50 protein-coding genes and 2 pseudogenes (1 of these 52 running past the window's edge) are annotated in these 57,401 nt (G+C 63.1%); 16 read left to right on the top strand and 36 right to left on the bottom strand.

The window, feature by feature from the left end; translation table 11 throughout:
- The 17 genes from NKG95_RS12300 to NKG95_RS12220 all read right to left on the bottom strand — a co-directional run.
- Positions 1–1,300, bottom strand: the 5' portion of a protein-coding gene (locus NKG95_RS12300) for an LLM class flavin-dependent oxidoreductase (protein ID WP_353040782.1). Its footprint begins 122 nt before the window's first position; only the first 1,300 of its 1,422 coding nucleotides appear in the window; the start codon lies at positions 1,298–1,300; the stop codon falls past the left edge of the window.
- A 285-nt stretch (positions 1,301–1,585) separates the two neighbouring features.
- Positions 1,586–2,092, bottom strand: a complete 507-nt coding sequence (locus NKG95_RS12295; RefSeq protein ID WP_502913942.1) for a flavin reductase family protein — start codon at positions 2,090–2,092, stop codon at positions 1,586–1,588.
- A 27-nt stretch (positions 2,093–2,119) separates the two neighbouring features.
- Positions 2,120–3,550, bottom strand: coding sequence for an FAD/NAD(P)-binding protein (locus tag NKG95_RS12290; protein WP_353040780.1), 1,431 nt, complete (start codon positions 3,548–3,550; stop codon positions 2,120–2,122).
- On the bottom strand, positions 3,547–4,722 hold the full coding sequence (ssuD, locus tag NKG95_RS12285; protein ID WP_353040778.1) for an FMNH2-dependent alkanesulfonate monooxygenase: 1,176 nt from the start codon (positions 4,720–4,722) through the stop codon (positions 3,547–3,549). The genes NKG95_RS12290 and ssuD overlap by 4 nt, the downstream gene beginning before the upstream one ends.
- A 156-nt stretch (positions 4,723–4,878) precedes the next feature.
- Positions 4,879–6,126, bottom strand: a complete 1,248-nt coding sequence (locus NKG95_RS12280; protein ID WP_353040776.1) for an SfnB family sulfur acquisition oxidoreductase — start codon at positions 6,124–6,126, stop codon at positions 4,879–4,881.
- Positions 6,123–6,914, bottom strand: a complete 792-nt coding sequence (locus NKG95_RS12275; RefSeq protein ID WP_353040774.1) for an ABC transporter ATP-binding protein — start codon at positions 6,912–6,914, stop codon at positions 6,123–6,125. Before NKG95_RS12275 ends, NKG95_RS12280 begins: the two co-directional genes overlap by 4 nt.
- A 65-nt stretch (positions 6,915–6,979) precedes the next feature.
- A complete protein-coding gene (locus NKG95_RS12270; protein WP_353040772.1) occupies positions 6,980–8,311 on the bottom strand; it encodes an ABC transporter substrate-binding protein in 1,332 nt (443 codons plus the stop codon).
- Between the two features lie 62 nt (positions 8,312–8,373).
- Positions 8,374–9,411 carry a branched-chain amino acid ABC transporter permease gene (locus NKG95_RS12265; protein ID WP_353040770.1) on the bottom strand — a complete coding sequence of 346 codons (1,038 nt, stop codon included), beginning with the start codon at positions 9,409–9,411 and terminating at the stop codon, positions 8,374–8,376.
- Between the two features lie 3 nt (positions 9,412–9,414).
- On the bottom strand, positions 9,415–10,311 hold the full coding sequence (locus NKG95_RS12260) for a branched-chain amino acid ABC transporter permease (RefSeq protein WP_353040769.1): 897 nt from the start codon (positions 10,309–10,311) through the stop codon (positions 9,415–9,417).
- Positions 10,311–11,213 carry an ABC transporter ATP-binding protein gene (locus NKG95_RS12255; protein WP_353040767.1) on the bottom strand — a complete coding sequence of 301 codons (903 nt, stop codon included), beginning with the start codon at positions 11,211–11,213 and terminating at the stop codon, positions 10,311–10,313. The genes NKG95_RS12260 and NKG95_RS12255 overlap by 1 nt, the downstream gene beginning before the upstream one ends.
- 51 nt (positions 11,214–11,264) lie before the next feature.
- Positions 11,265–12,365, bottom strand: a complete 1,101-nt coding sequence (gene sfnG / locus NKG95_RS12250; RefSeq protein WP_353040765.1) for a dimethylsulfone monooxygenase SfnG — start codon at positions 12,363–12,365, stop codon at positions 11,265–11,267.
- 23 nt (positions 12,366–12,388) lie between these two features.
- Positions 12,389–12,958 (bottom strand): FMN reductase, encoded by a 570-nt coding sequence (msuE, locus tag NKG95_RS12245; RefSeq protein WP_353040763.1) that lies wholly within the window; start codon positions 12,956–12,958, stop codon positions 12,389–12,391.
- 192 nt (positions 12,959–13,150) lie between these two features.
- Positions 13,151–14,038 (bottom strand): ABC transporter permease, encoded by an 888-nt coding sequence (locus NKG95_RS12240; protein ID WP_353040761.1) that lies wholly within the window; start codon positions 14,036–14,038, stop codon positions 13,151–13,153.
- On the bottom strand, positions 14,035–14,994 hold the full coding sequence (locus NKG95_RS12235; RefSeq protein ID WP_353040759.1) for an ABC transporter permease: 960 nt from the start codon (positions 14,992–14,994) through the stop codon (positions 14,035–14,037). The genes NKG95_RS12240 and NKG95_RS12235 overlap by 4 nt, the downstream gene beginning before the upstream one ends.
- Positions 14,995–15,070: 76 nt before the next feature.
- Positions 15,071–16,708, bottom strand: a complete 1,638-nt coding sequence (locus tag NKG95_RS12230) for an ABC transporter substrate-binding protein (RefSeq protein ID WP_353040757.1) — start codon at positions 16,706–16,708, stop codon at positions 15,071–15,073.
- A gap of 35 nt (positions 16,709–16,743) precedes the next feature.
- Complete coding sequence (locus NKG95_RS12225; protein ID WP_353040755.1) at positions 16,744–17,520, bottom strand: DUF427 domain-containing protein; 777 nt, start codon at positions 17,518–17,520, stop codon at positions 16,744–16,746.
- 15 nt (positions 17,521–17,535) lie between these two features.
- Positions 17,536–18,894, bottom strand: coding sequence for an LLM class flavin-dependent oxidoreductase (locus NKG95_RS12220; protein WP_353040753.1), 1,359 nt, complete (start codon positions 18,892–18,894; stop codon positions 17,536–17,538).
- Between the two features lie 192 nt (positions 18,895–19,086).
- Between NKG95_RS12220 and NKG95_RS12215 the strand changes: the two genes are divergently transcribed.
- From NKG95_RS12215 to NKG95_RS12205, 3 genes and pseudogenes are all read left to right on the top strand, one after another.
- Positions 19,087–20,901: a dipeptide ABC transporter ATP-binding protein gene (locus tag NKG95_RS12215; RefSeq protein ID WP_353040751.1), complete on the top strand. Its 1,815-nt coding sequence runs from the start codon at positions 19,087–19,089 to the stop codon at positions 20,899–20,901.
- 185 nt (positions 20,902–21,086) lie between these two features.
- A pseudogene (locus NKG95_RS12210) lies at positions 21,087–21,442 on the top strand (DUF3088 family protein).
- Between the two features lie 180 nt (positions 21,443–21,622).
- Entirely contained in the window at positions 21,623–21,988 is a 366-nt protein-coding gene (locus NKG95_RS12205) for a hypothetical protein (RefSeq protein ID WP_353040749.1), read from the top strand.
- Positions 21,989–22,966: 978 nt separating this feature from the next.
- Here the strand turns inward: NKG95_RS12205 and NKG95_RS12200 are convergent.
- Positions 22,967–23,638 carry a GntR family transcriptional regulator gene (locus NKG95_RS12200; protein WP_353040747.1) on the bottom strand — a complete coding sequence of 224 codons (672 nt, stop codon included), beginning with the start codon at positions 23,636–23,638 and terminating at the stop codon, positions 22,967–22,969.
- A gap of 147 nt (positions 23,639–23,785) precedes the next feature.
- Here NKG95_RS12200 and NKG95_RS12195 point away from each other — a divergent pair, with 147 nt between their 5' ends.
- From NKG95_RS12195 to NKG95_RS12160, 8 genes are all read left to right on the top strand, one after another.
- Positions 23,786–24,373, top strand: a complete 588-nt coding sequence (locus NKG95_RS12195) for an amino acid synthesis family protein (protein ID WP_353040745.1) — start codon at positions 23,786–23,788, stop codon at positions 24,371–24,373.
- Entirely contained in the window at positions 24,366–26,162 is a 1,797-nt protein-coding gene (locus tag NKG95_RS12190) for an alpha/beta fold hydrolase (RefSeq protein WP_353040743.1), read from the top strand. Before NKG95_RS12195 ends, NKG95_RS12190 begins: the two co-directional genes overlap by 8 nt.
- A 5-nt stretch (positions 26,163–26,167) precedes the next feature.
- A complete protein-coding gene (locus tag NKG95_RS12185; RefSeq protein ID WP_353040741.1) occupies positions 26,168–27,217 on the top strand; it encodes an LLM class flavin-dependent oxidoreductase in 1,050 nt (349 codons plus the stop codon).
- Positions 27,217–28,692, top strand: a complete 1,476-nt coding sequence (locus tag NKG95_RS12180) for an aldehyde dehydrogenase (protein WP_353041024.1) — start codon at positions 27,217–27,219, stop codon at positions 28,690–28,692. Before NKG95_RS12185 ends, NKG95_RS12180 begins: the two co-directional genes overlap by 1 nt.
- 83 nt (positions 28,693–28,775) lie before the next feature.
- A complete protein-coding gene (locus NKG95_RS12175; protein WP_353040739.1) occupies positions 28,776–29,780 on the top strand; it encodes an ABC transporter substrate-binding protein in 1,005 nt (334 codons plus the stop codon).
- A gap of 62 nt (positions 29,781–29,842) precedes the next feature.
- Positions 29,843–30,703, top strand: a complete 861-nt coding sequence (locus NKG95_RS12170) for an ABC transporter permease (protein ID WP_353040737.1) — start codon at positions 29,843–29,845, stop codon at positions 30,701–30,703.
- A 1-nt stretch (position 30,704) separates the two neighbouring features.
- Positions 30,705–31,505: an ABC transporter permease gene (locus NKG95_RS12165; protein WP_353040735.1), complete on the top strand. Its 801-nt coding sequence runs from the start codon at positions 30,705–30,707 to the stop codon at positions 31,503–31,505.
- Positions 31,502–32,578 (top strand): ABC transporter ATP-binding protein, encoded by a 1,077-nt coding sequence (locus tag NKG95_RS12160; protein ID WP_353040734.1) that lies wholly within the window; start codon positions 31,502–31,504, stop codon positions 32,576–32,578. Before NKG95_RS12165 ends, NKG95_RS12160 begins: the two co-directional genes overlap by 4 nt.
- A 424-nt stretch (positions 32,579–33,002) precedes the next feature.
- On the opposite strand, the gene NKG95_RS12155 is transcribed toward NKG95_RS12160, so the two are convergent.
- Together NKG95_RS12155 and NKG95_RS12150 are read right to left on the bottom strand one after the other, a co-directional pair.
- On the bottom strand, positions 33,003–35,228 hold the full coding sequence (locus NKG95_RS12155) for a relaxase/mobilization nuclease domain-containing protein (protein WP_353040732.1): 2,226 nt from the start codon (positions 35,226–35,228) through the stop codon (positions 33,003–33,005).
- Positions 35,225–35,632 (bottom strand): hypothetical protein, encoded by a 408-nt coding sequence (locus NKG95_RS12150; protein WP_352689103.1) that lies wholly within the window; start codon positions 35,630–35,632, stop codon positions 35,225–35,227. Before NKG95_RS12150 ends, NKG95_RS12155 begins: the two co-directional genes overlap by 4 nt.
- Positions 35,633–36,078: 446 nt before the next feature.
- On the opposite strand from NKG95_RS12150, the gene NKG95_RS12145 reads away from it, so the two are divergent.
- Both NKG95_RS12145 and NKG95_RS12140 read left to right on the top strand, forming a co-directional pair.
- Positions 36,079–36,759 carry a nucleotide-binding protein gene (locus tag NKG95_RS12145; RefSeq protein ID WP_353040730.1) on the top strand — a complete coding sequence of 227 codons (681 nt, stop codon included), beginning with the start codon at positions 36,079–36,081 and terminating at the stop codon, positions 36,757–36,759.
- Positions 36,756–37,163: a hypothetical protein gene (locus NKG95_RS12140; protein WP_352689097.1), complete on the top strand. Its 408-nt coding sequence runs from the start codon at positions 36,756–36,758 to the stop codon at positions 37,161–37,163. Before NKG95_RS12145 ends, NKG95_RS12140 begins: the two co-directional genes overlap by 4 nt.
- 117 nt (positions 37,164–37,280) lie before the next feature.
- Here the strand turns inward: NKG95_RS12140 and NKG95_RS12135 are convergent, their stop codons facing one another.
- From NKG95_RS12135 to NKG95_RS12090, 10 genes are all read right to left on the bottom strand, one after another.
- Positions 37,281–37,622 (bottom strand): hypothetical protein, encoded by a 342-nt coding sequence (locus NKG95_RS12135; protein ID WP_352999769.1) that lies wholly within the window; start codon positions 37,620–37,622, stop codon positions 37,281–37,283.
- A 55-nt stretch (positions 37,623–37,677) separates the two neighbouring features.
- Positions 37,678–38,001 carry a DUF736 domain-containing protein gene (locus NKG95_RS12130; RefSeq protein ID WP_353040728.1) on the bottom strand — a complete coding sequence of 108 codons (324 nt, stop codon included), beginning with the start codon at positions 37,999–38,001 and terminating at the stop codon, positions 37,678–37,680.
- A gap of 707 nt (positions 38,002–38,708) precedes the next feature.
- Positions 38,709–39,242 carry a hypothetical protein gene (locus NKG95_RS12125; protein WP_353040726.1) on the bottom strand — a complete coding sequence of 178 codons (534 nt, stop codon included), beginning with the start codon at positions 39,240–39,242 and terminating at the stop codon, positions 38,709–38,711.
- A gap of 291 nt (positions 39,243–39,533) precedes the next feature.
- The gene (locus NKG95_RS12120) at positions 39,534–39,914 is read right to left on the bottom strand and encodes a GNAT family N-acetyltransferase (protein WP_353040724.1); all 381 of its coding nucleotides are present in this window, start codon (positions 39,912–39,914) and stop codon (positions 39,534–39,536) included.
- Positions 39,915–39,942: 28 nt separating this feature from the next.
- Complete coding sequence (locus tag NKG95_RS12115; RefSeq protein ID WP_023723160.1) at positions 39,943–40,221, bottom strand: type II toxin-antitoxin system TacA family antitoxin; 279 nt, start codon at positions 40,219–40,221, stop codon at positions 39,943–39,945.
- Positions 40,222–40,378: 157 nt separating this feature from the next.
- Positions 40,379–40,798: a hypothetical protein gene (locus tag NKG95_RS12110; RefSeq protein WP_353040722.1), complete on the bottom strand. Its 420-nt coding sequence runs from the start codon at positions 40,796–40,798 to the stop codon at positions 40,379–40,381.
- Positions 40,788–41,048, bottom strand: a complete 261-nt coding sequence (locus tag NKG95_RS12105; RefSeq protein ID WP_057143280.1) for a type II toxin-antitoxin system prevent-host-death family antitoxin — start codon at positions 41,046–41,048, stop codon at positions 40,788–40,790. Before NKG95_RS12105 ends, NKG95_RS12110 begins: the two co-directional genes overlap by 11 nt.
- Positions 41,049–41,111: 63 nt before the next feature.
- Positions 41,112–42,053 (bottom strand): DUF2493 domain-containing protein, encoded by a 942-nt coding sequence (locus NKG95_RS12100; protein WP_352483439.1) that lies wholly within the window; start codon positions 42,051–42,053, stop codon positions 41,112–41,114.
- Between the two features lie 247 nt (positions 42,054–42,300).
- Entirely contained in the window at positions 42,301–43,350 is a 1,050-nt protein-coding gene (locus tag NKG95_RS12095; protein WP_353040720.1) for a DUF7146 domain-containing protein, read from the bottom strand.
- 12 nt (positions 43,351–43,362) lie between these two features.
- A complete protein-coding gene (locus NKG95_RS12090) occupies positions 43,363–47,898 on the bottom strand; it encodes a strawberry notch-like NTP hydrolase domain-containing protein (RefSeq protein WP_353040718.1) in 4,536 nt (1,511 codons plus the stop codon).
- Positions 47,899–48,082: 184 nt separating this feature from the next.
- On the opposite strand from NKG95_RS12090, the gene NKG95_RS12085 reads away from it, so the two are divergent.
- Positions 48,083–49,273, top strand: coding sequence for a DUF1173 domain-containing protein (locus NKG95_RS12085; protein ID WP_353040716.1), 1,191 nt, complete (start codon positions 48,083–48,085; stop codon positions 49,271–49,273).
- Positions 49,274–49,679: 406 nt separating this feature from the next.
- Here the strand turns inward: NKG95_RS12085 and NKG95_RS12080 are convergent, their stop codons facing one another.
- From NKG95_RS12080 to NKG95_RS12060, 5 genes are all read right to left on the bottom strand, one after another.
- The gene (locus tag NKG95_RS12080; RefSeq protein ID WP_353041022.1) at positions 49,680–50,309 is read right to left on the bottom strand and encodes a DUF1419 domain-containing protein; all 630 of its coding nucleotides are present in this window, start codon (positions 50,307–50,309) and stop codon (positions 49,680–49,682) included.
- Between the two features lie 135 nt (positions 50,310–50,444).
- Positions 50,445–50,837, bottom strand: coding sequence for a hypothetical protein (locus NKG95_RS12075; RefSeq protein ID WP_353040715.1), 393 nt, complete (start codon positions 50,835–50,837; stop codon positions 50,445–50,447).
- Between the two features lie 86 nt (positions 50,838–50,923).
- On the bottom strand, positions 50,924–51,400 hold the full coding sequence (locus NKG95_RS12070; protein ID WP_353040714.1) for a UCP036055 family protein: 477 nt from the start codon (positions 51,398–51,400) through the stop codon (positions 50,924–50,926).
- A gap of 72 nt (positions 51,401–51,472) precedes the next feature.
- Positions 51,473–53,623, bottom strand: a complete 2,151-nt coding sequence (locus NKG95_RS12065; RefSeq protein ID WP_353040713.1) for a ParB/RepB/Spo0J family partition protein — start codon at positions 53,621–53,623, stop codon at positions 51,473–51,475.
- Positions 53,624–54,407: 784 nt separating this feature from the next.
- A complete protein-coding gene (locus NKG95_RS12060; RefSeq protein ID WP_353040712.1) occupies positions 54,408–55,604 on the bottom strand; it encodes a DUF932 domain-containing protein in 1,197 nt (398 codons plus the stop codon).
- 414 nt (positions 55,605–56,018) lie between these two features.
- Between NKG95_RS12060 and NKG95_RS12055 the strand changes: the two genes are divergently transcribed.
- Positions 56,019–56,261, top strand: a complete 243-nt coding sequence (locus tag NKG95_RS12055) for a DUF982 domain-containing protein (RefSeq protein ID WP_353040711.1) — start codon at positions 56,019–56,021, stop codon at positions 56,259–56,261.
- A 72-nt stretch (positions 56,262–56,333) separates the two neighbouring features.
- Here NKG95_RS12055 and NKG95_RS12050 read toward each other — a convergent pair whose 3' ends face one another.
- Positions 56,334–56,798 carry an SOS response-associated peptidase family protein gene (locus NKG95_RS12050; RefSeq protein ID WP_353040710.1) on the bottom strand — a complete coding sequence of 155 codons (465 nt, stop codon included), beginning with the start codon at positions 56,796–56,798 and terminating at the stop codon, positions 56,334–56,336.
- A 57-nt stretch (positions 56,799–56,855) separates the two neighbouring features.
- On the opposite strand from NKG95_RS12050, the pseudogene NKG95_RS12045 reads away from it, so the two are divergent.
- Positions 56,856–57,274: pseudogene (locus NKG95_RS12045) on the top strand (SOS response-associated peptidase family protein); the annotation flags it as partial.
- Positions 57,275–57,401: the final 127 nt, after the last annotated feature.

The raw sequence follows: 57,401 nt of genomic DNA, 5'->3' as shown, positions 1-57,401 counted from the left end.
ACAGTTTTTCGCGCAACGTGCCGGGCTTATAGGCGGTGGGATAGACGCCGCGCTTCTGCAATTCCGGCACCAGCAGGTCGACGGCGGCCTCGAAGCTTTCGGGCGTCACCGCATAAGCGAGGTTGAAGCCATCGACCCCGGTTTCATCGACCCATTCCTGCAGGATGTCGGCGATGGTGCCAGGCGAACCGACGAAGACCGGCCCGACGCCGCCGATGCCGCCCCATTTCGCCAGTTCCTCGACGGTCCAGGCCTTGTCCTTGCCGGCAAAGTGCTCGACCATCGAAACGATGGCGTTTGTCTCGACCTTCTTGAGCGCGTCGGTTGGCGCATACTGACCGAAATCGATGCCGGTCCAACCCGACATGAACACCAGTGAGCCATCATAGGACGTATAGCTTTGATATTCCTCGAAGCGCTTCTTCGCCTTTTCGTCGGTCTCATCGACAATCAGCGTGGTGAGATTGTAGATCAGAACTTTCTTCGGATCTCGGCCCGCGGCGGCGGCCTTCTGGCGGATTTCGGAAACATAGGCCTTGAGCAGCGATTTGGTCGGCGCGCCGACGAAAACGCACTCGGCATGCGCAGCGGCGAATGCCTTGCCGGGACCAGAGGCACCCGCCTGATAGAGAACCGGGGTGCGCTGCGGCGACGGCTCCGACAGATGGTAGCCAGGCACCTCGAAGAATTTGCCCTTGTGGCCGATCTCGTGAACCTTGCCGGGGTCGGTGAAGATGCCGCGGACCGGATCACGCAGCACCGCGCCCTCTTCCCAACTGCCTTCGAACAGCTTGTAGAGCACCTCGACATATTCGGCCGCGACCTCGTAACGGTTGTCATGGCTTTTCAAGCCAGTCTGACCGACATTCTTGGCGCCGCTTTCCAGATACGACGTGACGATGTTCCAGCCGACGCGGCCCTTGGTATGATGGTCGGCGGTCGAAAGGCGGCGGGCGAATGTGTACGGATGTTCGAACGAGGTCGAGGCTGTAATGCCGATGCCGAGATGTTCGGTTGCAAGCGCGATCGGCGCGGCCAATTGCAACGGATCATTGACCGGAATCTGCGCCGCTTGCTCGATCGCGTGGTAGTTCGAGCCCTTGTAGACGTCGTAGTAGCCGATGACGTCGGCGATGAATATGCCGTCGAAAATACCGCGCTCGAGCGTCCGAGCCAGATCCTGCCAGTAGTCCAGATCCTTGTATTTCCAGGACTTATCGCGCGGATGCTTCCAGAGACCAGGGGATTGGTGGCCAACGCAATTCATGTCGAAAGCGTTGAAGCGAATTTGCCGACCCATCCGTCACTCCTTTGATAGCCCCGTTGGGCGACTGCGGGAGGAAACTAACGACATGGCGGTCGTCAACGAAGACAGAATATAATGTCTATGGAATATATAGAGAATTATTATTCCGCCCTGAGCCGAGATCATGGTTTTTACCGAAGCGCAGTAGATTCGGCGGCATCGTGAAAAGACATGCACACGGCGAGATTGCGCCGTGAACGGACATTGGCCATGCTCCGGAAAGCGCACAGGCGCAATGTGATTTCGAGGAGACGGATTCGCGCAGGATAACTTCGGCACTCACGACGATCCATAGGCGCCGTGATGATAGATCAGTGCCGGACCGGGCTCTCCGCTCACCACATGCCGGACGCTGCCGAGGATCAGCGCATGGCTGTGGCGAATAATGGTATCCTCGACGGTGCAATCGACCGCGGCAAGCGCACCTTCGAGCGCCAATGCGCCGCTTGCAAGGGTGGACCAGCGTGCACCCTCGTAGCGCGCCTGCCCCTTGAGGCCGCCTCGGCCAGCAAAACGGTCGGCAATCGCGATCTGGTCGGCGCGTAGCACATTCACGCAGAAGTGCCGATGCCGGCTGATGGCTGCCCATGTCGACGAGCTCAGGTTGATGCTGACGACCATCACCTCTGGTTCGACCGACAAGGAATGGGCGGTGGTAATTGTTGCGCCTGTCCGCTCGTCGCCAATGCCTGCGGTGACCACGGACACGGCTCCGGCCAGGTGTCGCATCGCAAATTTCAGGGGAATCCGGGTTTCATCCGGGAGAATGCGTTCGGTTAGTGTCATCTGGATAGCCTCATCGTGTTTGCAGCTTCACGACGCCCTGCGACGCAACGCCGTCTGGTATCCCAACCATTGGTGAATTTCGGTGGCGATGCCCTCGGCATGGGCGGTGACTTCAGGGATGCCCATCAGCTCGCCGACGCTGCCGCGCGCCAGTGGCCCGCTGATGAAAATATTGTCGGCCGGGTGACCTGACGCACCGACCGCGCGGCCCTGTCCGTAGGTCTCCAGACCGAGGCCGGCTGGGTCAAGACGGACCAGGCCCAGATGTCCAAGGGTGGCAATCGCCGTGTTGGTGCGAAGAATGTCGGCATGCGCCGGCCCGGTCGTGACGATCACACTGTCGAACGTCTCGACGATGAGGTCGTGTCGGCGCCTTGGCCGCTGCGTGACGCGGATACGCCCGTCGACCTCTTCGGCCTCGACAATCGATGCGGCGCGATAGGCGAGCGTGCCCTCGGCAAGACGTCGATCCAGCACGGCTGCTACCTGCGGCGCGATGCGGAAGCGATGCACGTCCCAGAGCGCGCGAAGATGGCGCACCACGCGGCGTTGCTCGGCGAGCGGCAAGGCCTGCCAGATCAACTGCCCCTGACGCCGGACAGCGTCGAGGACGGGATACCAGTCTTCGCCCTGTCGCGTTGCTGCCGCGATCGTGGCCCGTATGTGCCGGAGCAGCTCTGTCGCGCTGCGTAAAGGCAGGCTGGTGAAGTCGCCAATCGGGTCGCCCTGCATCGCGGCCTGCACATGCGAGCGATAGCCATGGCGCGACAGTGCCGTGATGCGGCCGCGATGACCTCTGCGGTCGAGCGTGGCGATGACGTCGGCCGAGGTCAACCCGGTGCCGACGATGAGAACATGGTCATCGCGCCCGATCGCCTGCAGCCGTTCGAGATCGTAGGGATTGGCCACCAACCCGGCGACAGTGGCCACGCCGCGCAGCGGCGCCGGCAGCGCCGGCAATGGATGCGTCGCCGCGATCACCACAGCATCGGCGGCAAGCGTTACGCCATCGGACAGGACGAGCCGGTAGCCCTCGCCATTGCGCGCGACCGAAGCAACCTCGGCCCTGACATGGCGGATCGCTTTGCTCTGCAGGAAGGGCTGCAGATGGGATTCGACATAGCGGCCGAAGACCCGGCGCTGCGGGTAGATCGCACCGCTGGCGGCGATGGCCGCCGCGTCATCAACGATGGCGCCGGTCTGCTCCAGCCAGTCGGAAAAATGGCCGGCCTCAGCGGAGATCAGTGTCATCCTGGAGGCCCGCACGTTGATGCGGTGCGAAGGATCGGCCGTGGAATAGGCCAGGCCGTGGCCGAGCCCCTCGCGCGGTTCGACGACCACGATATCGGCCACACCAGTCGGCAACAGCCGCGTCAGGTGAAAGGCGGTTGCGGCGCCGGAAAAGCCGCCGCCGATGATGACGACCGCCGGTTTGCTGGCCAAGTGGGAAGTGCTCAAGATTGGCTCGCGCGCAGCGCCGACGGGCGATGATCGCCGGCCACGGTTTCGCCGAACGGCCCCATGTTCACGGTTGTGGGCCGCGTCGAGATTTCGTGATCGAGCGGCAACAGCGGCAGCACCAATTCGCCGAAGCGATAGGCTTCCTCCAGATGCGGATAGCCGGACAGGATGAACGTGTCGATGCCGATGCGCCGGTATTCATCGATCCGCTCCGCCACGGTCGCCGCATCGCCGACCAAGGCGGTACCGGCGCCGCCGCGCACCAGGCCAACGCCGGCCCACAGGTTCGGGCTGATTTCGAGCTTGTCGCGGCTGCCTCCATGCAATCGGCTCATGCGCGACTGACCGACGGAGTCCATGCGGGCAAAAACCTTCTGCGCCTCGGCGATCGTCTTGTCGTCGAGGCGGCTGATCAGCCGGTCGGCATCGGCCCACGCCTCGTCATTGGTTTCGCGAACGATGACATGCAATCGGATGCCGAAGCTCACTTCGCGGCCGGCTTTTTCGGCAAGGCCTCGCACATGCTCGACCTTGGCCGCAACGTCCGCCGGCGGCTCGCCCCAGGTGAGGTATTTGTCGATCTGCTCGGCGGCGACTGCATTGGCTGCCTCCGACGAGCCGCCGAAATAGAGCGGCGGGTGCGGTGTCTGCACCGGCGGAAACAGCAGCCTTCCATCCTCGATGCGGAAATGCTTGCCTTCGAAGGCGACGGTTTCGCCGCGCAGCACCGCCTTGTAGATGTCGAGGAATTCCCGCGTCACCTCATAACGCTCATCATGGCTGAGGAAGATGCCGTCGCCCTTGTTCTCGACCGGATCGCCGCCGGTGACCACGTTGATTAGCAAGCGCCCGCCGGAGATGCGGTCGAGCGTCGAGGTCATGCGCGCGGCGAGCGTCGGCGACTGCAGCCCTGGACGGACCGCAACGAGAAAGCGAAGTCGTTGCGTCAGCGGCGCCAACGCCGACGCCACCACCCAGCTGTCTTCGCAACTGCGCCCGGTCGGCAGCAGCGCGCCATAATAGCCGATGGCGTCGGCCGCCTTGGCGACCTGGGTGAGATAGGGCAGGTCGACCGCCCTGCCCCCCTCGGAGGTGCCGAGATAACGGCTGTCGCCATGGGTGGGCAAGAACCACAGGACCTTGATCCTGTCGGGGGTGGCAGTGCTCATGAATAGTCCTTTGTATGTTTAGCCGACGCTCAGAGACTGTTTCGAAACTCGCTCTGGCGAGTCATATGGTGGTGGTTTCGAGAACCGGCGCGCAGCGAACGTTGGGTCCGTGAGCACCGGAAGCGCAGAAAACGCCATCAGATGGCCGCCAGAGTCTCAGCTCCAGGCGTGGAGCGGCGGGTTAACGTCGTTCAGATAATAGTTGCCGAGGATCGCGTATTTCCAGCGCACCGGATCGTGCAGCGTGTGGGTGCGGGCATTGCGCCAGTGACGGTCGAGATTGTGCTCGGCCAGTGTGGATCGCGTGCCGGCGAGTTCGAACAGTTTGTTGGTCGCGTTGATGGCGATCTCGGTGGTGAGGATTTTGGATTCGGCAACCGCAATCTGGGCTTCCGCGACGGTCTTCTCGTTTGGGTCGGCCACCGCGCGATCGACCGCAAGACCGGCCTTTTCCAGCACCGCCTCGGCCGCATTGGCGCGCAAGCGAAGGTCGCCGATAGCCTGGATGGTATAGGGATCCTGCCATGCATGATCGACGCCACTGTCGATCCACGCGCGCGACTTGGTGCGCACGAAGCTGACGGTTTCGTCGATCGCCGCCTTGGCGATGCCGAGATCGACCGCGGCCTGGATGATCTGGAAGACGGGTCCGTCGGCCGTCGGCTTGTTGTAACCCTTGTAGCCGGGGACGAGATGCGTCTTCGGCACCTTCACATTGTCGAGCAGCACCGTGCCGGAGAGTGTCGTCTTCTGGCCGAAGCTCGACCAGTCGTCGATAACGGTCAGTCCGGGCGCGCCGCGGTCGGCGATGGCATACCAGGCGCGGCCCTCATCATCGAGCGCCACGATCGGCACCAGATGGGCAAGCAGTGCGCCGCTCGAATAGAATTTCTGGCCATTGACGACGACATGGTCGCCGGCATCGACGAACTTGGTTTCGAAGTCGGCGGCACGCTTGGAGCCGAACTCGGAAAACGCGTTGCCGAAGCGCGTGCCGGACAACGCCTCGGCGAACAGCAGCTTTTTCTGCGCCTCGTCCGAGACGGTGCGGATGGCGGCCACGACGCCGAGATGGTTCTGCGGAATCTGGCCGAGCGAGGGATCGGCGGCCGAGATGATGGTGATCACCTTCGACAGCGTCACATAGGAAACCTCCGGCCCGCCATAGGCCTTCGGCACATTGATCGACCACAAGCCGCTCTGCGAAAACGCATCGAGCTCTTCCTTCGGCCAGATGCGTTCACGGTCCCGCTTCGAGGCTTCCCTGGCGAACTCAACGGCCAGTTTTTCGGCGATGGCGATCGCCTCGGCATCGGTCTTGATGACATGCGCCTTGGCCGACGGGCGCCCGACCGGAGGCACGGCGACGCGCGCGTCGGACGGCTGCTTGGATTGGATGGTCATGCTGCAGTCTCCTGGGGAAAGTGTTGCAATGGGAGCGGCGCGCCGCCGAGATAATAGGTCTTGATGTCATCGCGCTGGCGCAGGTCGGCAGCCGACCCTTCCAGCACGCTCTTTCCGTTTTCGAGCACGGTGGCGCGGTCGGCATATTTCAGCGCCACTGCCGAATTCTGCTCGGCGACAAGGATCGAAAGACCTTCATCCCGATTGAGCCGCTTCAAAGCGCCAAAAATCTCGTCGACGATCAGCGGCGCCAGCCCCATCGACGGCTCGTCCAGCACGAAAAGTCGCGGCCGCGACATCAGCCCGCGACCAATCGCCGTCATCTGCTGTTCGCCACCGGAGGTGAGGCCGGAGCGCGTGCGCCGCTTTTCGAGTAGTCTAGGGAACAGCGAATAGACGCGCTCAAGCTCAGCCTTAACGCCAGAGCGCGAGGACGAGCGCCCCAACGCGCCGGTCAGAAGGTTCTCTTCGACCGTAAGCGAGCGGAAACAGTGCCGACCCTCGAGAACCTGGACCAGGCCTTTGCGGACGAGGTGCGAGGGGCTTGCCCTTGAAACATCCTCGCCATCGAAAATGATCCGGCCGGCGGTGACAGAGCCGCGCTCTGCCGGCAGAAGATTGGATGCGGCGCGCAACAGCGTCGTCTTGCCGGCGCCATTGGAGCCGAGAAGCGCGACTATCTCGCTCTTGCCGACAGACAGGTCGACGCCGTGCAGGGCGGCGATGGCGCCGTTGTAGACGGCCTCCACGCGGCTGACCGACAGGATCGGATTTTCCGGGCTGGACATCGATAACTCCGCTGGGAAGATGGATGGCACGGCCGGCCCGTGGGCCGGCCGTGAGATCGTCAAACTCAGTTGCTGACCACCGCATCGGCGTCTTCGGCCGTGCGGATCTTGAGACCCCTTTCCTTGGCATAGGCCTCGGACGACTTCTCGATGATCGGGCGCAGCAGCTTCCAGTCGGGCGCGATCCAGTCGGAGACGACGTTCCACTTCTTGCCGTCCCACTGCTGGAAGGTCACGTAGCCGTCACCCTCGTGATTGTCCCAGGAGACGTTGATGGAGTGGAACAGGTCCTTGGCGCCGAGTGCCTCGACGCGCGCCGGGTCGAGCTTGAGATGTTCGAAGCCCCAGCGAACCTCATCGCCGGTCAGCGTGCGATTGCCGAACTTGGCCTGCGCGATGCGGATGGCTTCGACGTTGAGGATGCCGTTGACGATGCCGAGATTGTGGTAGACCGAGCCGATGCGGCTCTTGTCCTCGAGATTGCCCCTGCCGGCGTCGTAGACCGTCTTGACGATCTCCTTGACGACCGGATAATCGGCGCCCGACGCCTGGGTGGTGATCGCTGTATAGCCCTTGGCAGCGTCGCCGGCGGGGATGACGTCCTCTTCGGAATTGGACCAGACATTGCCGACGATGTGATCGGCCGGGAAGCCGGTCTTCTGGGCGGTCTTCAGAGCGACCGGGTTCATCACGCCCCAGCCGCGCAGCACGACATAGTCGGGATGCTCGCGACGAATGGTCAGCCACTGCGCCTGCTGCTCGTTGCCCGGATGCGGAACCTCGATCTGCGACAGTTCGAAGCCGTATTTCTGGGATAGCAGCTCATAGATCGGGATCGTCTCCTTGCCGTAGGGCGAGCCGTGATAGAGCACCACGATCTTCTTGCCCTTGAGCTTGTCGAGGCCGCCTTCCTTGGAGGCGATATAGTTCACGATTCCGGAAGTCTCGCTGTAGGGATTGAGCAGCAGCGGGAAGACGTAAGGAAACACGCGCCCGTCTGTGGTGTCCGTGCGGCCGTGGTTGATGGTGATCAGCGGCACCTTGTCATCGGTGATGCGGTCGATCATGGCGTAGGCGATGCCGACCGAGAGCGGGTTCCAGGCGGCGATGCCGGGATTGCTCTTCAGCCGCTCATAGACCTCGACGCCCTTCTCGACCTCATACTGGGTCTCGCCCTCGCTCCAGGTCAGCTTGACGCCGTTGACGCCGCCGTCGCGGATGTTGATCAGGTTGAGATAGTCGATGAAGCCGCCGAAGAAGCCGGTCCCGCCGGCGGCATAGGGGCCGACGCGGTAGCTCTGCAGGGGAAAATACTGTTCGTCGGCGTGAACCGCCGTCGCGCCGAGGACGAAGGCCGTGGCGATCGCCGCTTTCTTGAGGTGACTGAAGAAGGTCATGAGTTGCGTCTCCTGAGGTTTTGGGTCCGTGAGAGAATGTCGAGCGGCGCTCAGCTGGACCTTTAGCCGATCCGTCGTTTCAGGCGGTCGAAGAGGGCCGACAGCCCATTCGGTTCCGCGATGAGGAAGATGATGATGAGCGCGCCAAGCACGATGCGCTGGCTCATGTCGAGCACCCCCGAATCGAACAGGCCGCCGAACACGAAGGCGCCGAATCGGGACAGAAAGAGCGGGAAGACGACGATGAACGCCGCCCCCAGAAAGGCGCCGCGTATCGAGGCCAGCCCGCCGATGATGATGATGAACAGTATCTGGAACGAGCGGTCGAGATTGAAGCCGGCCGGCTCGACGGTGCGCAGATAGGTGAAGGCCCACAGCACACCGGCGACGCCGATGATGAAGGACGAAATGGCGAACGCCAGCAGCTTCGTGCGCAGCACCGCGACGCCTATCACCCGCGCGGCCGTTTCGTTGTCGCGCACCGCGATGAAGTTGCGGCCGGTGGCGCTTTTGACCAGGCGCCAGACCAGCGCCGTCAGCACGATGACGGTGGTGACGGAAAGCAGGTAGCGGCCGGTGGCGCCGTCGAGCGAAGACCCGGCGACGGCAAGGTGCGGCGCGGAAATCACCCCTGACGGATTGTCGTTGGAGAACCAGCCGAAATTGGTCAGTGCCCACTGCACGAAGAACTGGGCGGCAAGCGTCGAGACGGCGAGATAGAAGCCGCGCAGCCGCAGGCTCGGCAATCCGAAGATGACGCCGACGCCGGCGGCCGAAATCCCGGCAAGGATCATGGTCGCGGCCAGCGGCAGCCCCTCGACCCGCAGGTTGAAATTGTAGGCGGCGAAAGCCCCGACCGCCATGAAGGCGGAAGAACCCAGCGAAAGCTGGCCGCAATAGCCGGTCAAAAGGTTGAGGCCGACCGCCGCCAGGCTGAGCGCCAGGAAAGGCAGCAGGATCGCCTCGACAAGATAGCTGGAGGCATAGGCGGGGATCAGGCCGTAGGCGACGACGAGCAGCACGCCCGGCAGAGCGAATTTCCGAGTAAATTTCAGCCAGTCGATTGGAAGCCTTGCGGCATCGAGCGCTTGCACGGCCATCGGTCAGACCCTTTCGACGGTTTTCTGGCCGAACAGGCCAGAGGGGCGCACCAGCAGCACGACCAGCGCCAGCGCATAGGCGAACCAGCCTTCGATGCCGCCGCCGACGAAGGGTCCGAGATAGACCTCGGCGAGTTTTTCGGTGGCGCCGATGATGAGGCCTCCGACGATGGCGCCAAGGATGGAATCGAAGCCGCCAAGCACGAGCACTGGCAGCGCCTTCAACACGATCAGCGACAGCGAGAATTGGACGCCGAGGCGCGCGCCCCACAGCAGTCCCGCAACAAGCGCGACGAAGCCCGCAGCTGCCCACACCGTTCCCCATATCCGGGGGAGCCGCAATCCGACGGCAAGTGCCGCAAACTGGTCGTCGGCGACCGCGCGAAACGCCAGCCCGATCCGGGTCCAGTAGAAGAACGCGGTCAAGCCGGCCACCATCGCCGCGGCAATGCCTGCCGCCAGAAGGTCGAACGACGAGATCAGGATGCCGCCGACCTCGAAGGGCGTGTCGTCAATGCCAAGATCGAGCCCATGCACCTGCGTCCCCCAGATCAGCTGGGCAGCACCCTCGATGATGTAGGACAGGCCGAGCGTGGCCATGAACAGGGTCATCGGCGAGCGGTTGACCAACGGCCTGAGCACGGTTCGCTCGATGGTGAAGCCTAGCGCGACCATGACCGCGAAAGTGATTAGCAGCGCAAGCGCAAACGGGATGCCGCGTTCGACCAGGCTGACAAAGGTCAGTGCCGCGAACAGCACCATCGACCCTTGCGCGAAGTTCAGCACGCCCGATGTCTTGTAGATCAGCACGAAGCCGATGGCGACGAGCGAATACATGACGCCAGAGAGCAACCCGCCTACCAGCACCTCGATGACGAAGAGAAAATCATAGTAGCTCATCAGATGCCCTCGCCATCTTCGCCTTCGGCGGTGCCGAGATAGGCCCGGATCACGTCGGGATCGGCGCGCACTTCGGCCGGCGTGCCGTCGGCGATCTTGCGGCCGTAGTCGAGCACGGCGACGAGGTCGGAGAGGCCCATGACGACGCCGATATCGTGCTCGATCAGGATGATGGTGACGCCGTGCCGGTCGCGCGCGGCGCGCACGAACCCGGCCATCTCGGCTTTCTCGGTCGCCGTCATGCCGGCCATCGGCTCGTCGAGCAGCAGGATCTTCGGCTCGGCGACCAGGGCGCGCGCCAGTTCGACCCGCTTCTGCAGGCCGTAGGGCAGCGTGGCGACCAGACGATCGGCGACGGCCTCCAGATGCAGGAAGGCGATTGTCTGGTCGACCTTTTCGGCGATCGCAGCATCTTCGCGCCGGGCGCGCGGCAGGCCCGCAATATGTTCGACGAAACTGGCGCGCCTGGTGTGGACGCGGCCGGACGCGATGTTGTCGCGCACCGAAAGGCCGGGAAAGAGCGCCAGGTTCTGGAAGGTGCGCGCGACGCCCAGACGTGCCAGACGACTCGCAGGCACACGGGAGAATGACTGGCCGGCGATCGCGATCTTGCCGTGGTCGGCGTGATAGAGGCCGCTGATGATGTTGATCAGCGAGGATTTGCCGGCGCCGTTGGGGCCGATCACGGCGCGGATTTCGCCGCTTTTGACCTCAAGGTCGACATCGCTCAGCGCCGTGACGCCGCCGAAGGAAATGCCGATCCCGCTCAGGGACAGGATCGCATCGACCTTTGCCGACAGGCGCGCCGGGCGCGTGTCCGCAAGAGGACCAGCGCCAGCAAGAATGCCGGAGATTTCGGGCGCACGCTCGTAAACGGCGGCTCCCAGCGAAGCACCAATCATGACACGTTCCTGATTTTGAAGGAGCGCGCGGCCCGCAGGCCGCACCTTGGCCTATTCCGCGGCGACAAGCTCCCTGTCGCGCGCCGTTTCCAGTTCGCGCACCAGCGGGATGATGCGCTTGCCGAAGAACTCGACCTCTTCCTGGAAATGCAGGAAGCCGAGCAGGATCAGATCGGCGCCGGCGTCCTTGAGCTTGAGGATGCGTTCGGCGATTTGTTCCGGCGTGCCGATGAGATTGCTGCGGAAGCCATCATTGTATTGAACCAGATCCTCGAGGGACGACTTCGCCCAATTGCCCTCACCTTCCGGCGAGGCCTTGCCGGCGTTCTTGACCTGGTCGGCAAAGCCCTGCACCGCTTCGGGATTGGCCTTGGCGAGGATCTCGTCCAGCACCGCGCGTGCTTCCGCCTCGGTTTCGCGAGCAATGGCGAAGGCGTTGACGCCGATCTTCACCTTGTGGCCATTGGCTTTCGCCTTGGCCTTGATGTCGTCGACCTGCTTCCTGATCTCTTCGGGCGTGTTGCCGTTGGTGAAATACCAGTCGGACACACGCGAAGCCATGTCGCGCGCGGCGCGCGACGAGCCGCCCTGGAAAATCTCGGGCTGGGGATCGATCGGCTTCGGCTTCATCGAATAGTTGGTGAAGCGGTAGAAATCGCCCTTGAGCGTGAAATTGTCCTCGGTCCAGATGCCGCGCAGCGCGCGGATGAATTCCTCCGAACGGCGATAACGCTCGTCATGGTCGAGCCAGAGCTCGCCGATGGCGGCGAACTCGCCGCGGAACCAGCCGCTGACGACATTGACGGCGACGCGGCCATTGGTCAGGTGATTGATGGTGGCGATCTGCTTGGCTGCCAGCGCCGGATTCCACGGACCGGGCAGGATGGCAGCGATAACCTTGAGCGTCGTGGTGGCGGCGAGCAGCGCGTGGCTGAACGACACGGATTCGTGCTGGTTGTCGGCGCCGTAGCCGGCCGTGAAGCGGATCTGGCTCAGCGCATAGTCGAAGCCGTTGGCCTCGGCGATCTGGGCGAGCTTGCGGTTGTAGTCGATGTCCCAGCCGGTCCGCTGCTCGATGTTGGAGATGACCAGGCCGCCGGAGACGTTCGGAACCCAGTAGGCGAATTTCAGGCCGTCAGAATGAGACGTCATATCGTTGTTCCCTTTTTTGTGGCTCAGCCGACGCGCACAGTGACGGCGGCATTTGCATGATTGGAATTGAGCAGTGAAACCGCTTCCGAGGCGGCTCGCGAAATGCGTTCGCTTATCGCCGCGCCGACGATTTCAGCGCCGATGAAATCGTCGGGCGCGCCATAGACACCGGTCGGCACGGTAACCGCGCCAAAAAAGCTGAACAGCGGCCTGAGCTGATGTTCGAGAACCAGGCCATGGTATGAGCTTCCCCCTGTCGCCGCGAGAAGCACTCTCTTGCCGGCCAGCGCACGATAGTCGACGAGGTCGAACAGGTGTTTGAGGGCGCCGGTGTAGGAAGCGCGATAGACAGGCGTTCCGACCACGAGCAGATCGGCCTTCTCGACACGCTGGATGATCGCTTCGCCGGACGCGCCGAGGGCGCCACGGGACAACCCGACGAAAAGCGAAGGCGCCGCCTCGGTGATTTCGATCAGGCCGGTGTCTGCCGGGACGCGCAACGCGACTGCCTTGACCAGCGCGTTCACTACCGCGGTGGTGCGCGATGGCGTGCTTACGCCGCCGGATATTCCGAGAACCGATAGCCGTGCCAACTCGTCAATCTCCCAGACCCTGCATGCGCATCGGGTCATTTCCAAACCGGGGCAGACGATATTAGACAAAATCTATAGAGATAAGGAACAAGGTTTCGATTTTTCGCCTTTCAGGGGAAAAATCCGGTTCTGCTAATGTTCGGTAGCAGCGTCCATCTGGCAATGGCCGAGAAGGATCAAAACGGTTCGCATTCATCCGTCGATATTTTCAAACGCGCCTATTCCTTGGGCGATAAGGTTCGTTGCCATGACTAGTGAGACGATGGCTCCAGAGTTGAAGACGACGACCCACCATTTGCCACCGGTCAAGAAGCCATAGCCGTCGGCGACGGCTAGTCCCCAATCGGCGGAAGGCGGCTGGATGCCGAGACCGAGAAAACTCAGCGTCGCGATCGAAAAGAACGCATAGCCCAGCCGAGTGACGAGCTCGATCAGGATCGTTTCCCTGATATTGGGCAGTATCTCCAGGAACATGATGGCAAGCGCGCCCTCGCCGCCAAGCCGGGCGGCGCTGACATAGTCACGCTCCTTCTGCTCGCGCACGGCGGCGCGAACGGTCCTTGCCACCAGCGGCGCATAGGCAATGCCGATCACCAGAATGACGGTGACGTTCGATGGTCCGATCGCCACAAGCGTCATGGTGACGAGAACGATGAACGGAAACGCCATCAGCGTATCGAGCAGCCGCGCGCCGATGGCATCGACCAGGCCGTCAAAATAGCCAAGCACCAGGCCGATGATGCTGCCGGCCGCAACGCCGGTGAGTGTCGCCAGCGGCGCAACCAGCAGGATGTCGCGCGACCCGACGACGATGCGCGACAGCACGTCGCGGCCGAGCTGGTCTGTGCCGAACCAGTGCAAGGCATCGGGCGGCGCCAGCATCGCCAGAAAATCCTCGGCATAGGGATCGTAGGGAACGAAGAGATTGCCTGATACCGCGCATCCGACCCAGAAGAGCAGCAGCAGCGATCCAACCACGACCGAGGGCGCCAGCCTGGAAAGGGCGCTGCGAATCCTGCGCAATGCCGGCAAGCCGAGCAGAGCACGCCGCGGCGCGGGAAATTCCATGAGCTCCATCATGCCGGCGCTCGACGGCGTTGCCGCGGATCGAGCAAGGCCAGCACGAGGTCGCCTGTCGCCGCGGACAGCACGAAGATCGTCGCCATCACCAGGACGCCGGCTTCAAGCATCGGGAAATCGCGTGCCTTGGCCGCGTTGAGCACCAGATTGCCAAGTCCCTGGATGCCGAACAAAGCCTCGATCACCACCAACCCGCCAAGCAGGTATCCGGTCTGGGTCGCCAGCACCGCAATGGTCGGCGTCAGCGCATTTCGCAGCACGTGCCGAAGGATGATCTCACGCCGCTCGAGCCCTTTCAGGACGGCGGTGCGTGTATAGTCGGCCGCCATCGCCTCGATCACGCCTGCCCGCGTCATCCGCGCGATGTAGCCGGCAAGGTTCAGCACCAGCGGCAGCGCCGGCAGGATCAGATAGTAGCCATTCGTCCAGAAGCCCGCGCCATCGGGCGCGACGCCTGAGATCGGGAACCAGTTCAGCCACAGGCCGAAGACGATGAGCAGCATCAGGCCGGACACAAAATCCGGCACAATGCCGAAGGAAACGCCTGTCATCACGATCAACCGGTCGATCAGGCGGCCGGCATTGAGACCGGCGACGACGCCGGCGCCGACACCCAGCGGAACGAGGAAGATCAGGATGATGCCGGCAAGTGCGGCGGAGCGCTTGAGGCTTTCCAGCACGAAAGGCGCCACCGGCGCACGCATCGACAGCGAGGTACCGAAATCACCCGTGACCGCCTTGCTGAACCAGTGCCAGTACTGGACGAGAACGGGCTGGTCGACGCCGAGCTGCTTGTTCAGGGCCGCCACCGCTTGCGCATCGGCAAACGGCCCAAGCATGACGCGGCCGACATCGCCGGGCAGAACCTGCCCGGCAAAGAAGACCAGGATACTGACCAGCCATAGCGTGAGCAAAAGTGTGCCCACCCGCGCTGACAGGATGCGGCCGCTCAGCATCGAGTTTTACCGTCTCGCCCAAGAGCTGGTCCATCCCGATACGATCGGGACGGACCTCTATCTGTGGGTCCAGGCATCATGCCTGGACAAAGGAGACGCGGTCGAGCAGCAGATGCGAGATCGCCGTGAAGCGGACGCCCTCGACCTTGGCGCTGACGATGCGGCTGTATTGCGAGAAGTAGCCGATGATCAGCGGCGTCTCGTCGAGCAGCAAGGTCTGGATCTTGCCGGCAACGAGGCGCTGTGCCTGCAGATCACGCGCCTTCGAGTAATCGAGCAGCAGCGCATCGTAGGCCGGGTTGTTGAAATGCGCCGCGTTCCAGGCTCCCGTGCTCTTCAGCGTGGCGTTGAGGAAGATGTCGGGCGTGCCGCGATGGCCGAAATCGGTGATGCCGAGATTGGAGTCCAGCCATGGCGAGCTTCCGAATTTAGCCGAGCCGTAATAGGCGTCCTGCGGCAAAACGTTGAGCTTGATGTCGATGCCGGCCTTCTTGGCGAAGTTCTGGATCAACACCGCATAGTCGGGAATGTCATAGGCCCGTTCGGTGGTCAGCGTCACCTCGAAACCATTGGGCACGCCGGCTTCACCAAGCAACCGCTTGGCCTCGGCGATGTCCTGCTTGCGCTGCGGCACCGACGGATCAGCCGAGGAGAATATCGGCGCGAACGGGGTGTCGTTACCGACGACGGCGCGGCCCTTCAGCAGGCCCTTCACCACCGCCTCGCGATCGAGGGTCAGCGCCAGCGCGCGGCGGACGCGCTTGTCTGTGAACGGCGCCTGGTCGGTTCGCAGATGCACCTGATCATGCGAGCTGGCCTGCACGCTGAGCAGCTTGAAGTTGGGATTGCCCTCGATCGCCAGTTCCAGGCGCGTCGTGCTCGGGATGACGTCGAGCTGGCCGGCCTGCAGCGCCAGCACCTGGGCCTGCTCGTCGTCGAAGAACTTGATCTCGACACGATCGGGAAGTGCCTTGTCGCCCCAGTAATCGGTGTTGCGCACGAAGCTGGCGCCTTGCTTGGGACGGAAGGATTCGAGCTTGAACGGGCCTGTGCCGTTGAAAGTCTTCTCGAAATCGCCGGCATAGTCGGCCGGCAGGATGACGGCATTATAGACGTCGGAGGAGACATAGAACGGGAAGTTGCTGTTCGGACCGTCCAGATCGAAGGCGACCGTCTCGTCGTCGACCAGCTTGGCGCCACCCTTGGACAGGATGCCCTTGTAGGCCGACAAGGCCGACGAGCCGCTGGCGGGATCGACCAGCCGCTCGAAGCTCGCCACCACATCCTTGGCCGTGACCGCGCGGCCATCGTGGAACTTCACCCCTGGCCGCAATTTGAAGGTCCAGCGGCTGGCTGTCTCGTTGGCCTCCCAGGACAAGGCGAGCTTCGGCTGCAGTCCGTCCTTCGGATCGTCGAGGATCAAGTACTCGCCGACCTGGCTGAGCACGCCGATGCTGGCCGGATCGGTGACCGTGACGGGATCGATGGCCTTGGTCGGCTGGCCGAGGCCGACACGGACCGTGCCGCCGGCGGAGGCCGCGGCGCGCGCGCCGCCGAACCCCTGCGAGGCGGCAAAGCCTGTCAGGCCGAGCAGTGCGGCGTATTTCAGCAGATCGCGGCGCTTGAGAAGACCACCCTGATATTCGTCGACGGCGACATTCCAGATGTCCCCCGACAGATTGCGCAGTGAGTCGATATCGTTACGTTTGATCATGTTGAAACCCCTTGTCTGAAATGATGGTTGAAAAGCTAGGCGACGGGTTCGCCGTCGAGGTGGATGCGGTCGACGGCTTGCGGATAAAAGGCGATCAGGCCCTTAATCTTGGGCATTTCGGCAATGGGATCGCGGTAGCTCCAGGCGATGTCGGGGCGCTGCGAACCATCGCTCAACAGGCCCGACCAGTAGGAGGCGATGCCCTTGTAGGGACATCGCGTCGTTGTGACGGACGCTGTCAGCCGCTCCAGCCGGATGTCTTCCGCGGGCAGATAGAAGCGCGTCGGCAGATGGGTCTCGAACAGCAGCACCGGGCGATGGCTGTCGGCGATCGGTTCGCCATCGAACCAGACCTGCACATGGCTTGAACTCTGCAGAACATCGATGCGCGCATACGGATCGCGGGCGTGGACGAAGACCTCTTCCTCCTCCTCGAACCATTGGTCGACCGCCTTCCAGGTGAAAGCGATGCGCCCGGCAAGCGGCGACAGGTTTTCATCCGGCGGCGCGACAAATGACCAGGCCGCGTTGGGCGACGCTTTCGATCCCGTCTCCAGGTCCCAATAGGTGGTTTCACCACCGACGGGATGCGGCTGCCTGTGTTCGGAGGGCTTCAGAGCTGAGCGGTCCACCGACGATGCCGGGAAGAAATAGATCGGCAGGAAATGGTTGGAGCGCAGCACCAGCACGTTGCGGCTGTCGGCGATAATGCGGCCGCCAAATTTGACGCGCACGCGCTTGGGGCTGTGCAGGACATTGACGAGCCGCGGAGCGGTTGCTTCACGTGGCTGCAGGCTTGGTGCGACGGTCATGGTCGGTCTCCGACGTCAGGACACGGCGCGCGCATTGTCGCGCTGCTCGGCGAAGCGATTGGCCGGCCGCGCCAGGCCGAAGCGATCGCGCAATGTTCCCGGCGCGTATTCGGTCGGGAAGACGCCGCGGCGCTGCAGCTCCGGCACCACCTGTTCGGCAAAGTTGATCCAGTCCTCCGGCAGCAGCGGGAACATCAGATTGAAGCCGTCGGCGGCACCGGCAACGAACCAGTCCTGCAACTGGTCGGCGATCTGGGTCGGCGTGCCGACGACGGTCGGCACCGAACCGCTGTTGGCAAGCTTGCGGGCGATATCGCGCAGGCTGAGATCCTGCTTCGCCCACTGCTTGACCCGGTTGAGCGAGGTGCGGCCGCCATTGAAGGTGCTCTCGTCCGGCAGCGGCGGCAGCGGGCCGTCCGGCGGGTAGACGGAGAGATCGATGCCGCTCCAGCTGGACAGAAGGTCGATGCCGACCCGATCGGGAAGCAGGCTTTGAAGGTATTCCTGCCGCTCGCGGCCTTCAGCCTCTGAAGCCGCGACGATCGGCAGGATCCCCGGCAGGATCTTGAAGCTCTCAGGCTGGCGACCATAGCGGGCGAGGCGCTCGTTGATGTCCTGCCGGTATTTGATGCCGTCTTCCCTGGTACTGTAGATGGCGAAATGCGCGTCGGCATGAGCGGTGGCAAAATTCTTGCCGTCCTCGGAGGAGCCGGCCTGGACGATCAGCGGATGCCCCTGGGGCGGGCGCGAGACATTCAGCGGCCCACGGACCTTGAAATGCTTGCCCTTGTGATCGATGGGATGGACCTTGTCAGGGTCGGCGAAATAGCCTGACGCCTTGTCGATCAGCAGGGCCTCATCCTCCCAGCTGTCCCACAGCGCCTTTACGATATCGAGAAATTCAGTGGCGCGCTCATAGCGGAAGGCATGTTCGATGTTGCCGTCGCGGCCGAAATTGCGGGCCTCCTCATCCATGGCCGAGGTGACGACGTTCCATGACGCCCTGCCCTTGCTGATATGGTCGAGCGAGGCGAACATGCGCGCCACATTGTAGGGCTCGCTGTAGGAACTCGACGCCGTGGTGATCAGGCCGATATGCTTCGTCACGCCGGCCAGCGCCGACAGCAGCGTCAGTGGCTCGAGACGGGCATTGGCATAGTGGGCGACGCCGCTTGGCACCGAATCCCAGATCGAAACGTGGTCGGCGACGAAGATGGTGTCGATCCTGGCGCGCTCGGCTGCCTGCACGAGATCGCGGTAGAACTCGAAGTCCAGCACCTCCCGGCCCGCCGCCCTGGGATGGCGCCACGACATGCGATGATCGCCCTGCGGATTGAAGAAAAATGCGCTGAGGATCATGTGATCTCGAGCCATGCCGGCCTCCTTCCAAAACTGCTCCGGGGAACCGTCGCGCTGCTTCGGCAGCCGGCGACAATCTCTCCTGAGCGGTGAAAGGTAGATTGCGCCCCGGCTTAATTCGAGTAATTTTATAGAGATAATCTGTTGCGAAAGCGGAAGCGATTGCCCTCGATGGCAGCGCTGGAAGAAAGTGGTTTCAAGCTCCCAATGTCCTCCCCGGTTCTGAACGTAGAGCAGCTTTCCGTCGCCTATGACGGGCGGAACGGATCACACCCCGCCGTCAGCGGCGTGTCGTTGCACATAGGCGAAGGCGAAGCGCTCGGCCTGGTCGGCGAGTCCGGATCGGGAAAAAGCTCGGTGGCGCTCGCCATACTGCGCTACCTGCCGAAAAACGCCCGCGTAGCGGCGTCAGCGCTCGAATTCCAGGGCCGCGAAATCCGCGATCTCTCCGCCGAACAGCTGCGCCAGCTTAGGGGCGATCATATCGCCGCCGTCTACCAGCACCCCGGTGCAGCGCTCAATCCAAGCATGACGATCGGCCGGCAGATCACCGAGACGATCATGCGGCATCGCCCGGTTCGTCACGATGAGGCGCGCGGGCGCGCCGCCGAACTGCTCGGCCGCGTCAGGGTAAGCCATCCGGAACGGGTGCTGGGGCTCTATCCGCACGAACTGTCCGGCGGCATGCAGCAGCGCGCCAACATCGCCATCGCGATTGCACTCGATCCGTCACTGCTGGTGCTGGACGAGCCGACGACGGCGCTGGACGCCAGCGTCCAGTCCGAGATCATCGCCATCCTGCAGGATCTGCGCCGTGATCACAAAACCAGCATTCTGCTGATCAGCCACGACATCAACATGATCCGCCGCTCCTGCGACCGGGTGGCCGTGATGCAGTCGGGGGCGGTGGTCGAAAGCGGTGTCGCTGGCGCTGTCTTCGACAACCCAAGCCATCCATACACAAAGGCGCTTATCGCCTCGATCCCGGCACTCAACTACACCAAGCGGGACGGAAGGCTGGCGGAGGCGGACGGACCCAGGCTGACAGCGCATCCAGCAGTCCAGACCGACGATGCCGGCCCGCCAAAAAAACGCCAGATCGCGATCGCTTGCAAAGGCATCAGCCATTCCTTCGGCAGCCAAGCGGTGCTGCACAATATCGACCTCGACATCGGCCTGGGCGAAACCTTCGGGCTGATCGGCGAATCCGGTTCCGGAAAATCGACCTTGGCAAGGGTCGTCACCGGCCTGCAGGCGCCCGATGCCGGATCGGTCGAGCTGTTCGGCAAAACGGTCGCGCCGCGAGTCGAGAAGAGAAACCTCGGCGAACGGCGCGACGTGCAGATGGTCTTCCAATCGCCGGATCGCACGCTCAACCCGCGCCAGCGGATCGGCCGGATTCTTGGCCGTCCGCTGCGGCGGCTCGCCGGCCTGCGCCGCGGCGAGGTGAAACAGCGTGTCAGTGATTTGCTTGCCTCGGTTCGTCTGGCCAGCACCACGGTCGACCAGAAGTCTCGTTCGCTGTCAGGCGGCCAACGCCAACGCGCGGCCATCGCTCGCGCCTTCGCCGGCGTGCCGAAAATCGTCGTGCTGGACGAGCCCACCTCGGCGCTCGACGTTTCCGTCCAGGCGACCGTTCTCAACCTGCTCAACGACCTGCAGCGCGACAAGGACACGACCTATCTGTTCATCAGCCACGACCTCCGGGTCGTGCGCTATATGGCTGACAGGATCGGCGTGTTGTATCGCGGCCGTCTCGTCGAGACCGGTTCATCCGACGAGATTTTTCAGGGCCCCAATCATCCCTACACCGAATTGCTCCTGGCGGCGTCTTGCGACGAGGTCGGGCCAAAGCTATCCGCCCAAGTCGACACCTCGGCGGCCGATATCCCGAATAGCGGATGCTCTTTCGCTGATCGGTGCCCTTTGGTGCTGCCGGACTGCAGGAAGGCAGAGCCACCCGCCACACAGGTCGCAGCCGGCCATATGATCGCATGCTGGCGCCACGACCAGGGTTTGTGAACGGATCACCGGCATCCAGTTTCCTTTCAGGCACAGTGCGAGGCCGTCATTGGAAGCAACTGCATTCCGAGTAGGAGCTGCTCGAGAGGCAATTATTGCTGGCAAGGCCCGCGCTTTGAAATCCCGGCCTTCGGCTAAATCCGACGGCGCGAGTACGCTTTCCGCCGTTTAGTAACTCGTCCGAAGTGGATGCCGTTGACCTCCGCCGATCCATACAACTGTTCCTGCTCTCTCCGGATTTCGAAGACGCCAAATCTCCGGGGCAGCGTTTCTTCTGCCGCCATTCGGCGCTGGTGGAAGGGGTGCTGACCTCGTTTCTCGATGCGATCGATGTTCGCCGGATCCTTTCCCCCGGCCACGCGCCGAGGTGGCGGAGCGTATCGGCGAAGCCAATCAGGCGCTGCCGGTGCTGATCGTGCCGGCCGGCGCGACTTCATCCCATGCCTCCGGCGAAGCCAATGGCCACCAGTTCGTTTCCGGGGCCGAGCGGATCCTCGATGCCTTGGTCGGACGCGACCTCATTCCGCCGCCGCACCCATGAGCCGGGGCCATGATGCGAAACCCGCTCACAGGCCGCATATTCCAAAGCCGGCGTCCGATGGAGAAGGGTTTTTTCCTCAAGGCCTGAAATTCGGCATTTAGTCTAAATTCTATAGACTATATGAATTACGATCTCGACCTGTGAACATGTGGCCGTCGCGCGGCCGAGCGTGGAGATCCCATGGTTTTTGCACTCAGCCGCATCGACAAGAGCCCGCTCGCCAGCGGCGAAACCGCGACCGACCCACTGAAGCGGACCGTGGCGCTGGTCCAGCTTGCCGAACGGCTCAGCTACCGGCGGTTCTGGGTGGCCGAGCACGGAGCTCGCGAGTTCCTCGCCGGAAGTTCTGATCGCCTATCGGGGACAGGTAACGCCGGGGTATTCCCGCGTTCGCTTTGCGAGCGAGAGCAACAGCTCGGTCCCGAAGCGACGGCAGGGGACCGCCAGCGAGGCGTAGTGCTTCCGCGCGTACCCGGTCGCGTTTTCGCGTATTGGGTACACCCGGCGTATCTTGACGCAGGGCTATGGAGAATTCGCTATTCGTGACTTCGCCGATCCCGGGGAACTCGAAGAGATTCGAACCTCTGACCCCGTAGTTAGATGGCCCAAATCGCTCAGCCGTAGCAACGAAGCCTGAACTGGCGGTTCAATGAGTGGGGGGTAAGGCGGTAGCGCTCTCCCGACTCGAACCCCGAACATTTTGCGAATTGTCTGCGCACTTGAGTCGCCTCGTGGCCGCACCACGAACCGGCAATACCGTCTTTGGCACAGCCGATCGAACAGTTTTGAGAACGAGAACTTGACAAGCTTGCTGTGTCGCCGAAGTCGCTGGTCCTAGCAATCTCACGTCCCGCGGCCAGTGCCACTCTCGCACACAAGGTGGCGCTGGCGGAGTTGCTCGCGACACCGGCAGGTGCTGAGCAGCAAAGAGCTTCCAAAGAGACCCGTTGGCCACCCCCGTCGCAGGAACGAAAAAGGTAGAGAAGTAGAACTTTCGTGTGCAGATTTTGCACACAAACACGAATAACCAATTGATTTTATTTATCTATCCGCCCCATCCATCATGGGGGCAATGGCCAATCTGTGCTCTATCCTATTCATTTCATTATCTTTTTTCTGCCTAAGTCTGTCTAATACCCGATTGGACGGGCTGATCGATTTGGTGTGGATGATCGCGCCAAAACGCCTCAACCCTGCGATACGACCCCCAGAGTGGGGATCTTTAGATCGCCTCAAACCCCAACCTCACACATAATGCACACGAAACCGACTTTTTGACGCGCTGGCCGACAACACAATGCAGTACCGGGTCCTTGCCCTAACCTGCCCGCTCGAAGTCGCGCTCGGCTCCGTGCACTCTCACCAGCCAGCTAGCCGCCATCCAAGGTTTTGTTAGCCGTTCCGGTACTGCATTTGGTACAGCGTGGCAGTAACAAGCGGCAATAAATTATTAAGATTGTGCAGTTTACAATCAGAGTTCGTCCCATCTGATGTCACGCTCAAGCTTCACAACAAACCGCAACATCACTTCGAGCGCAGTAACTGTTGCGCGATAGACCAGGCCCGTTCGACATGATGCCGCGCAGCCGCCTCCGCCTGGTCAGGGTTGCGAGATCTGATCGCGTCCATGATCGCGGTCATTTCTGCTATCGCTGGTTCGCGGCGGTTCGTTGAGGCGATGGTCATCGATCGGAGCTGATTGACGCGGACATTCAATCCTTGCACGACCTCCCAAGCGATGCGCTTGCCGGCTGCGTCGAAAAGCTTCTCGTAAAATTTCGTAGTTGCCCGCATCACCTTGATTGGCTCGCTCGATGCCCATGCTTCGAGCAGTTCCCGGAGGGCGCGATCAAGACTCGCGATCTGGACGTCCGTCGCGGCTTGGGCGCAGGCACGCGCTGCGATTCCTTCGAGCAGCGCGCGCAACTCGTAAATCTCGTCGGTGCGGCTGAGATCCGGTCGCGCCACGGCTGGCCCATGCCCCGGCACCATCTCGACGAGCCCTTCGGTCTCAAGTTGCCGCAGCACCTCACGTACGACCGACCGACTGACGCCAAGCTGGTCGCATAGCGGCCGTTCGACCAGCCTTTCGCCGGGTTGGAAATGGAACTCCATGATCGCGTCGCGCATGCGCTCCAGCGCCAAGTTCCGCAGGGTCTTGGTCGAGCGTTCGATCCGCAGCGTGCCGTCAGACAATTGGTCCTCCTCCCGTGCCGCCAAGAAACAGATTCGACGATCCGTTGACAAGGCTCATCGTCGGGCGATAGTATGGTATACCATAAGACGGGATACAACACGCACTCGGCTTGTCCTGCGTTTCGGAGCCGTGGATCGAGGATCCTTATGAAGCCGGCCATCCGCAAAATCGTGACTTACATCGAGAATACGTTAATCGAGGGCGGCAAGGCAGTGCCGCAGCCGCTGCGTCTGATTGGTGTCGCAGCCGTGCTGACAAATCCATGGGCCGGACGGAGTTTCACTGACGACCTCTCTCCCGAGATCCGCGCCATCGCCCCCGTCCTCGGCGAAACGCTGACCCGCGAGATTATCGCCGTCGCGGGTTCGGGCGAGGCGATCGAAGGCTATGGCAAAGCCGCGATCTGCGGCACATCCGGCGAAATCGAGCACGCATCAGCACTGATCCACACGCTGCATTTCGGCAATCATTATCGTCGCGCTGTCGGCGCAAAGACCTATCTGGCCTTCACCAACCTGCGTGGCGGGCCGAACACCCCGATCATGATTCCACTGATGGACAAGAACGATGAAGGCCGCCGGTCCCACTACCTGACAGTGCATTTCCAGATCGGTGACGCGCCCGCTCCGGACGAATTGGTGGTGGCGCTTGGCGCTTCCATCGGCGGCCGCCCGCACCATCGCATCGGCGACCGCTATCAGGATCTGAAGGAAACCGGGGATCTGCATGGCTGACGCCGCCGCGCCTGCATGGGTCCGGGACAAGACTCCGGACGGCACCGGCTTCATCCGCGCCGGCGCAGGCACGCCAGTCCTGCTCATTCACGGTGTCGGCATGAACGCCGAGATCTGGCAGCCGCAGATCGAGTTGATGAGGGACCGCCACGACCTGATCGCCATCGATATGCTCGGCCACGGCAGTTCGCCGCTGCCGCCGGAAAGCCCCGAACTAACCGACCTTGCCGGTCAGGCGATTGGATTGCTCGATCATCTTGGTCTCGCTTCCGTCTCGATCGTCGGCCATTCGATGGGAGCATTGGTCGCCCAGGAAATCGCGCTTCGCTGGCCTTCGCGCGTCAGGTCGGTCGTGTGCCTCAATGCGGTCTTCCGCCGCCCTCCGGCCCTGGCGCAGGCTGTGCGTGAACGGGCGGCAGCGCTCGGCTCTCACGGCGATCCTTCAGCCATCGCGGCAACGCTTGCGCGTTGGTTCGGCGACCCGCTGCCGGCTAGTCTGGCTGGTGCTGCCGAAACCGCCAGCGCCGCACTTGAAGATGTCAGCGCCGAGGGGTACGCGCGGACCTATCGCCTGTTTGCCCGAGCCGATACCCAGCATGTCGATCGCCTGGCCGACCTTGCCGCGCCGGCGCTGTTCGTGACCGGATCGGAAGACAGGAATTCGACGCCCGCAATGTCGGCGGCGATGGCACGGCTTGCACCGCGCGGCCGATGTCTCGTTCTGAGCGGCGAAAGACACATGATGACAATCGCTTCGCCCGAAAAGGTGACCCACCACATAATGGCTTTTCTCGATGCTGGGAAAGATGCCGTCGCCAGGCCGGAGACGGCGCCGGCATTTGACGCCGGCGAATTCAGGCGGGCGCTAGGCTCGTTTCTGACCGGCGTCACCATCGTCACCACGATCGACGCGGAAGGCGAGCCGCGCGGCTTCACCGCCAACTCCTTCACCTCGGTCTCGCTCGAGCCGCCGCTCGTGCTCGTCTGCATCGCCAAGAAAGCGCTGGGGCACCGCGCCTTTTCGACCTCAAGAGGTTTCGCCATCAACATCCTGTCGGAGAGCCAGAAGGCCGTATCCGGCATCTTCGCATCCAAGGCCGCGGACAAGTTCGCTACCGTTGACTGGCAATCCGGGCAAACCGGCAATCCGCTGATCGACGGCTCAGTCGCCGTGTTCGATTGCGCTATGGAACAATTGGTCGACGCCGGCGATCACTCGATCCTGATCGGCCGCGTGCGCGATTTCGCCCACAATGGTGCGCAACCGCTCGGCTATTGCCGCGGCACCTATGTCACGCCCGGCCTCAGCCACGAGGCGCTGGCGGCAGCACCTCATGGGACCGAAGTCGGCGCCATTCTCGAAAATGAAGGCCGAGTGCTGTTCTTCAAAACCCCGGACGGTTTCCACGAATTGCCGGCGGGGCGCGGGCTGGGCTCGCCGAAGGATGCCCGCAGCCTCAAGGGATGCCTCGCCGCTAAGGCGGTCGACGCACAGCTCGGCTTCCTGTTTGCGGTGTGGGATGACGCGGCCGATCCGTCGCGCTCGCACGTCTACTACCGGGGAACGGTCACCACCCCCGCCTCCGGGGATCGCCAGGTCAGGCTTGTCGAGATCGACCATATCGCCGATCTCAGGATCGCCGATCCCGCGGTTCGTTCCATGCTGACCCGCTATGTCCGCGAACGCACGGAAGATGCATTCGGTGTCTATGTCGGCAACGAGGTCGAAGGCGAGGTCCAGCCGCTCGCCAGGGCCGCGCCTTCCCAAGCTCTTACTGGTCGCAGGTGACGCCGATGAAATTTTCGCTGTTCGTCCATATGGAGCGCTCGGATCTGACGAAGCCGCATTCCGAGCTTGTTGCCGAGCTGGAGGATCTGGTCCTGCAGGCCGAACAGGCCGGCTTCGAGACCGCCTGGATCGGCGAGCATCACGGGATGGAATTCACCATCTCGCCCAACCCGTTCATCAACATCGCCTATCTGGGCGCAAAGACGACACGCATCCGGCTCGGCACCGGAACCATCGTCGCGCCGTTCTGGCACCCGATCAAACTTGCCGGCGAAGCAGCGATGGCCGACGTGATCACCGGCGGCCGGCTCGACATCGGCATTGCGCGCGGCGCCTACAGCTACGAGTACCAGCGGCTTTTCCCCGGCCTTGAAGCCTGGGGCGCCGGTCAGCGCATGCGCGAGATGGTGCCGGCGATCCGTGGCCTGTGGGATGGCGATTTCGAACTCTCCGGCGAGTTCTGGTCTTTCCCGTCGACCACCTCGTCGCCCAAGCCGCTGCAAAAACCTTATCCGCCGATCTGGGTGGCTGCGCGTGACCCCAACTCGCATGACTTCGCGGTAGCCAACAAATGCAATGTGCAGGTGACGCCGCTCGCCTCCGGCGATGGCGAAGTGGCCAGCCTCATGGAGCGCTTCAACACGGCCTGCGCCACCCACCCAGAAATACCACGGCCTGAAATCATGCTCCTGATGCACACCTTCGTGGCCGAAGACGCAGCCGATGCCACTCGCCTGACGCAGGACCTGTCGCAATTCTACTGTCAGTTCGGCGCCTGGTTCCAGAACAGGAAGCCGGTGCGCCAGGGCGTTCTGGAGGCGCTGACCGAGGCCGAGATCACGGCCATGCCGCAATATGCGCCGGACAAGATCCGGGAGAATCTGGTCATCGGCGAAGCCTACGAGGTGATCGCCAGGCTGAAGGCCTATGAGGCGCTCGGCTACGACCAGTATTCCATCTGGATCGACAGCGGCATTTCGCATGAACGCAAGAAGAAATCGCTGCAGCTGTTCATCGACAGGGTGATGCCGGCCTTCCAGGAACAGCACACGTGATGCGCACCGGTGAATTCAGGAACTACATAGACGGCCAGTTCGTGGAGGCCGCCGCAACCTTCGACAGTATTGACCCGTCGACCGGCGCGGCATGGGCAAAAATGCCCGCCGCATCAGCTGATGACGTCGACCGGGCCATCGAGGCAGCCCACCGGGCGCTGCGCTCCGGCCCATGGGCAGCGATGACGGCAACGGCACGCGGCAAGCTTCTGGTGCGGCTGGGCGATCTCGTTATCGCCAATGCCGATCGGCTGGCGCAGCTCGAGACACGCGATACCGGCAAGATCATCCGCGAGACCCGCGCCCAGATCGCCTATGTCGGCGACTACTTCCGCTACTATGGCGGACTGGCCGACAAGCACGAAGGCTCGTTCGTTCCGATCGACAAGGCCGACATGGAAGTGACGATCCGCCCCGAGCCGATCGGCGTCGTCGCCGCTGTCGTGCCCTGGAATTCGCAACTCTTTCTGTCGGCGGTCAAGCTCGGCCCGGCGCTGGCGGCAGGCTGCACCGTCGTTCTCAAGGCGTCCGAGGACGGACCCGCTCCGCTGCTCGCATTCGCCGAGCTCGTCCATGAAGCCGGATTTCCCGCAGGCAGCGTCAATATCCTGACCGGCTTCGGCCATGATTGCGGCCACCGCCTGACCAGCCATCCGTTGGTTGCCCGCGTTGCCTTCACCGGCGGTCCCTCGACCGCTCGGCAGATCGTCATCAACACGGCGGAAAACCTCGCCTACACGACGCTCGAACTCGGCGGTAAAAGCCCGGTGGTGGTGTTTGCCGACGCCGATCTTGATAGTGCTGCCAACGCGGTAGTCGCCGGCATCTTTGCGGCCACCGGCCAAAGCTGCGTCGCCGGCTCGCGGCTGCTGGTCGAGCGCTCGGTGAAGGACGAATTTCTTGGCCGGCTCAAGCGGAAGGCCGAAGCAATCAGGATTGGCGACCCGCAGGATCCCGCCACCGAAATGGGACCACTCGCTACGTCGCGCCAGCGCGAATGGATCGAAAAGACCGTCGCCGAAAGCCTTGCTACCGGCGGCCGGTTGGTCACCGGCGGCAAGCGCCCCGAGGGCAAGGCGGATGGCTTCTACTATGCGCCGACGATCATCGAGGCACCCGACCAGACCCTGGCTTGCGTGCGCGAAGAGCTTTTCGGCCCAGTGCTGAGCGTGCTGGCGTTTGATACCGAGGAGCAGGCGCTGTCGCTCGCCAACGATACGAAGTTCGGCCTGGCGTCCGGCGTGTTCACCACCAATCTTGCCAAGGCGCACCGCATGGCGCGCGGCATCCATGCCGGTGTGGTCTGGATCAACACCTATCGCGCCGTCTCACCGCTGGTTCCCTTTGGCGGCTACGGCCAGTCAGGTCTCGGCCGCGAAGGCGGCATGGACGCGATACGCGACTACACGCGTTCGAAATCGGTCTGGATACGCACATCGGACGACCCAATTCCCGATCCTTTTGTCATGCGGTAGCCGCCGCAGGCCGGGGATTCGCGATCAAGGCGAAAACGCCGATCGCGAACAAGCAACAACGAAAACAAACAGAGGAGAACGACATGAAACTGATTTTCACCGGCATCCTTGCCGGACTTCTGGCAACGACGGCCGCCAAGGCCGAGGAGATGGTCTTCACCAGCTGGGGCGGAACGACCCAGGAAGCGCAGACCAAATCCTGGGCCGACCCATTTTCGGCCGCGTCCGGCATCAAGGTCCTGCAGGACGGTCCGACCGACTACGGCAAGCTGAAGGCCATGGTCGACGCCGGCAGCGTCAACTGGGATGTCGTCGACGTCGAGATGGATTTCGCCATCAAGGCGGCCAAGGACGGCCTGCTGGAGCCAATCGATTTCGCCGCCGTGCCGAAGGCTGACCTCGATCCGCGCTTCACCACCGACCATGCCGTCGGCAGCTTCTACTATTCCTTCGTGCTCGCCTGGAACAAGGGCGCCGTTTCGGGCGAACCTGCCGGCTGGTCCGACATGTTCGACCTGCAAAAATTCCCTGGAAAGCGGACTTTCTACAAATGGTCGGCGCCCGGCGTCATCGAGATTGCGCTTCTGGCCGATGGTGTTCCGGCCGACAAGCTCTATCCGCTCGATCTCGATCGCGCCTTCAAGAAGCTCGATACGATCAAGACCGACATCGTCTGGTGGAGCGGCGGAGCGGAGTCGCAGCAATTGATTGCTTCCGGTGAAGCGGCATTCGGTCAGCTCTGGAACGGCCGCGTCTTCGCGCTCCAGCATGACGAAGCCGATGTCGGCGTGTCCTGGGCCCAGAACCTGACTGCGGCCGACGTTCTGGTGGTGCCGAAGGGCGCCAAGAACAAGGATGCGGCGATGAAGTTCCTGGCTGCGGCAAGCAGCCCGGCCGGCCAGGCGAAATTTGCCGAAGCCAGCGGCTATGCGCCTGTTAACACCAAGGCCAAGGCCGAAATGGCGACCGATGTCGTGAAGTCGTTGCCGGACGCCCATGTCGAGGGGCAGATCAACCTCGACATGAACTATTGGGCCGAGCACCGCGACGAGATCGCCACGCGCTGGTACGCCTGGCAGGCAAAGTGACGCTGCAACAGAACGGGACGAGACGGCGCAGGCTGTCTCGTTCCCACAAACAGGTTCCCGCCATGTCGGTCGAAACGCGTCAGGGCTTTGGATCATTCAGGCTGCCGGCAGGCTTCGGTGGCCTGCTGCCGGCGCTGATCCTGATCGCGCTTTTCTTCGTCTTGCCCGTGCTGGCCTTGCTGCTGCGCAGCGTCACCGAGCCCGCGCCCGGCCTGCAGAACTATGCGGCGCTGCTGGGTGATGGCACCTATGCCAGGGTGTTCTTCAACACCTTCCTGGTCGCGGCGGTCGTTACTGCTGTTACCGTCCTTGTCGCCTTTCCGGTCGCCTGGATGCTGGCCATCATGCCGGCGGCACTGGCCTCGCTCGTCTTCGGCGTCATCATCCTGTCGATGTGGACCAATCTGCTCACCCGCACCTATGCCTGGATGGTGCTGCTGCAGCGCACCGGCGTCATCAACCGAGCGCTGCTCGCCATCGGCATCATCGACCAGCCGCTGCCGCTCATCAACAATCTCACCGGCGTGACCATCGGCATGGTCTACATCATGCTGCCGTTCATGATCCTGCCGCTGGTCGGCACCTTGCGGGCGATCGACCCGATGACGCTGCGTGCCGCAGCTTTGTGCGGCGCCAGCCCCATCCAGGCATTCCGTCGCATCCTTTTGCCACTGTCGCTGCCCGGCATCGCCGCTGGCGGCCTGATGGTGTTCGTCATGTCGCTCGGCTATTTCGTCACCCCGGCACTGCTCGGCGGCACATCAAACATGATGCTGGCCGAAATGATCGCGCAGATGATCCAGTCGCTGCTCAACTGGGGGCTGGGCAGCGCCGCCGCCTTCATCCTGCTTGTCGTCACCATGGCGCTCTATGCGCTGCAGCTGCGCCTTGTCAGCGCCAGGCGCATGAGCGGAGGCATCTGAAATGCTGCTCGACTATGACCGCATGGGATGGTTGAGGGTTGCCCTGCTCGGCTTCACCGCGTTCGTCGCCGCCTTCCTCCTGTTGCCGGTGGTCTTTATCGTTCTGCTGTCGTTCGGCTCGTCGCGCTGGCTGGCCTTTCCGCCACCCGGCTGGACGCTCAAATGGTACCAGGAACTGTTTGCCGATCCGTCTTGGTTGGAGGCGGCGCTGACCAGCGCCCGCATCGCCACGATGACGGCGATCCTTGCCGTGGTGATCGGCCTGCTTGCCTCGTTTGCGCTGGTTCGCGGCCAGTTTCGCGGACGTGAAACCCTGCGCGGCCTCCTGCTGACGCCGATGGTCTTGCCGGTCGTCGTCTTCGCAATCGCAATCTATGCATTCTTCCTCCGCCTCGGTCTCGGCGGCACCACCATCGGCTTCGTCATCGCCCACACGGTCCTTGCCCTGCCCTTCGCGATCATCCCGATCGCCACGGCGCTCGAAGGATTCGACAAGTCGATCGAGGACGCGGCGATCGTCTGCGGTGCAAGCCCGCTCGAGGCGAAGCTCCGGATCACCTTGCCGTCGATCCGCATCGGAATCTTCTCCGCCGCGATCTTTTCCTTTCTCGCATCGTGGGATGAAGTCGTCGTGGCGATCTTCATGGCCAGCCCGACCTTGCAGACCTTGCCCGTCAAGATATGGGGCAGCTTGCGTGCTGATCTGAGCCCGGTCGTTGCCGCCGCCTCCAGCCTGCTCGTCGGTCTGACGCTTGCCCTGATGGTCGTGACGGCACTGTTGCGCCGGAAGTTCCAGACATGACCCAGCCCTTCCTCTCAATCCGCAAGCTGCGCAAGGCGTTCGGCGCGATCACCGCAGTGCATGACGTCACGCTGGACATTCCAAAGGGTCAGTTCCTGACCTTTCTCGGGCCGTCGGGTTCGGGAAAATCAACAACGCTCTATGCCATCGCCGGCTTCCAGGATCCGAGCTCCGGCGATGTCCAGCTGGAAGGCAAATCCTTGCTGGCGATACCCTCGCACAAGCGCAACATCGGCATGGTCTTCCAGCGCTACACGCTGTTTCCGCACCTGACGGTCGCCGAAAACATTGCCTTTCCGCTTCGGGTTCGCCGCCGGCCTGATGCCGAGGTGAAGACGAAGGTCGGCGACATGCTGGCCCTGGTGCGGCTGGAAAGCTTTACCGCGAGACTGCCCGGCGCGCTGTCGGGCGGCCAGCAGCAACGCGTCGCCCTGGCCCGGGCGCTGGCCTATGATCCGCCGATCCTGTTGATGGACGAGCCGCTTTCGGCGCTCGACAAGAAGCTGCGCGAAGAGATCCAGGCGGAGATTCGCCGTATCCATCGCGAGACCGGCGTCACCATCCTCTACGTGACCCACGATCAGGAAGAAGCGTTGCATCTGTCCGACCGGATCGCCCTGTTCAAGGACGGCCGGATCGAGCAGACCGGCACCGGCGAGGACCTCTATCTCAGACCTGCGACCGATTTCGTCGCCGGCTTCATCGGCAATTCAAACTTCCTGGCCGCCGAACATATCGAAACCGTCGGTAAATCAGCAACCATCCGCCTCTCCGACGGTTCGCTCGTATCCGGTGTGAACGTCAACGCCATCTTCGACAAGGGTCAAAAGGCCAGGCTGATGATACGGCCGGAAGCGTTTCGCATGGAGCCAAGTCCAACGAGCGCTGAACTGGCTGTCGAGATCGTTGACGTCGCGTTCTATGGAGAACGCCGGCGGATCGTCGCGCGCACCGCCGCCGGACAGGAGGTCGACATCAGGCCGACGTCTGCCGCCATGGAATCGAATGACGCCGCGCAGCGCCGCCGGCGGGTCTTTTTCGATCCCGCCGCCGCATTCCTGTTTCCGGCTTGACCAGTCCGCGGTGATCGCCCCCATCCAAGCCCTTCGCAGCAATGAACGCGTGCTAAGCAATAGGTTGTCGTTAGGTCCTCCATCAGCTTCAGCCGACCAACGCGCAACGTGTGCGAAACTGCCGGCGGCTGATCGTGGATACCTCGGCGAACATCCTCGTGGGTAGGCCAATGCGGTCGGCGAAAGGCACCTCACGAGACCTGTCGGCCGCCCCATCGCAGGAACGAAAATGGAAGAAGAGGGAAACTTTCGCGTGCAGTTCTTGCACACGAGCTCCCATAACTGATTGATTTGTTTGCCTGTTTGTCCAATCCATCATTAGAGACATGCGCGTTGACGCCGATGGGCCCGCGTGGACAGGTACGGTTGACCTGGTCTGCTTCCTCCACCCTCCCACCTTGAGAAGGCTGGCAGCGACCTTTGCTCAGCGCTCGTAATCGTTATCGTTTGAGCGCTGGGTCTTACGGTTCTGCTCTTCCGCCTCACGTGCCTTCTGTTTGTTGGCGTCCTTCTGCTTGGCTCTCCCTTTCTCCTGATCGGTGCCTGTTCGCGGCTGCTCCGGCTGGTGGGGATCGTCCCGAGCAGGAAGGTCTCGCCCTCGCGCCTCGCGCTCGGGGATCGGCTCGCCACCGCCACCACGACGCTGCTGCTGCCGCTCGAATTGCAGCCGCGCCAGACGGTCATGCATCTTATCGTTGACCTCTTCACGATACTGTTCGAACTGTCCTTGATGCGCCGGCGACAGCGTCTCGCGCATGTTGTCCAGAGCCTGATTGACGCGGGCCATCTGACGCCGCATTTCCAAGGGGGTTTGCGCCATGTTCAAATCTCCTATCAGTGCATTCAATTCTCTCATACCGGGATGGGACAGGAAAGACTTCTGCCCCGATTGATCAGCTCCGCGCCCCACGGCAGGACCTGGCTGCCCCTCCCCTGTCCGATCGCGACGGAACCGCAGAAAATTGTTGCCGATCGACTCCGCTGCCGCGAGAGCCTGACCGACTACTCCCGCGGTCCGCATCGTCGTCACAGTCTTTTGCCATGCGGCAGCGATTGCATCGCCGTTCACGACAAGGGATTGTCCATCCAAACGGCGTTGCCGCTTGGCCTCCACTCGGTCGATCGTCCTGGCGCTGACCTGATAGCGCGGATCGCTCTGGGCGCGGCTGTAGGCTCCGGCATGCTCCTTCGTGAATGGCCGCGTCATCGCATGATCCATGCGCCGCGTCGCCACCATCGCAATGCCGTTCTCGCGTGCTTTTTCCGCAAAGGTCTCGCGCCAGGCGGCCAGATCTGGCTTGTAGAATTTCAGGCGTTCGCCGTCGGCTGACCGTGCCTGCACCATCGCGTGGATATGGACGTGCTTGGTGTCCTTGTGATGCGCCAGGACGAACTTGTATCCTGGCGCGCGCTCCTCGAGCACGGCGCGCGCCGCGGCCATGACGGCGTTGGCATCGGTGCCGGCTCTTGCCGAGAAAAGCAGGTGATAGGCATTGCGGCGCTCACGTCCCGAAAACTGCGGGCGCCATTGTTCGTAGACCGCAGCCGCCGCCTTGGTGGAATTCTTCACCCCGGGCACAGGCTCGCCATTTGCATGGCGGACTTGGCTGTGGGTGCGGATGAACTTCTGCAGGAAATATTTCGCTTTGGGTTCACGGCTCACGGCCGCCGTTACCTCTGCCTTGGCGACCACCCCCGCCGCGCCCATTGCCTCAGACAAACGGGCCTCGATCTTATCGAGCGCCCTGCTGCGCGAATTCTCCCGACCGCCGGCCAGCACTTTGGCAAGCGGTCCGGCCCGCTCATAGGTGTGTGCGTAAACCTGAACCGTCTGTCCGTCCTGTGCATAGATGAACGGTTTTGCACCGAAGGCCTTGTTCAACGCCTCGCTCAAGTCGGCACCGGTGACCTCGCCGGCGAGTTCGAAACGAACCTCGAGAAAATTGGTATTTTCCAAGGGCGGTTCGAACGTCTCGCAAAACGTCTCCAGGAACGCCTTTCGTGCGGCGCCTGTCGCAAGGACCTGCCCATCCTCGTCGAAAATCTCTATGTCGTGTTTCTCGCCTTTTTCGTCCTCGCGCTTTCCGATGTAATTGAGCAGCCGAGCGGCGGCTTCCTTGGTCGATGGCGGATTGGGCATGACCTTAAACACAGCAGGCTGCGCACCCGCCGCATAGCCTGCCCGTGCCGCCACGGCCCGCGCCTGATAGCCCGCCCGCGCCGCTCGTCCTAGACTGCTCGGGCGCGCAGCACCATGGCCGCCGCCGCGCCGCTTCCAGTCTTCCTCCTCCTCCTCTTCCGGCCGGAAACCGACGAGCGTGGCGCCATAGACCATGATCGGCGCGCTAGGGGCCTTGGGCGAGCTCGCAGCCGCGGCGGACCTCGGAGCCCTGCTCCCCACCACTCCTGTCCCTCCCGGGGGCGAACGGGGGACGTTCCTGCCGCCACCAACCGTCGAGCCGGCTTGTCCTTGCCCGAGGCGTGCGCCGCCACCGGTCCGCTCATAACTCTTCATCGCCTGGAATTCGCCGGCCGCGCGACGGGCGCCCATCAGAGGCTTGTCGTCGTCCAGGTCCTCACGCTTCACGCCGGACTCGCCCCGCAGATAGCGTTCGATTTCGGCCGCGTAGCCGGCAAGACGACCGCTCATGGCCTGGCCACCCTCGCCTTGCGGGGACCGACGGTCATCGCCTTCAGTTCCTCGCGGAACTGCCGCACGAGGTCGCCCACGGCGATCAGCGCCTGCTCAAGATTCTCATCATGGGCAACACGGCCATCGTTCATGGTGCGCACGGCCTGATTGAAATTGACGCCGACGCGCCGCAGCTGATCGGTCATGTCCACGATCGCCGGCCGCAACGCCTCTGACGCGATAGGCAGGTGCCCGACCTCTGCCCGCACGAGACGCCGGACGACCTCGCTAACGGTTACGCCGTCCCGCTCCGCAATGGCTTTGAGGCTGGCCAACTCGTTAGCCGAAAACCGGATGTGCGTCACCTCGCCATAGCGTCGTGACGCGCTCTTGATCGCTGCTTTCTGGGCGTCTGCATCCATCTCTCAAGCCCGCTTGCGGGCGCTAAGGCCCGCCAGGGCCGCGCCGCCTATTTTGTGTGTATCACAAAATAGGCAATCCTGCCAATAAAGTAGGCGCCCAATAACAAGTAGCCGCGGGCCGGTGTTCCTTTCAAACGAGCGCATTTGTCAGCGGCAGCGGTCCGGGCAAATGTCTCCATGACGCGTTGAAGACTTGTTTCCATGTTAACATGGAAACATCAGAGCGATCCGCACCCCGGTCAGCCTGCCAGACCCCTTCCTCACTGATAGCAGCTGCGCAATGTCTGCACCCCAAGCGGGCCTTACGGCGCGCGCCTGGGTTGCCAAACCGGTTTGCCCCGTTGACTATGTCACCATGTTTCGACCGTGACATTATTCCATGTGTCCATGATGACTTGTTTCCATGTTAACATGGAAACAAGGAGACATGGCCGGAAGGAGGCCCCATGATCATCTCCGCTGCGATCCCAAAGGGCGGCACTGGCAAATCAACGATGCTGCGTGCCCTCGCATCCGTCGCGCTGCATCGGGGTTATTCGGTCACTCTTATCGATGGCGATCGGCGGCAGAACATGAACCGCTGGTTCCAGATGCTGGGTGACGCTGGCAATCGCCCTGACAGCTTCCAGCTGGTGAGCGCGATGACCCCGCAGGAGATCCTTGACGCTGCAGCCACTCACAACGGGGAACGCTCCGTCGTGTTGATTGATACGGAAGGCACCACAAATGACAACCTCATGGCCGGGCTCTTCGCGGCCGACATTGTCGTCGTGCCGGTCTATTTTGCCCTCGACGATGTGACCGCCGCCATCCAAATCACGGATCACTACATCCCGCTGGCGGTCGAGAGCCGGGGTAGGCAGCTGCCTGCGATATTCGTGCTGACCAAGCAGACCATCATCGATGGCAGGGCGCGAGCCCTGACCGAACTGCGCGCCATCATCCAGGCCAACGGCACGCCGATTGCAGAACACGTCCTGCACAATCGCGTTGCCTACCGTGACCTTCAGACCGGGCAGACCCTCTACAGCCCCGAGGTGCCTGACGCAAAGGCGGTTGCCGAGAGCGAAGGGGTCTTCGACGACCTTCTGCAAACCTTCATCGAAGCCACAAGGAACGCGGCATGAGTGAAGAAACCGCGCCGAAACCCGGTGACGACAAGAAGGCCCGCATGATGAAGGCGATCTCCACGCAGCCGCCCGTACTGCCGAGCATGTTCATCCCACAGAAGGTCGAGCCGTCAGGGATCAAGGAGCAAGCTACGCCACCGATGGAGGAACCGACAAAGCCGTCCCCGGCAGTCGGGCCCGATTTCCGCAAGCTGCTGCGGCAGGGTCAGAAAAAAGACCCCATCGCCGGAAAGAAGATTCGCGAGGAGGAGATGATCCGCTGCGGTTACTACCTGACGGCCGTGGAGCAGCGGCAGTTCAAGTTGCTGGCGATCAGCAACGGGCACAGCATGACCGAACTGCTGCGAAAGGCTGTCCAGGACTATATCCGCATTCATAAGCACAAACTGCCGAAGGAATAATCGGCGGTTTGGAGTCTCCATCGCATGCTGTGACGGGTGATGTTCGTGGCTCTTTTGCGACGCGCAAAAAAAGGGCCCGCGACGGAACACTCCGTCGCGGGCCCTTTTACGTGTTGCCTACTTGGGTTGGTTGAGGTGTTTCAGCACCTCGCCGAGGATGTCGTCCCGCTCCGGACGCCCGCTGGCTGCAGCTTTGTCGTCGACCAGCTTTGCGGCCAATTCAGGCGGCAGCGGGACTAAGTCGTAGCCGTGTGAGATGGCTGCATGGCGAAGATCCTCAAGCGTTTCGAACGCGCGGTCGCGGGTGCCAAGCCAGAGCGCGGGCTCGTCGGTTTCTTCGTGCGGGAACGCTTGCAGGAAGTAGGTTCGAAGTGGCGGGTCGTAGCCGATGACAGCGTCTGGATCCGAGCGGCCCTGTCCGGTGACGGTGCCAGTGACAGTGATGGTGTAGCGACTCATTGCAACCTCCTTTTGCCGGGGGAGCCGGCCCCTTGCGGGGCCGGCCACCGATGCCTCATTGGGGGTTGTTCCAGAGGATGACCTTCTTGTTTTCCTCGCCGCCCGGGGCGGGAGCGAGGTTGCCGAAGATTACGCCGATCTCGGGGGCTTCCAGCTTGATCGAGAGGTATTCCTCGCCCGAACGCTGGGAGATGCGGTGCCAGCCGGCTCCGATCTCGAAGCCCGTGCGCTTGTTGACGATCCGGTAGTCGGGCGCGTCCTCGCGCGACTTGTTGGTGTTCGGGATCAGGGTGATCGGGGCGTTGACCCGGAGCGTGGCAAAGATGCCTTCCATCGAGCCGTCGGCCTTGGTGGCGAGGTTTGCGATCGTGGTGGCCATGGTAGTTCTCCTTCGGTTGCATCGGGACCATTCCCGATGGCGCCAAAGGAGAGGGCCGTCCTGCTGCGGTCATCTCGGCGAAAATTCTGGAAAATTCTATTTACCGAAAAATAGCGGGCAGCCCTTCGCCTGCCCGCAGATAAAAACAGAAATAGAATTTTCCAGAATTTTCGCCGAGTGTACCCCCAACGGGGGTTGACCGCACAAAGCAGGCGGTCGTCTACAAAGGCGACATGAAACGGGAATGGCCCCGGATGCGACCGAAGGAAAAGAACCCAGGCCGCCATCGCTAGACCGCCGACGCAACGCTGCCGGATCGCAGGACCATGCAGCAGCCTCTCGGGTCATGTCGTCGGCATCGCCAACACATCGAACAGCAGCCCGGCGCGTGACCGCCTGGCGTGTTCGGTATGGCGGCACAGCGGTTTCGAGATCGGAGCCGACTGGCAGCGAAGTTCACGCCCCTCGGGGACGAGCCTCGCAGCCAGGTTGGATGACCCGGCACGCCAGGATGTTCGGCACGCTTGCCCCCGCCTCAGAAGCGAGAAGCGTCAAGATGATCATCCTGCACAACGCCCCGCGGCTCTGCGCGGGCCGGTTTCGAAAGGGGTCGGCTCCGGCCGTTCATAAAAGTGGAGTAGGCGGCGCGGGGCCGGATCAAGCCTATCGGATCGGACCGCCGGGCTGTCGGCGGGACCGCGCGTACATCATCCCGGCAACGCCAGACGCTCGTCCGGCATTATGCGGGCTTCGGCCTGGCGGCGAATGTCCATACCGGCATGGCGGAGTATGGCGCACCAGTCTTGCACATTGTACGTCGTCGCCACGCTGCCCCTTGCCAGATCGTAAATGACGCACGGCTTGTTCGCGATGGCGAGCCGAAGCACGTTGACGGCCGTGCCAGGTGATGCGCCATCCCAGACCATCATGCCAAAGTCGGCGCGCCGCGCCATCTCCCGGTCTTTGGCGGCGTGGAACCAGTATCCTTCGGCGCCCTCAGGAGAAGGAACATGGTAGGCGGCCCAGTCGCCCAGATTGTTGCGGGGTTCCTTGCCGGTATGGAAGACCCCGACATGCTCGTAGCCGTAGCCCGCGAGCAGGCCCTGCGCCTCGGCATCGGCTCCAGACTCGTCGCCAATCAGCACGCCGTGCTCGGCAGCGACGATTGCGCCGATCCGAGCGATGGCAGGTTCCGGCAGCTCGAATATCTCGCGCGATCCACCTATGAATATCATCGCCATCGTGACTTTCCTTTCTCTCCAGCGCCCCCGCCTCGCTCTGGCCGCCCTTTCCCTCCGGCCCTTCGCGAGGGATCGTCACCCGAAGGCCGAGACGGCGAAGCCGGCTCGGGGAGCGGCGGGAGGCCGCGACGAGAGCCCGGCCGGCCGTAGGCCGGCGCGCCGGCCCCTGCCGCTGCCGGAGGCGCTACGCGCGTGGAGCTAGTGGCCTTTGTCGGCCAGCCAGAGGCTCACGTCCTGGATCGAGCGCATGAGCACCGACGGATTGTCCCGCGCGGGAATGAAGCCCGAGTTCTACCAGTAGCGCTCGGCCTCGGCGTCGATAGCCCGCACCACCACCGCGCGGCCGCCGACGATGTCGGCGCCGGCGACGCAGCGATGCAGCGCGTCCTTGACCAGACCGCTGCCGACGCCTTGCCCGGCATGGCGGTGGTCGACGGCGAGTTGTCCGATTAACAGGGTCGGATCGGGCCGCCCGCCGGTGCGGAGGCGCGCGGTGCGCTGTTTGGCTGGATCACGCCTGGCGCGAGGCCGTAATAGCCGACGACTGTGCCCTCGTCGTGAACGATCAGGACGCGGGTAAACCGCGGGCCTGGTTCGTTCGCGCGAAGCCAGCCAGCCAGGCGTTGAGTGCCGGCTTGCCGCAATCGAAGCTGTCGAGGCGGTGCGTGTCATCGAGGAGTTCGATGCCTGAAAGCGCCACCTAACGGTCCCAGGGCGGGGACCGGCGCAGCCGCTCGGCCGCCTTCGGCGGAGGCGCAGCGGCGGGGGCTGAGATCGCCTGCATGAAAGCGTCATAGGCTTCCGGGGACACGATGGCGGTTGTGTTGACGATGGCCGCCTGCGCCTCGTGCAGTGCTGCGCGCCGCATGAACTCGGTGCGCGACAGGCCGAGCAGCTCCGCGCCGCGGTCGATGATCGTGAGATCGTCGTCGCGAAACCGCATCGAGACGGATATCTTCCTATTCGCGGCGGCGGCCATGGTGCGTTCCTGTGCTGGATGGACATACGTCCGTGCAATGCAGCATGACACCGGATTTGCGTGACGCAACATTCCTGTTCCTGCGACCGGCGTACAGGCATGCGGAAACGGCGGACTGATCCGATCCGAGGTATGCTCCCTGCCGCGAAAGAGAACGTCAATCCAGACGGCTGACGCGGCGGCCCTCGCTGCGCGCTTCGATAAAGGCGCCTGCGATCTTCATCATGAATGCCTTGCTGAAACGACCGAGGGGCTTACCGTCGGATTCGATGTACCAGGAGCGTTCGGCAATATCGTAGTTGTATTCGTCAACCATATTCCAGCAGCGTTTGAGATCGGTCAGACCGGCGCGGCGGCACTCGATAGCGGAGACTTCCAAACCGACCCGATCGCTGGTCGGTGGCTGGGTGGTTATCGCCAGGAGCGCGAGATGGGTCAGGCCATCTCTTGCGCCGCGGACAGCGATGACCACGCAGGTCGGCCGGCTCTTGCGGCCTTCCGTTTCGCCGCGCTCGTGTTGCCATGCCCAAAGATACGGGTAGGAGATCACCTGACCAGGCAGAAATCTACCGCTCATCATCGTATCCTTCCCCGCGCGCCAATCGGTCGATCTCGGCGGCGAAGAGTTCCGTGTGTTCCTCCGGCATCTCGGAGACATGGTATGCGCGGCGGGGATCGCCGCCGATGCGCATCCGTTCGTAGTGCTCGTAGCTCATCAGCACGAACCGGGGTTTCCGGTGCTTGGTAAGAATAACGGGTTCGCGGCTGGCAACGTCGGTGACGTCGCCTACCTGCTTGTTAAGATCCCCCGTCGTGAACTGGCGCATGGCTGGACTCCTTGATCAGTCTCCATATTATCCAGATTTTCTGGATTTGCAAGAAAACGGCGCTCACGCGCCGCCCTCCGCGAACCGCCACACGGGGATGCCGAGCCGACGCGCCTTGTCGGCAAGGTTGTCGGTAATGCCGGAGCCGGGAAAGACGATCAGGCCGTAGGGCACCACGGAGAGAAGCTGGTCGTTGCGGCGGAACGGAGCCGCCTTGGCGTGTCGGGTCCAGTCCGGCTTGAAGGCGATCTGGGTGACCTTGCGGTTCTCGGCCCAGCAGGCGGCGATGCGTTCGGCGCCGCGCGGGCTGCCGCCGTGGAGCAGGACCATGTCGGGATGCTTCTCGCGGGCCTTGTCGAGCGCCTCCCAGATCCGGTCGTGATCGTTGCAGTCGAGGCCGCCGGCGAAGGCGATCTTGGTGCCGGCTGGAACGAGCACCTCGGTTTCGGCATGGCGGCGGGCGGCGAGGAAGTCTCTGGAGTCGATCACCGCTGCGGTCATCGCCTGGTGGCTGACCTTGGAGCCGGTGCGCGGCCGCCATGCCGATCCGGTCTGCGCCTCGTAGAGGTCGGCGGCCTCATCGCGCATGATTTCGAGCACGTTGCGGCGCTCGATATAGGTGATGCCTTCCGCAGTGAGCCGTTCCAGCTCCACCGATTTCACCTCGGAGCCGTCCTGCTCACTCTGGCTCGAACGCTGCGCGTCCTCGTTGCGGTCAAGGCTGCGGGCGACGCGCTCGGCGGCGCGGTGGAAGACGTTTGCGAAGGACCAGAGCAGGTCGTCGAGATCGGGTTCGAGCCTGGTGTCGCCAAGCATACCGGCGAAGGTCTCGACGATGCCGCCGAGGCCAGCCCGGATCACTTCGTCGTCGGGAAGCGGCCGAGGATCAGGTTCGTCCTGGTGCGGGCGATGGCCGTACATCTGCAGTTCGAGGATGACACGATCGGTCGGCGAGGAGGCGTGGTAGGGTTCGTAGGCGTCGTCGAAAGGAAGCTCGTAGGTCATGGCGTGTCTCCATCGGTTGTGGTCGCGCCTATCGCGGCCTGACAGCGCATCCCGGCCGCGCCGCGGGCGCGGCCGCACCGAAGGCCGGAGCGCGAGCGGAGGACGGCGCAGCCGTTGCGGCCGTGACCGGGGGGTGGCAGGGGTCGCCTCTCGGGCAGGCCGCGGGCACAGCCTCTCCGGCGGACCGTCGCCATGCCTGCAAGGCTTCCGGTGACGCCGACCCTGCCCGCCTGCCGGCCCCGCCCGTTCATCCGGGCGGCAGGAAGAGACGGGCATCATCCGGGACGAGCTGATCGCTGAGCCATGCGGCGAGATGAGCTGGGCCGAGATGGCGCAGATCGTCGTTGAAGTCGCCGAGCTGCGGCCGCAACACCAGGGCGAGGATTCCTGACTCGCCTGCGCGCTGGCTGAGACGTTCGATGCCGTGCCGGCCGGCGGCGTCAGCGTCGGCCGCGATGTAGAGGCGGCGGCAGCCGGGGGGCAAGATCAGGCCGGCGAGGTGATTGGCCGAGGTGGCCGCAGCCACCGGCAGCGCCGGCATCACCGTGCGGAGCGAGGCCATCGTCTCGAAACCCTCGCCGGCGGCCATGACCGGAACGGGCGTGCCGGGATCGAGGCCGAGCCAGATGCCATTTCCCAGGAGATGACCGAGCGAGCGTCGAGGATCGGCGATCTGCGCCTTGCCGTTGCCGTCCGGAGCGAGCCAGGTGCGCTGGAGGCCGGTGATGCGCCCGTCGATGCCGGTGACCGCAGCGATCAGCGCGGGCAGGGTCTGCGTCTCGCCGGTCACGAGATCGCGATAGTAGCAGTCGGGGTGGAAGCGCAGGGCGCGTTCGCGGGCGGCAAGCAGAATGCCGCGGCCGGTGAGGTAGCGTTCGGCCAGCGTGCCGGCGATCGGCTGCGACATGGCGAACAGGCGGCGGGCGGCGTCAGGGGAGCCGCGTGCCGCGGCAGGCTGGCGCTGGATATCGGATGAGCGGGACTGGGGTTCTGGCCGTGGGATGGCGAGGAAGCGACGCGCTTCATCGGCGACCTCGCGGAATCCGACCAGGCCGCAGCTCGCCTCGATGACGTCGAGCAGGTCGCCATATTCGGCCGTCGCCTCGTCGACCCACTTGCCGGCAGGGCCTTTGGCATTGGCTTTCAGCCGCACATGCATGGAGCGGCCGCGCGCGTTGCGGACATCACCGACGATCCAGTGATTGCCGGAGCGATGGCCGTTGGAGAGATATTCGCGGCACACCGCCTCGGCATGTTCGCCAAGGCGGCGTGCCAGCTCGGAGGCCGAGGCGGTCATGATCGCCTCCCCTCAAGCCGCCGAGGTACGGTCTGTGACGCCAACCAGCGTATGGCGGTCGAGGAGCGCGGCGAGGATGGCGAACCCTTGCTCGGTCGTCGGGATGAACAACCGGAGCTTCCAGGAGATGATCTCGGAGATCAGACCCAGCGCCTTCAGCCGCGGGACCATCGCTTCGGTGAAGCCGACCAGCTCGACACGGTAGTCGTTCATGACGCGGCTGCGGCGCAGAATCAGGCCATCGGCGAGTTGCAGTCCGATCCGTCCGTCGACAAGCCCGTTCCAGGCATCTTCCGGCGCCAGCCTCGGCACATCGTCGAGCCCCAGATTGCGGAACATGGTCGTGACAAGCGTCGGCGCGATGTGACGGCCGATGATGCGCTCCCCGGCATCGCTCTGGATTCGATAGACTCGACAGTCGTCGTCCGGCAGCCGACGCCAGATCGGCAACAGCAGGCCCGTCACGATGTGAAAGGTGCTGGTGGTAAACTCCGGGACGGCAGCGACTTCCGAGTCCCACAGCTCGCAGAACAATTTCCGGTCGGCGGGCTGCCAATGTGTTTCGGCAAGGGCGTCGAGGCCGAAGCGCAGCTCGTCCGTCGGCCGCAGCAGGCGCACGCGATGCTCTATCGCGCCGTCGTCGAGCATCAGGCTCGCCGTCGGCAGCCGGATCGCCGCGCGGCTCGACCGTGTGTTCACCAGCAGAACCGATTGGGGCTCCGCACGGGCAATGGCCAGCGCATCAATGAGCCCGAGCGGCCGGATGCGGTCCTTGCGCGCGACTGTCAGCACATGCGACTGCGCGCCGGAGACTGGATGGGTATAGACGGTCCTACGATCAGTGACGACGATGCTCTCCGCCGTGATCGTCTCCAGACCCTTGTCATAATTGCCGGCGGCGATGGCGCCTTCTATTTTTGCCGCCATCAGTTGCTCGAACACCTCGAACAGCAGGTTCTGGGTTTCGATGCGCAACGCCAGGAGACGGTTGAGCCAGGTCGTGATCGGCGGCAGCTCGTCACGCAAACCACCTTCATCCGTCGTCAGCGACAGCCCGGTCACGGTCTCGAAGGTCGTGAGCGAGCAGCCCTCGATCTTGCCCTGGTGCAGCAGCATGTAGAATTGGCGAAGTGCGGCCCGCGCGTAGGGGCTTTCGAGATTGTCTTCGGCACGGAACAGCCCTGCCCCGCCGGTCTGGCGCTGGCCGCGCGTGATTGCGCCCAGCGTGTCGAGCCGTCGTGCGATCGTCGACAGGAAGCGCTTGCCGGCCTTCACATTGGCGGCCATGGGCCGGAACAGCGGCGGTTGCTTCTGATTTGTGCGGTGGGTCCGCCCGAGCCCCTGTATGGCGTTGTCGGCGCGCCAGCCGGCCTCGAGCAGATAGTGTTTGCGCAGTCTCTGGTTCCGGACCCCAAGATCGGCGTGGTAGGAGCGGCCGGTGCCGCCGGCGTCCGAAAACACCAGTACGCGCTTGTCGTCATCCATGAAACTCTGGGTCTCGGCGAGGTTGGCCGAGCCCGGGCGGTTTTCCACGGCCAGCCGGTCGATACCGTCGCGGCCGGTCTTCTTGACGATGCGGCGCGAGCGCCCGGTCACCTCGGCCACAGTATCGGTGCCAAAGTGATGCATGATCTGGTCAAGGGCACTGCCGACCGGTGGCAACGACGCAAGCCGCTCGATCATCTCGTCGCGCCGGCGCACAGCCTCCCGGCACTGGACCGGGTTGCCATCTTCGTCGTGGACAGGCCGCGAATAGAGGTTCCCTTCGGCGTCCGAATATTCCTCGAACAACTGGGTCGGGAAGGAGTGCATCAAGTACCCGCCGACATATTCCCGCGGCGTGATGTCGACATGCAGGTCCGACCATTCCTCGGTCGGGATCTCGGCAAGGCGTCGTTCCATCAGCGCTTCGCCGGTCGAGACGATCTGCACGACCGCCGAATGACCTTCGAGCCGGTCCTGCTCGATCGCGCCGATCAGCGTCGGCGTCATCATCGAGGTGATCAAATGCGAGAAAAAACGTTGCTTGGTACTTTCAAAGGCCGAGCGCGCCGCCGATTTTGCGTTGCGGTTCAGCGTGCCGGACTCACTGGTGATGTTGGTCGCCTCGAGTGCGGCGGTCAGGTTGTTGTGAATGACCTGGAAGGCGTCCGCATAGGCGTTGTAGATGCGGATCTGTTCGTCGGTCAGCTCATGCTCGAGCAAGTCGTATTCGACACCGTCATAGGAGAGCGAACGCGCCGCATAGAGGCCGAGCGATTTGAGATCGCGGGCGAGCACTTCCATCGCCGCGACACCGCCGTCCTCGATCGCGGCGACGAATTCGGCGCGGTTGGCGAATGGAAAATCCTCGCTGCCCCAGATTCCGAGGCGCTGCGCATAGGCGAGGTTCTCGACCGCGGTCGCACCGGTCGCGGAGACGTAGACGACGCGCGCGTCGGGAAGCGCGTGCTGGAGCCGCAGGCCTGCCTTGCCTTGTTGCGAGGGCGCGACGTCGCCACGCTCACTTTTGCCGCCAGCGGCGTTGGCCATGGCGTGGGCCTCGTCGAAGACGATGACGCCATCGAAAGATTTTTTCGCCCGCGACCGGTTTTCTCCAATCCTTGTCTGGCTTTCTTTAATCCCCGTCTGTCTTTCGGCCCTTCCCGTGTCTTGTCCAACCCAGTCGAGGATCTGGGCGACCCGGGATTTCTTGCCCTCCCGTTCCTGCGAGCGCAGGCTTGCGTAGGTCGTGAACAGGATGCCCTCGGCAAGGCGGATCGGTGTGCCCTGCCGATAGCGTGAGAGCGGCTGCACGAGGAGTTTTTCCTGGCCAAGTGCTGCCCAATCGCGCTGGGCGTCTTCAAGCAATTTGTCCGACTTGGAAATCCAGATCGCACGGCGGCGGCCCTGCAGCCAATTGTCGAGGATGATGCCGGCGACCTGCCGTCCCTTGCCGCAGCCGGTTCCGTCACCCAGAAACCATCCGCGGCGGAAGCGGACCGCGTTCTCAGCACCTTCTGGCGCGGCGGAGACGACATCGCAGGTCTCGTCAACAGTCCAGGCGCCGGTGAGATGGCCGGAATGAGCCTCGCCGGCATAGATGACGCTTTCGAGTTGGGCGTCTGACAGCAGGCCCTCGTCGATGATCGCATCAGGAAGAAGCGGCCGATAGGAAGGCTTTGGCGGCGCGACGGCGGCCATTGCGGCCGACTGCACGAGCGGCGTCGGATGCGGTTTCGCGCGGGGAATGTCGATCGAATGGAGCGCGTAGGGTTCGTAGATCGTGTCAGTGAGCCGGCCGCTCTCCTCCGGCATCCAGTCGCGCAGTTCGTAGGCAAGGGGGACAGCCGGAGTGGTGCTCGCCATGATGGGGCGGGTAGGCTTTGCCCGGAAGACAACAGGGCGGACCGGCCGGATGACCTTCGGAACGGCGGCAGCAGCGGATGCGGTTCTCGCCGCGGATCGGGCGGCCATCTGCATGGTGGCATTGCGCAGGATTCCGTTCGATAGGGCGCCGATCGAGTCCGAAAAGCCGCCCGGTGTCCGGGGCGGCAGATCCGTGATCCAGGAGAGCAGCGTTTCGACATCCGTGGCCTTGCCGGGCGACCGGACGAAGCCGGTCGGGTCGGCGGCCGGTACCTTGTCGATAATTGTCAGGCGGGTCTCAGTGGTAGTGCCATGGCGGGCGTAGACACGGCCGTCGATCGCCGCTGTGAAGATGATGGTGCCCTGCTGCTGCAACCGTTCGAAGGTCGGCCGCCATTTGGGGTTTTCCGGAGACAGCCCGGTGCCGGTGATGGCGACCAGGCGCCCGCCCGGACGCAGGCGTACGAATACGGAGGAGAGGTGCCGCCATGCCGCATCGGCGACATGGCCGTCGACATAGGCGCCGACGCTGAAGGGTGGATTCATCAAGACGACGGACGGCTTGATCGCAGCATCGAGGTGATCGTCGATATGGGCGGCGTCGTGCCGAGAGACGGGCATGCGCGCAAACAGCAGGCCGAGGAGATCGGCGCGTATCGCGGCAAGCTCGTTGAGGGCGATCGAGGCGCGCGCCATCTCGGCATGGACGGCGAGCAGACCGGTGCCGGCCGAGGGTTCGAGAACGAGGTCGCGCGATGCGATCGCCGCGGCGTGCGCTGTGACGAAGGCCAGCGGCAACGGCGTCGAGAGCTGCTGCATGGCCTGGCCCTCGTCGGACCGTCGCGTATGAGTGGGAAGAAGTTCGGCGATACGCTTCATCATCGCCAGCGTTGCCTGCGGCGTGGTGGACCGGGACAGGATCGCAGGGCCGAACCGGCGCAGAAACAGCACCTGGGCGACTTCGAGCGCTTCATAGGCGTCCTTCCAGACCCAGAACCCTTGCGCATCGCTGCTGCCAAAACTTGTCGTCATGGCGGTGCGCAGTGCGGCGGTGGTGACAGGCTCGCCCTGTTCGAGGAAAGGCAGAAGCCGCACTGCCGCCTGATGGATCGCCTGGGCGGTGTCGATGGCGTCCTGTGCCGGCGCGGCGAGGGAAGCGGCCGTACGTGCGACGGTCGAGGTGGTCGAAACAATGTTCATGGAGATGTCCTTCGCGAGAGGGGAGTGGCGCCCGCGCCGGCACTCTCTCCGTGCCAAGCCGGGCCCACTCCTCCCGGCTCCCCTCTGCCTCTGGCGCCAATCCACCAATGGGGTTGCGCTCAGCGCAAAGCCATGACTTGAATGCGGGACAGGGATGCGGCGGCGACCTGGAGCTGCGGAGGTGATGCGACGGTTCAGAATTGGCAGTGAGGTCTACGAGGAGGGAGCGCCTGGCCTGCAGGCGGCGCTGGCGAATGCCTATGCCCGCACCGAGCGTCCGCTATGCCTGTGCCGCGAGCCAGGCTGCCCGATGTACATCGCCCGCATCGGCGACCTTCATCTGATCAAGCGCATGCCGCTGAGCGGCGGTGGGCATGATCCGTCGTGTGATTCATATGAATCGCCTTACGAGTTGTCCGGCCTGGGCGCTTTGATGGGCAGCGCGATACAGCTCGATCCGCAAAGCGGCTTGGCGGCTTTGAAACTCGATTTTAGCCTGTCGAAGACGGGGAGCCGGGCAGCGCCCGCGCCTGCTGGCGAGAGCTCCGCCAGTGTAACCGGGGACCCCAGGAGGATGTCGCTGCGTGGCCTCCTCCACTATCTGTGGCACGAGGCCGAATTGACGGTCTGGACATCCCGATGGGCTGGCAAGCGACATTGGTGGAATGTCCGCTGGCATCTGCTCGAGGCTGCCGGGCAAATGACGGTGAGGGGCGGACCGCTCGCAGACATCCTGTTCGTACCCGAGCCGTTTCGCGCCGAGAACAGGCAAGCGATCGAACATCGTCGCAACGCGGTTCTCGGCACGGCGCTCCCGCCGAAATCCGGCCCACGAAAGCTACTGGTTCTGGTCGGCGAGGTGAAAGAGATCGTTCCTGCCCGCTCCGGCCAAAAACTTGTCATCAGACATTTGCCCGGCTTTCCCTTCATCATCGACGATGCATTGCACCGCCGCCTGCAGGCACGTTTCGAGAAAGAATTGTCGCTGTGGGGAGCGGATTCCAGCTCACATCTGATAGTGATCGCGACCTTCGGACTGAACCCGGCCGGCCTCGCCCTTGTCGAGGAGGTCGCGTTGATGGTGGTATCCGAGAACTGGATTCCTTACGAGACGGTCCCGGAAAAGCGGCTTGTCGATGCGCTCGCTCGCCTTCGCGAGAAAAGCGTGAAGGGATTGCGCTACGACCTGCAAACCGACCAGCCGATCGCCAACGCTTTGCTCCAGAACCGGCAGCAGCCGACCGCACTCTTTGTCGTCCCGGCCGGTGCGGACGAAGCGTTCGAGGCTTCGTTGCAGGACATGATCGCGAACCAGCCAGAGATGGGTGCGTGGACCTGGCGGGTCGGTGACGGGGAGATGCCGGCCCTTCCATAGGCTGGGACGACATCCCAGATTTTCATCAATGTCGTGAATCGATTGGCGACTATCGATTCAGACTATGCGTTGGACAAGGATCCCCGCTGTCTTGGACCATGACGGTATGGTGAGGGGTGACCAGCGATCGTCTTTTTCGGTGAGCATGCTGCGGGTTTGCGAAGATCCGCGGCGTAATCACAGTGGGCGCCTGGTTGTTCTCAGCGTTGAACTTGGCATGCCATTCGACCCGTCCGAACCCCGCGTTGCATCGGCGAGCGAAACGCTGGAGAGTTGGCTTTCGCATCGGCGTCCGTCCGGGGCGATGGCGGCGGTGTGCGCCGGTATCGGCAACGACCTGGGACACCCAAGCCGGCGGTATGCCGAACACGCTTCATAGCTGCGCTTGTCCGCCTGTGTCGGCTGCTTACGAAGGGTCCTCATCGTTGCTCCCTCTCCTTTTGGTGTGCGGGCGTATCGCCGCCATGCGGTTGTCGATTTCGTTGTCGGACAGGTCCTCCAGCAGTTTCAGGATCGTGCCGTTGCCACCGTCGTTGACGAGAATGATGCGTTTGCCACGGTGCTCCGCGGGCCAGGTGTGGGGATTGATCTCGCCGGCGATCCCCTTGAAGTCGGGATGCGTCGCGCTCCAGATGGCCTCGAGCTTTTCCGCGCGGGTCATGCTGTCGCTCGCGCCGGTCTCGTGAGCGATGATGGCGGCGCGCATCTTGTCGGGAGACTGCCGATCCGTGAGGTCGCAAAAGCCATGAAACCAGCGTTCGCGGCCGCGGATCCTGATCGCTAAGAACACGCTGGTGATGTTGCCAGCCTTGAATTCCGACATGCCGAACATGCCGGTCCTCTGGAAGAGCGGCGGCAGCAGTCCAAGCATGAAGTGATATTGGGCCGCTTCGATCTCAAACCATTCGCCTGCGTAGGGCGTGCCGGAAAGCGGATCGATGCCGGGAGTGTCTTTGTGTCGGCTGAACAGTTGGAACATCTGCTCGCGGGTGGCGACGCCGTCGAGCACCTTCCTGAAGGGTGGATGTGCGGTCATGGGGTTCTCCTGAACGCAGGTCGGCCACGCGCGGCATGAACCGCGTCGTCCCAACTGCTTGGTGGTGTTGTGGCTGTCGACTGGCCGAGCCTGCGGTCGGCGCGCGTGCACCGGCGATGATCGGGTTTGCAGGGTTCAGGCGGCGCGTTGCTCAGAGGAACGCGAAGCGTCTCGACCAACCCCGGTGATGGCACGGACGGCGGCGGCGAGCGTCGGGATGTCGTCGAGCAAGGCGAGCGCAACGAAGTGGTTGGCCCCGCCAGTATAGTCCTTGCGGCCCTTGCAGGTGCGGATCAGGATGCCGTGTCCTGAGGACAGCCCGAACTGGCCGACCTGGATGTAGGCGCGGTCATGGTGCAGGGTAATTTCACCGGAAACGGCTATGCCCGCCTTGTTCGAGCGCAGGTCAAAGCTTCCCTGCAGTAGGGCAAGTTCAACGGCGAGTTTCTTCAGCCGTGAACGGGCTGTCGTGTGAAATCGTCTCTTCTGCTGCTCGTGATAGGAGCAGCTGCTATTCCAATCGAACATGTCAATCTCCATGAAACGGGAAAGGCCCGAGATCGCTCGCGCGATCCCCGGGCCCGTCGTCGGGATGGTTCTATGCGGTGAAGTGATCAGGCGGCCGTGCGGCCCTCGATGATGTCGGCGCCGACCTCATCGGCGGACACCTCTTCGAGATAGGCTCGGCTGTACGAATTGCTGGCGAGCCAGCGTTCGGCCGCCTCGCGATCCTTGGCGAGATAGAGCAGCTCCGGGCTATCGCCGAGGTCCTGCAGGACGCGGACCATGCCGATCATGGGACGCTCGACGATCTCGAAGCGCAGCTCGCTCTCGACGGACCAGGTGCGCCTGACCGAGACGACAATGATAGCGCCCTGCCCGAGATCGCCCTCATGCAGTGCGAAATGGGCTGGCGAGCTATAGGTCGCGCGCTCGCGCGGCGGCTCCTTCCTGACCAGGCGACCGACGCCGTTGCGGCTTTCCCAGGCGGCGAGTTTTTTGGTGAAGCGAGCCGGCGGTTTCACAGCGCCGTCGCTGTATCGGATGACGCTCCCCAATGGGGCGGATTCGTACACGATATGTGCGGACATGCGGGTTTCTCCATGTCGAAAATGAGAAAGGGCCCGGCGGGAGTGCCGGGCCCCGTGCGAGCGTGAGGCCGACTATTCGGCGGCCTGGAGGTGGTCGGCCTCGTCGCCGTCGATGGTCACCAGCTCTTCGGAGGACGAATCCGCATCATCGGCGAGGAAGGCCGGCAGCTCGGCGGCATCGCCGTCGGGAGCTCCCTCGTCCGACATGTCGCCGGCGACCGCGTCGCCAGCATCGGTAGCCACTTCATCGACCTCAAGGCGCAGCGGCTCGGGCAGCCAGTTCGATCCTTCGAGAAGACGGGCGGCTTCACGGGCCATGATGTCCTTCTTCATGTGGTCGATCAGCTGCGCGGAGTCTGCGCCGCGAGCTTCACGGACAGCCTGTAGAATCCGCGCCTTGGTGAGCCGCCCAAGGAACTCGACCGTAGGCGTCCAGCCGGCGTCGACCATATCGAACTGGAGCGAGCGGCCAAGCACGTCTGCATGCTCGAGCGCCTTCGGTCGCCTGTTCCAGGGTTCGACCACCGCATTGAGGGTCAGCGAGACGCAGTGCGCGAACAGCGCCTTGCGGCTTGCTTCGTCGAGGCCGAGAAGGAAGTCCCACAGGCCTTCCGTTTCATCGGGCAAATCGCGGTCCCAGGCTTCGTGCCGCTCGGCGATCTCCTTGGCCCAGGATGTCTCGGCAAGACCATCGACCTGGCTGAAGCTGCCGCTCTTCAGGCTGATCTCCAGGCACGTGTCCGGCGCGAAGCGATAGAAGACCTGCAGAACGACGGCATGGAGTGCGGCGACGATGGCGATGTCGACGTCACCGGCGAGTGCGTTGCGCAATGCCAGCGTCCGCTGCGCGGTCAGGTCGAAGACGAGCCGATCGTGCAGCGGCTTGATGCCATCGTCCTCGCCGTCGTCACTAGCGCTGTCGTTCAACGGTTTGCCGTTGACGACAACACCATCGCCATCGTCGTCGCCATTGGATCGGGTTCCGCCGTCGGCGCCCCCTTCCTCCCCCTCATCGACGTCGCCGGTTTCGGTCCGCGGCTCGTCCTCGGACCGCACGAAACCGGCGTCGACCTGGAGCTTGCCGTTCGCGGCAAGCGTAACGAACACACCGGCAATGGCCTTCTGGGCGGGATCGTAGCTTTGAGGACGATCATCGATCGCATCGAGCTCGGCACCCAGCTGGTCGAGCTTCGCCTCGATTGCTTCGTCGGCATCCTCGGCCTGGGCATAGTCTGCATCCAGCTTGTCGTATTCGGCCTTCAGCGCGTCGTAGCGTTCGATCTCCTCGGCGCTGAGCTCCTGCGCCTCGGCGTAGATGCGCCGCATGCCGGAGGTGTGGCCATAGGGAAAGCTGATCGCCGCCTCGACCCATTTCCAGCCTTCGGCGCGGATCGCCTCGGCATCCACCTTCAGCCTGTCGAAGACAAGCCGCTCGAGGAGCGCCGCATCCTGGAACCAGCCGCCGGAATCCTGCTCGAACAGGTCGCGCAGGATGACGCCGCCGGCTGCTTCATAGGCTTCGGCGCCGACATAGACGGCCCGGCGATCATCGGCCCGCACCGTGGTCTCCGTCAGCAGGCGCCTGATGTAATAGGGTTCCTGCATATGCGAGCTGGAAATCCGCTCCCAGACCTGCTCCTGGCGCGCGTGATCGTCCGAGATCGAAAACGCCATGATCTGTTCGAGCCGGATTTCGTCCTTCTCGTAGAGGTCGAGCAGCTTGGGTGAGACCGATGCGAGCCGCAGGCGCTGCTTCACGGTCGAAGGCGATACGAAGAAGCGGACGCCGATCTCCTCCGGATCGAGGCCCTGGTCGCTGAGACTCTTGAACGCGCGAAACTGGTCGAGCGGATGAAGGTCTGCACGGCGCAGGTTTTCGGCAAGCGAATCCTCCTCGGCCGAGGTCTCCTGCCCGCGGTTGACGATGCAGGGGATTGGCTCGTTCTTTGCCAGGCGCTTTTGCTTGATGAGAATGCCGAGCGCGAGATAACGCCGGCCCCCGGCGGGCACTTCGAACGTGCCGGTCTCCTCGCCCTCGCCGTCGAGCACGGGACGGACGTTCAGGCTCTGGATCAGCTTTCGGCGTCCGATGTCTTCGGCCAGCTGTTCGATCGACACGCCGTCCTTGATGCGCCGGACATTCTTCTGCGACAGCATTAGCTTGTCATAGCGAATATTCTCGGCGGCGTTCATCGCGATCTTCTGAATGGCGTTTTTTGCCATGGTCAGGTTCTCCATGACGGACGGCCCGGGGCCTCTCCCCGAACCTCCCAGCCCGTCAGGAAACTCCCCTCACCCTCTGCCTCCAAAGCTCACGCCGGCGCCGGCCGCTTGCCGCAAGATTTGATGGGTCGGAATGACGACGCGCCGCTATCGTTTCGGCTCGCGGATCTCGACGCGACCGAGCCGCCCGATGGCCTGCAGCATGCTGGCGTGATCCATCAGCATGTGGATCAATGCCTGCGGTCGACGGGTGACGGACTTGCTCATGTTGCGCGTCCGGTCGTGCCGGACATTTAGATCTTCGAATTCCGTCATCTGGCGTAGATATTGAGATGAGGCCGGCCGCCCATGTGCTGCGCCTTCCCTTGTCGGACACCGGTACGGTGTGGATCCCGGCTATTTTCCAGACCTCGGCGCCTGCCGCCGCATAGGCACTGGCGACGGCACGCAGCGGGGCGTAGGAGAGGCCATACAGGACGCTGGCTCGGCCTTACGGCCGACAGCGACCAGCGGCCCGCCAAGCGTCAGCTGCAGCACGATATCGAACTTGACGGATCTGCTGTCGATGACCGGGAGACCTGCGGCGATACATTGGGCCTTGAGGTTGTCGGGGGTCCATCGGTTTGCTCCACGACGGGGCGGCCGAAAGCCTTTCTTCCGGGACCTAACCCGCCACGAAAAAAGGCGCCGTCCTCGTGCTTCGGAGCACGGCGCTGGGATTGATGGGGACGGCGAACGGACGTGAGGCCAGCAACCAAAGTTTTCGCTGCCGGCCTCCGCAGGATCAGGCGGCGAAATCGAGAAGCTTCTTGGCCTTGCCCTCCATTTCCAGGCGGACATCCTGATGCGGCTTGTCGCGCGCGACCCGCGTGATGCCCTGCACGAAGTCGAAGATTGATTCCGGCGGCCTGCCTTCCTCCATCAGAACAGTCTCGATGATCTTCGTGGTCTCGGACTTGGAGAAGCCCCGTTTGCGCAGGAAGCCCTGGCGATCTTTGTCGTCTCGGGCGACGATCCGTTCCCGCGCGGCCTTGATGCCGTTGACGAACGGCATGGGCGACGATTCCGCGAATTGGATCAGCGCCGGCTCAGCTTCCAGGGCGAAACGCGAGGCGGCATATTTGGAATGCCGGATGGTGATTTCCTCGAAATCTTCGACGCCCCATAAATTACGATTCTGGCACACTGCGCGTAGATAGAAGCTGGCAATCCCGAGGGTGCGGGCTCCGACTTCGGAATTCCAGCAGTAGAAGCCGCGGAAATAAAGATCCGGTTCCCCATTCGGCAGCCGCCCGGCCTCGATCGGGTTCAGGTCGTCGACAAGAAACACAAACACATCTCGGTCGGACGCATAGAGCGTAGTCGTGTCGTTGGAGATGTCGACGTTCGGGTTGTAAATTCCCGTCGACCAATCGAGGACTCCCGGCACCTTCCAGCGAGTGTCCCCGTTGCCGTTGCCAGCGATCTTCTGCACGGCGTCGATCAGTTCTGAGTCAAATATTCTGCCGTAGTCCGGACCTGTTACCGCTCGCAGCTCGAGGCGTCCGTTCTCGATTTCCAGCGTCTTCACCTGCTCGGCGCGGTGGTTGAGGAGACCGTGCTGTAGGTTGATCGCCGCGAGCGGGGCCGGAAGCTGGCGCAGATCGGTGGCCGGCGCGCCTACTAGACTGGCGAGTTGGCCGAAACTCCAATGCGTGGGGGCAATTGGGGCAGGCGCATCGGGCAGCATTAGCCTCAGGCGCTCCGGGTCGTCGCGGCTGGCCTCGACGCGGATCCGCTCACTTTCGACGATGCGGGTCTTGCTGCGCTCCGACCGGGCCTTCACCGAATTCCGAAGGTCGGTGAGCGACAGATATCGCTCGTCCGCCGGCCGGTTGAACCATTCTGACGACACGCGGCCGATGCGCTGGCCGCGGCTGACGTCGACCTTATAACCGGCACGCTCGTTGCGCTTGGGCGTGTGAATTTCCATCTGGGTCATGGGTGTCGCTCCTCGGCGAGCGCCGGGAGACTCTCTCCCGGACCTTCACTCGCCACTGGGGCCCGCCCGCCCTCTTCGTCTCCCGGCATCCGCGCGCCACTGGGCGCGTCGGCATTTCGGCGGCGGCCGCGTCAAGGCTGACACCCAAGAGAGAAGGCTCGGGCTTCAGGAAAGCCCGAAGACCAAGCGCCGCTTCACCTTCCGGACGCGACAGAAATCCGCTGTGCTTTCTTGCGCAAACAAGACGGGGACCCATCCGAATTCAGATAGCGGCCTGCTCAAATTGGACAGGCAACTTGTCTTGAGATTGAGCAACTGCAAGTTCTCTTCGGGCCTAGCTGATACATGTATAAATTGACCCAACGTCATGATAGGTGAAGACCGTATCGAGGTCGGAACTGAGAGAGTAATTGCATGTCGAGCAGGTTCGTCCGGCCCGTGGTGGTGCAAATTGGCGGGCATGACCGTGAGCGCGTCATATTCGATGTGAATGACGCAGGCACGATCCTGCTGCGAAGTTTCCCTCATCAGACGGAGAAGCGAAAACTGGCCATGGATGCATGTCTTCAGGTTCTGCGTGGTGCAGCCCAGACGCCGATAGCGAGACGGGCCTTCGTTGCAGCGGCGTTAGAAGCGAAAATTCTACGCAGCGACTGAGGTCCAAACGTAGCCTCGATCACAGTGGGAGCGGCGGATGGCCGGCGAGATCACCAAGTTCGGGTTTTTGGTTCAAAACGCGAGCACCGCCTGTGCATATGTTTCGCGCGGCTGCGAAACCACGAACGTGCCGGCAGGCAACGGCCGAAGCAGCTCTTCTTCCATGCAGGTCCCGTCGAGCCAAGCCATCCGCTGATCGCGCCGCAGCACCGCCATCTGCCGGTCGTGGAAGGGCGCCACGTCGTCGTTCGCCTCGATCGTCAGGATGGCATAAGCCTCAGGCCAGTCCCGTGTCGCCTGGCGCCAGACTCCAGCGAAATACAACCAGTCATCGTCAGCGAGCGAGAAACTATAGGGCTTGCCGCGGCTACGATGGCGGAACTCGGATGCGGGAACGAGGCAACGGTGACTGGGAAACGTCCTGCCCTCAGCGCGGATGACGGTGAACGGCCTGCCTCCAACTTCGCTGGGCTGAAGGCCCCAAGACAGCTTGCGTTCGTCGAGCGATGCGTCGGAATCGAAAACCTTCGCGCTCATGGTCACGCGAACATACAGGAACACGATCGCGGTGCAATGCGGTCGGACGGAGGACCGATGTGCAATGACTATCGATTGACGGTGGATGTCGCTTCGATCGTGGAAGACTTCGCCGACCTCAAGATCAAGATCCGCTTCGGCGAAGGTGCGCCAAACCTCGAGGCGCGCGAGGACATCAAGATCACGGACGTGGCGCCGATCATCAGGACGGTCGAGGGTGTCCGAGGCGAAGGCGATATGATTCAACGGCGCTGGAGCTGGCCCGGACCGAACAAGCGGCCCGTCTATAATTCCGTTCGGAGGGCCGGGAGTTCTCGTCGAACCGGTGCCTGATCGTGGCGGACGGTTTCTACGAGTTCACCGATCCGGAAGACCCCAAGAAGAAGCGCAAGGACAAGTGGCTCTTCGCAAAGAAGGACAAGCCGATCTTCTGCATCGCCGGCATCTGGCGTGAAATGCCTGAGGTCGGCGAGGCCGCACAGGGACACAGGAGATCCGCCTGTTTATTACTCCAGACCTAACCAATGCCCCCTGACAGCTATCTACCGGTAGAGTCTCGGGTACTTGGCCTTCTCAGTCTGGCAATCATCCCTACGCCGCACC

Source organism: Mesorhizobium sp. M1423, from assembly GCF_040317575.1.
GTDB lineage: Bacteria > Pseudomonadota > Alphaproteobacteria > Rhizobiales > Rhizobiaceae > Mesorhizobium.
The sequence above is the reverse complement of the archived record's forward strand: the minus strand, read 5'-3'. Positions and strand labels throughout refer to the sequence as shown.

Bases quoted from the DNA above. Each gene is read 5' to 3' on its own strand.
- NKG95_RS12295 (WP_502913942.1), bottom strand. From the start codon at position 2,092: ATGACACTAACCGAACGCATTCTCCCGGATGAAACCCGGATTCCCCTG.
- ssuD (WP_353040778.1), bottom strand. From the start codon at position 4,722: ATGAGCACTGCCACCCCCGACAGGATCAAGGTCCTGTGGTTCTTGCCC.
- NKG95_RS12280 (WP_353040776.1), bottom strand. From the start codon at position 6,126: ATGACCATCCAATCCAAGCAGCCGTCCGACGCGCGCGTCGCCGTGCCT.
- NKG95_RS12275 (WP_353040774.1), bottom strand. From the start codon at position 6,914: ATGTCCAGCCCGGAAAATCCGATCCTGTCGGTCAGCCGCGTGGAGGCC.
- NKG95_RS12270 (WP_353040772.1), bottom strand. From the start codon at position 8,311: ATGACCTTCTTCAGTCACCTCAAGAAAGCGGCGATCGCCACGGCCTTC.
- NKG95_RS12265 (WP_353040770.1), bottom strand. From the start codon at position 9,411: ATGGCCGTGCAAGCGCTCGATGCCGCAAGGCTTCCAATCGACTGGCTG.
- NKG95_RS12260 (WP_353040769.1), bottom strand. From the start codon at position 10,311: ATGAGCTACTATGATTTTCTCTTCGTCATCGAGGTGCTGGTAGGCGGG.
- NKG95_RS12255 (WP_353040767.1), bottom strand. From the start codon at position 11,213: ATGATTGGTGCTTCGCTGGGAGCCGCCGTTTACGAGCGTGCGCCCGAA.
- sfnG (WP_353040765.1), bottom strand. From the start codon at position 12,365: ATGACGTCTCATTCTGACGGCCTGAAATTCGCCTACTGGGTTCCGAAC.
- NKG95_RS12240 (WP_353040761.1), bottom strand. From the start codon at position 14,038: ATGATGGAGCTCATGGAATTTCCCGCGCCGCGGCGTGCTCTGCTCGGC.
- NKG95_RS12235 (WP_353040759.1), bottom strand. From the start codon at position 14,994: ATGCTGAGCGGCCGCATCCTGTCAGCGCGGGTGGGCACACTTTTGCTC.
- NKG95_RS12230 (WP_353040757.1), bottom strand. From the start codon at position 16,708: ATGATCAAACGTAACGATATCGACTCACTGCGCAATCTGTCGGGGGAC.
- NKG95_RS12225 (WP_353040755.1), bottom strand. From the start codon at position 17,520: ATGACCGTCGCACCAAGCCTGCAGCCACGTGAAGCAACCGCTCCGCGG.
- NKG95_RS12220 (WP_353040753.1), bottom strand. From the start codon at position 18,894: ATGGCTCGAGATCACATGATCCTCAGCGCATTTTTCTTCAATCCGCAG.
- NKG95_RS12215 (WP_353040751.1), top strand. From the start codon at position 19,087: ATGTCCTCCCCGGTTCTGAACGTAGAGCAGCTTTCCGTCGCCTATGAC.
- NKG95_RS12205 (WP_353040749.1), top strand. From the start codon at position 21,623: ATGGTTTTTGCACTCAGCCGCATCGACAAGAGCCCGCTCGCCAGCGGC.
- NKG95_RS12195 (WP_353040745.1), top strand. From the start codon at position 23,786: ATGAAGCCGGCCATCCGCAAAATCGTGACTTACATCGAGAATACGTTA.
- NKG95_RS12190 (WP_353040743.1), top strand. From the start codon at position 24,366: ATGGCTGACGCCGCCGCGCCTGCATGGGTCCGGGACAAGACTCCGGAC.
- NKG95_RS12185 (WP_353040741.1), top strand. From the start codon at position 26,168: ATGAAATTTTCGCTGTTCGTCCATATGGAGCGCTCGGATCTGACGAAG.
- NKG95_RS12180 (WP_353041024.1), top strand. From the start codon at position 27,217: ATGCGCACCGGTGAATTCAGGAACTACATAGACGGCCAGTTCGTGGAG.
- NKG95_RS12175 (WP_353040739.1), top strand. From the start codon at position 28,776: ATGAAACTGATTTTCACCGGCATCCTTGCCGGACTTCTGGCAACGACG.
- NKG95_RS12170 (WP_353040737.1), top strand. From the start codon at position 29,843: ATGTCGGTCGAAACGCGTCAGGGCTTTGGATCATTCAGGCTGCCGGCA.
- NKG95_RS12165 (WP_353040735.1), top strand. From the start codon at position 30,705: ATGCTGCTCGACTATGACCGCATGGGATGGTTGAGGGTTGCCCTGCTC.
- NKG95_RS12160 (WP_353040734.1), top strand. From the start codon at position 31,502: ATGACCCAGCCCTTCCTCTCAATCCGCAAGCTGCGCAAGGCGTTCGGC.
- NKG95_RS12155 (WP_353040732.1), bottom strand. From the start codon at position 35,228: ATGAGCGGTCGTCTTGCCGGCTACGCGGCCGAAATCGAACGCTATCTG.
- NKG95_RS12150 (WP_352689103.1), bottom strand. From the start codon at position 35,632: ATGGATGCAGACGCCCAGAAAGCAGCGATCAAGAGCGCGTCACGACGC.
- NKG95_RS12145 (WP_353040730.1), top strand. From the start codon at position 36,079: ATGATCATCTCCGCTGCGATCCCAAAGGGCGGCACTGGCAAATCAACG.
- NKG95_RS12140 (WP_352689097.1), top strand. From the start codon at position 36,756: ATGAGTGAAGAAACCGCGCCGAAACCCGGTGACGACAAGAAGGCCCGC.
- NKG95_RS12135 (WP_352999769.1), bottom strand. From the start codon at position 37,622: ATGAGTCGCTACACCATCACTGTCACTGGCACCGTCACCGGACAGGGC.
- NKG95_RS12130 (WP_353040728.1), bottom strand. From the start codon at position 38,001: ATGGCCACCACGATCGCAAACCTCGCCACCAAGGCCGACGGCTCGATG.
- NKG95_RS12125 (WP_353040726.1), bottom strand. From the start codon at position 39,242: ATGGCGATGATATTCATAGGTGGATCGCGCGAGATATTCGAGCTGCCG.
- NKG95_RS12120 (WP_353040724.1), bottom strand. From the start codon at position 39,914: ATGACACGCACCGCCTCGACAGCTTCGATTGCGGCAAGCCGGCACTCA.
- NKG95_RS12115 (WP_023723160.1), bottom strand. From the start codon at position 40,221: ATGGCCGCCGCCGCGAATAGGAAGATATCCGTCTCGATGCGGTTTCGC.
- NKG95_RS12110 (WP_353040722.1), bottom strand. From the start codon at position 40,798: ATGAGCGGTAGATTTCTGCCTGGTCAGGTGATCTCCTACCCGTATCTT.
- NKG95_RS12105 (WP_057143280.1), bottom strand. From the start codon at position 41,048: ATGCGCCAGTTCACGACGGGGGATCTTAACAAGCAGGTAGGCGACGTC.
- NKG95_RS12100 (WP_352483439.1), bottom strand. From the start codon at position 42,053: ATGACCTACGAGCTTCCTTTCGACGACGCCTACGAACCCTACCACGCC.
- NKG95_RS12095 (WP_353040720.1), bottom strand. From the start codon at position 43,350: ATGACCGCCTCGGCCTCCGAGCTGGCACGCCGCCTTGGCGAACATGCC.
- NKG95_RS12090 (WP_353040718.1), bottom strand. From the start codon at position 47,898: ATGAACATTGTTTCGACCACCTCGACCGTCGCACGTACGGCCGCTTCC.
- NKG95_RS12085 (WP_353040716.1), top strand. From the start codon at position 48,083: ATGCGACGGTTCAGAATTGGCAGTGAGGTCTACGAGGAGGGAGCGCCT.
- NKG95_RS12080 (WP_353041022.1), bottom strand. From the start codon at position 50,309: ATGACCGCACATCCACCCTTCAGGAAGGTGCTCGACGGCGTCGCCACC.
- NKG95_RS12075 (WP_353040715.1), bottom strand. From the start codon at position 50,837: ATGTTCGATTGGAATAGCAGCTGCTCCTATCACGAGCAGCAGAAGAGA.
- NKG95_RS12070 (WP_353040714.1), bottom strand. From the start codon at position 51,400: ATGTCCGCACATATCGTGTACGAATCCGCCCCATTGGGGAGCGTCATC.
- NKG95_RS12065 (WP_353040713.1), bottom strand. From the start codon at position 53,623: ATGGCAAAAAACGCCATTCAGAAGATCGCGATGAACGCCGCCGAGAAT.
- NKG95_RS12060 (WP_353040712.1), bottom strand. From the start codon at position 55,604: ATGACCCAGATGGAAATTCACACGCCCAAGCGCAACGAGCGTGCCGGT.
- NKG95_RS12055 (WP_353040711.1), top strand. From the start codon at position 56,019: ATGTCGAGCAGGTTCGTCCGGCCCGTGGTGGTGCAAATTGGCGGGCAT.
- NKG95_RS12050 (WP_353040710.1), bottom strand. From the start codon at position 56,798: ATGAGCGCGAAGGTTTTCGATTCCGACGCATCGCTCGACGAACGCAAG.